The 57,671-nt window shown below is 59.3% G+C and carries 40 protein-coding genes and 1 pseudogene (2 of these 41 running past the window's edge); 24 read left to right on the top strand and 17 right to left on the bottom strand.

The features are described from left to right. Nucleotides 1-213 carry the 5' portion of a YajQ family cyclic di-GMP-binding protein gene (locus AC1D19_RS06905; RefSeq protein WP_007977344.1) on the bottom strand. Its footprint begins 273 nt before the window's first position, so only the first 213 of its 486 coding nucleotides appear in the window; the start codon lies at nucleotides 211-213; its stop codon lies beyond the left edge, outside the window. A gap of 135 nt (nucleotides 214-348) precedes the next feature. Between AC1D19_RS06905 and AC1D19_RS06900 the strand changes: the two genes are divergently transcribed. Genes AC1D19_RS06900 through AC1D19_RS06890 form a run of 3 tightly spaced genes read left to right on the top strand, consistent with a single transcriptional unit; the run spans nucleotide 349 to nucleotide 3,932 of the window. After that, nucleotides 349-1,266: a putative 2-dehydropantoate 2-reductase gene (locus tag AC1D19_RS06900; RefSeq protein WP_477762773.1), complete on the top strand. Its 918-nt coding sequence runs from the start codon at nucleotides 349-351 to the stop codon at nucleotides 1,264-1,266. Nucleotides 1,267-1,311: 45 nt separating this feature from the next. Then, a complete protein-coding gene (locus AC1D19_RS06895; RefSeq protein ID WP_477762772.1) occupies nucleotides 1,312-3,348 on the top strand; it encodes a sensor histidine kinase in 2,037 nt (678 codons plus the stop codon). A 2-nt stretch (nucleotides 3,349-3,350) separates the two neighbouring features. Further along, nucleotides 3,351-3,932, top strand: a complete 582-nt coding sequence (locus AC1D19_RS06890) for a cob(I)yrinic acid a,c-diamide adenosyltransferase (RefSeq protein ID WP_477762771.1) — start codon at nucleotides 3,351-3,353, stop codon at nucleotides 3,930-3,932. A gap of 135 nt (nucleotides 3,933-4,067) precedes the next feature. Here the strand turns inward: AC1D19_RS06890 and AC1D19_RS06885 are convergent, their stop codons facing one another. The 4 genes from AC1D19_RS06885 to secA all read right to left on the bottom strand — a co-directional run bounded on the left by AC1D19_RS06885 (nucleotide 4,068) and on the right by secA (nucleotide 9,851). Continuing rightward, on the bottom strand, nucleotides 4,068-5,012 hold the full coding sequence (locus AC1D19_RS06885) for a Nudix family hydrolase (RefSeq protein ID WP_477762770.1): 945 nt from the start codon (nucleotides 5,010-5,012) through the stop codon (nucleotides 4,068-4,070). Then, nucleotides 5,009-5,641, bottom strand: coding sequence for a glutathione S-transferase family protein (locus AC1D19_RS06880; RefSeq protein WP_477752536.1), 633 nt, complete (start codon nucleotides 5,639-5,641; stop codon nucleotides 5,009-5,011). Before AC1D19_RS06880 ends, AC1D19_RS06885 begins: the two co-directional genes overlap by 4 nt. A 137-nt stretch (nucleotides 5,642-5,778) precedes the next feature. Continuing rightward, nucleotides 5,779-6,996, bottom strand: coding sequence for a bifunctional glutamate N-acetyltransferase/amino-acid acetyltransferase ArgJ (gene argJ / locus AC1D19_RS06875; RefSeq protein ID WP_477762769.1), 1,218 nt, complete (start codon nucleotides 6,994-6,996; stop codon nucleotides 5,779-5,781). 119 nt (nucleotides 6,997-7,115) lie between these two features. Next, the gene (gene secA / locus AC1D19_RS06870; protein ID WP_477762768.1) at nucleotides 7,116-9,851 is read right to left on the bottom strand and encodes a preprotein translocase subunit SecA; all 2,736 of its coding nucleotides are present in this window, start codon (nucleotides 9,849-9,851) and stop codon (nucleotides 7,116-7,118) included. Nucleotides 9,852-10,158: 307 nt separating this feature from the next. Between secA and AC1D19_RS06865 the strand changes: the two genes are divergently transcribed. After that, complete coding sequence (locus tag AC1D19_RS06865; RefSeq protein WP_477752539.1) at nucleotides 10,159-10,614, top strand: DUF721 domain-containing protein; 456 nt, start codon at nucleotides 10,159-10,161, stop codon at nucleotides 10,612-10,614. A gap of 43 nt (nucleotides 10,615-10,657) precedes the next feature. Here AC1D19_RS06865 and AC1D19_RS06860 read toward each other — a convergent pair whose 3' ends face one another. Beyond that, nucleotides 10,658-12,136, bottom strand: coding sequence for a helicase HerA-like domain-containing protein (locus tag AC1D19_RS06860; protein ID WP_477762767.1), 1,479 nt, complete (start codon nucleotides 12,134-12,136; stop codon nucleotides 10,658-10,660). Between the two features lie 189 nt (nucleotides 12,137-12,325). Here AC1D19_RS06860 and AC1D19_RS06855 point away from each other — a divergent pair. The 5 genes and pseudogenes from AC1D19_RS06855 to AC1D19_RS06835 all read left to right on the top strand — a co-directional run. Further along, a pseudogene (locus AC1D19_RS06855) lies at nucleotides 12,326-13,357 on the top strand (HAMP domain-containing protein); the annotation flags it as partial. Between the two features lie 93 nt (nucleotides 13,358-13,450). Next, nucleotides 13,451-14,215, top strand: a complete 765-nt coding sequence (locus tag AC1D19_RS06850; protein WP_477752566.1) for a methyl-accepting chemotaxis protein — start codon at nucleotides 13,451-13,453, stop codon at nucleotides 14,213-14,215. Between the two features lie 186 nt (nucleotides 14,216-14,401). Then, nucleotides 14,402-15,514 carry a glycosyltransferase family 4 protein gene (locus tag AC1D19_RS06845; protein ID WP_477762766.1) on the top strand — a complete coding sequence of 371 codons (1,113 nt, stop codon included), beginning with the start codon at nucleotides 14,402-14,404 and terminating at the stop codon, nucleotides 15,512-15,514. Beyond that, on the top strand, nucleotides 15,507-16,283 hold the full coding sequence (locus AC1D19_RS06840) for a DUF2334 domain-containing protein (protein WP_477762765.1): 777 nt from the start codon (nucleotides 15,507-15,509) through the stop codon (nucleotides 16,281-16,283). The genes AC1D19_RS06845 and AC1D19_RS06840 overlap by 8 nt, the downstream gene beginning before the upstream one ends. Then, a complete protein-coding gene (locus tag AC1D19_RS06835) occupies nucleotides 16,280-17,275 on the top strand; it encodes a lysylphosphatidylglycerol synthase transmembrane domain-containing protein (protein ID WP_477762764.1) in 996 nt (331 codons plus the stop codon). The genes AC1D19_RS06840 and AC1D19_RS06835 overlap by 4 nt, the downstream gene beginning before the upstream one ends. Here AC1D19_RS06835 and AC1D19_RS06830 read toward each other — a convergent pair. Both AC1D19_RS06830 and purU read right to left on the bottom strand, forming a co-directional pair. Beyond that, the gene (locus AC1D19_RS06830; protein WP_477762763.1) at nucleotides 17,262-17,438 is read right to left on the bottom strand and encodes a hypothetical protein; all 177 of its coding nucleotides are present in this window, start codon (nucleotides 17,436-17,438) and stop codon (nucleotides 17,262-17,264) included. The genes AC1D19_RS06835 and AC1D19_RS06830 overlap by 14 nt on opposite strands. A gap of 86 nt (nucleotides 17,439-17,524) precedes the next feature. After that, complete coding sequence (gene purU, locus AC1D19_RS06825) at nucleotides 17,525-18,373, bottom strand: formyltetrahydrofolate deformylase (protein WP_007993692.1); 849 nt, start codon at nucleotides 18,371-18,373, stop codon at nucleotides 17,525-17,527. A 336-nt stretch (nucleotides 18,374-18,709) separates the two neighbouring features. On the opposite strand from purU, the gene mvaT reads away from it, so the two are divergent. Continuing rightward, nucleotides 18,710-19,087 carry a histone-like nucleoid-structuring protein MvaT gene (gene mvaT / locus AC1D19_RS06820; RefSeq protein ID WP_007933316.1) on the top strand — a complete coding sequence of 126 codons (378 nt, stop codon included), beginning with the start codon at nucleotides 18,710-18,712 and terminating at the stop codon, nucleotides 19,085-19,087. 99 nt (nucleotides 19,088-19,186) lie between these two features. Here the strand turns inward: mvaT and sbcB are convergent, their stop codons facing one another. Next, complete coding sequence (gene sbcB / locus AC1D19_RS06815; protein ID WP_477762762.1) at nucleotides 19,187-20,617, bottom strand: exodeoxyribonuclease I; 1,431 nt, start codon at nucleotides 20,615-20,617, stop codon at nucleotides 19,187-19,189. Nucleotides 20,618-20,804: 187 nt separating this feature from the next. On the opposite strand from sbcB, the gene AC1D19_RS06810 reads away from it, so the two are divergent. The 6 genes from AC1D19_RS06810 (at nucleotide 20,805) to AC1D19_RS06785 (ending at nucleotide 27,640) form a co-directional block, all read left to right on the top strand. Beyond that, nucleotides 20,805-21,530, top strand: a complete 726-nt coding sequence (locus AC1D19_RS06810) for an RDD family protein (protein ID WP_477762761.1) — start codon at nucleotides 20,805-20,807, stop codon at nucleotides 21,528-21,530. Further along, complete coding sequence (locus AC1D19_RS06805; RefSeq protein WP_477762760.1) at nucleotides 21,527-22,504, top strand: stage II sporulation protein M; 978 nt, start codon at nucleotides 21,527-21,529, stop codon at nucleotides 22,502-22,504. The genes AC1D19_RS06810 and AC1D19_RS06805 overlap by 4 nt, the downstream gene beginning before the upstream one ends. Further along, on the top strand, nucleotides 22,491-24,035 hold the full coding sequence (locus AC1D19_RS06800) for a DUF4129 domain-containing protein (RefSeq protein ID WP_477762759.1): 1,545 nt from the start codon (nucleotides 22,491-22,493) through the stop codon (nucleotides 24,033-24,035). The genes AC1D19_RS06805 and AC1D19_RS06800 overlap by 14 nt, the downstream gene beginning before the upstream one ends. Next, the gene (locus AC1D19_RS06795) at nucleotides 24,032-25,195 is read left to right on the top strand and encodes a DUF4350 domain-containing protein (protein ID WP_477762758.1); all 1,164 of its coding nucleotides are present in this window, start codon (nucleotides 24,032-24,034) and stop codon (nucleotides 25,193-25,195) included. The genes AC1D19_RS06800 and AC1D19_RS06795 overlap by 4 nt, the downstream gene beginning before the upstream one ends. Next, nucleotides 25,192-26,193: an AAA family ATPase gene (locus tag AC1D19_RS06790; RefSeq protein WP_477762757.1), complete on the top strand. Its 1,002-nt coding sequence runs from the start codon at nucleotides 25,192-25,194 to the stop codon at nucleotides 26,191-26,193. Before AC1D19_RS06795 ends, AC1D19_RS06790 begins: the two co-directional genes overlap by 4 nt. A gap of 115 nt (nucleotides 26,194-26,308) precedes the next feature. Continuing rightward, nucleotides 26,309-27,640: a DUF58 domain-containing protein gene (locus AC1D19_RS06785; RefSeq protein WP_477762756.1), complete on the top strand. Its 1,332-nt coding sequence runs from the start codon at nucleotides 26,309-26,311 to the stop codon at nucleotides 27,638-27,640. A 44-nt stretch (nucleotides 27,641-27,684) separates the two neighbouring features. On the opposite strand, the gene AC1D19_RS06780 is transcribed toward AC1D19_RS06785, so the two are convergent. The 5 genes from AC1D19_RS06780 to AC1D19_RS06760 all read right to left on the bottom strand — a co-directional run bounded on the left by AC1D19_RS06780 (nucleotide 27,685) and on the right by AC1D19_RS06760 (nucleotide 38,200). After that, the gene (locus AC1D19_RS06780) at nucleotides 27,685-28,242 is read right to left on the bottom strand and encodes a hypothetical protein (RefSeq protein WP_477762755.1); all 558 of its coding nucleotides are present in this window, start codon (nucleotides 28,240-28,242) and stop codon (nucleotides 27,685-27,687) included. A gap of 95 nt (nucleotides 28,243-28,337) precedes the next feature. After that, complete coding sequence (locus AC1D19_RS06775; RefSeq protein WP_477762754.1) at nucleotides 28,338-32,075, bottom strand: Tc toxin subunit A-related protein; 3,738 nt, start codon at nucleotides 32,073-32,075, stop codon at nucleotides 28,338-28,340. Nucleotides 32,076-32,151: 76 nt separating this feature from the next. After that, complete coding sequence (locus AC1D19_RS06770) at nucleotides 32,152-36,978, bottom strand: Tc toxin subunit A (RefSeq protein WP_477762753.1); 4,827 nt, start codon at nucleotides 36,976-36,978, stop codon at nucleotides 32,152-32,154. A 238-nt stretch (nucleotides 36,979-37,216) separates the two neighbouring features. Next, complete coding sequence (locus AC1D19_RS06765) at nucleotides 37,217-37,576, bottom strand: PilZ domain-containing protein (RefSeq protein ID WP_477762752.1); 360 nt, start codon at nucleotides 37,574-37,576, stop codon at nucleotides 37,217-37,219. A gap of 249 nt (nucleotides 37,577-37,825) precedes the next feature. After that, nucleotides 37,826-38,200 carry a tetratricopeptide repeat protein gene (locus AC1D19_RS06760; RefSeq protein WP_477762751.1) on the bottom strand — a complete coding sequence of 125 codons (375 nt, stop codon included), beginning with the start codon at nucleotides 38,198-38,200 and terminating at the stop codon, nucleotides 37,826-37,828. A gap of 172 nt (nucleotides 38,201-38,372) precedes the next feature. On the opposite strand from AC1D19_RS06760, the gene pyk reads away from it, so the two are divergent. After that, a complete protein-coding gene (gene pyk / locus AC1D19_RS06755; protein WP_108215066.1) occupies nucleotides 38,373-39,824 on the top strand; it encodes a pyruvate kinase in 1,452 nt (483 codons plus the stop codon). Between the two features lie 205 nt (nucleotides 39,825-40,029). Here pyk and AC1D19_RS06750 read toward each other — a convergent pair whose 3' ends face one another. Genes AC1D19_RS06750 through AC1D19_RS06740 form a run of 3 tightly spaced genes read right to left on the bottom strand, consistent with a single transcriptional unit; the run spans nucleotide 40,030 to nucleotide 42,843 of the window. After that, nucleotides 40,030-40,779 carry an enoyl-CoA hydratase-related protein gene (locus AC1D19_RS06750; protein ID WP_477762750.1) on the bottom strand — a complete coding sequence of 250 codons (750 nt, stop codon included), beginning with the start codon at nucleotides 40,777-40,779 and terminating at the stop codon, nucleotides 40,030-40,032. Between the two features lie 29 nt (nucleotides 40,780-40,808). Further along, nucleotides 40,809-41,744 carry an iron-sulfur-binding ferredoxin reductase gene (locus tag AC1D19_RS06745; RefSeq protein WP_477762749.1) on the bottom strand — a complete coding sequence of 312 codons (936 nt, stop codon included), beginning with the start codon at nucleotides 41,742-41,744 and terminating at the stop codon, nucleotides 40,809-40,811. Further along, entirely contained in the window at nucleotides 41,737-42,843 is a 1,107-nt protein-coding gene (locus AC1D19_RS06740; protein ID WP_477752561.1) for a GGDEF domain-containing protein, read from the bottom strand. The genes AC1D19_RS06745 and AC1D19_RS06740 overlap by 8 nt, the downstream gene beginning before the upstream one ends. 348 nt (nucleotides 42,844-43,191) lie before the next feature. On the opposite strand from AC1D19_RS06740, the gene AC1D19_RS06735 reads away from it, so the two are divergent. The 7 genes from AC1D19_RS06735 to AC1D19_RS06705 all read left to right on the top strand — a co-directional run. Then, nucleotides 43,192-44,715, top strand: a complete 1,524-nt coding sequence (locus AC1D19_RS06735; protein WP_477762748.1) for a fumarate hydratase — start codon at nucleotides 43,192-43,194, stop codon at nucleotides 44,713-44,715. Between the two features lie 207 nt (nucleotides 44,716-44,922). Then, entirely contained in the window at nucleotides 44,923-49,557 is a 4,635-nt protein-coding gene (locus AC1D19_RS06730; RefSeq protein ID WP_477762747.1) for a SpvB/TcaC N-terminal domain-containing protein, read from the top strand. Then, on the top strand, nucleotides 49,554-52,277 hold the full coding sequence (locus AC1D19_RS06725) for an RHS repeat domain-containing protein (protein ID WP_477762746.1): 2,724 nt from the start codon (nucleotides 49,554-49,556) through the stop codon (nucleotides 52,275-52,277). The genes AC1D19_RS06730 and AC1D19_RS06725 overlap by 4 nt, the downstream gene beginning before the upstream one ends. Nucleotides 52,278-52,376: 99 nt before the next feature. Then, nucleotides 52,377-54,143, top strand: a complete 1,767-nt coding sequence (locus AC1D19_RS06720) for a sensor histidine kinase (protein WP_477762825.1) — start codon at nucleotides 52,377-52,379, stop codon at nucleotides 54,141-54,143. Beyond that, nucleotides 54,137-55,462 (top strand): sigma-54-dependent transcriptional regulator, encoded by a 1,326-nt coding sequence (locus tag AC1D19_RS06715; RefSeq protein WP_477762745.1) that lies wholly within the window; start codon nucleotides 54,137-54,139, stop codon nucleotides 55,460-55,462. Before AC1D19_RS06720 ends, AC1D19_RS06715 begins: the two co-directional genes overlap by 7 nt. A 218-nt stretch (nucleotides 55,463-55,680) precedes the next feature. After that, nucleotides 55,681-57,000 carry an MFS transporter gene (locus AC1D19_RS06710; RefSeq protein WP_477762744.1) on the top strand — a complete coding sequence of 440 codons (1,320 nt, stop codon included), beginning with the start codon at nucleotides 55,681-55,683 and terminating at the stop codon, nucleotides 56,998-57,000. 231 nt (nucleotides 57,001-57,231) lie between these two features. Then, nucleotides 57,232-57,671 carry the 5' portion of a flavin reductase family protein gene (locus tag AC1D19_RS06705; RefSeq protein WP_477762743.1) on the top strand. Its footprint extends 184 nt past the window's final position, so only the first 440 of its 624 coding nucleotides appear in the window; its start codon is at nucleotides 57,232-57,234; its stop codon lies off the right edge, out of view.

Raw genomic sequence — 57,671 nt, 5'->3', positions numbered from 1 at the left:
GCGCTTGACCAGCGCCAGCTTGAGGATCTCAATCATCGCTTCGAGCTGGAAATCCGCTTCCGCGGTCAGGTTGACGGTCAGGTCTTTTTCCTTGAACTCGAAGCTGCCTTTGCCTTTCAGGTCATAACGACGATCGAGTTCCTTGACGGCGTTCTCGACCGCGTTGGTGACTTCGTGTTTGTCCAGTTCGGATACCACGTCGAACGACGGCATGTAATCTCTCCAAATTTAAAGGCGCACTGATGGAGCACGCCTGGCTTGCGGTTAAAATCCGCGCTGATTATAACGGGTCTTTCCCATCATTCACTGTGAGCTGCCGATGCACGCCTTAAACAGAGCAAAAAGCTGATGTCTACCACCTGGCATGTTCTGGGCGCCGGCAGCCTCGGCACTTTATGGGCGACACGTCTGGCACGGACTGGAGTGCCGGTGAGGCTGATCCTGCGGGACACCGCGAGGCTGCAGGCCTATGAGGCGGTCGGTGGATTGACACTGGTGGAACACGGCGAGGCGCAACACTATGCCGTGCCCGCCGAGACAGCCGACAGCACCCAACCGATCAACCGCCTGCTGGTGGCGTGCAAGGCCTACGATACCGAAAGCGCGGTGGCCCGACTGGCGCCACGTCTGGCCCCAGGTGCCGAACTGATCCTGCTGCAAAATGGCCTGGGCAGTCAGGACGCGGTGGCGGCACAGGTGCCTCAGGCACGCTGCATCTATGCATCGAGCACCGAAGGCGCCTTCCGCGATGGCGATTGGCGCGTGGTGTTTGCCGGGCATGGCTTCACCTGGCTGGGGGATGCGAGCCATCCGGTGGCGCCGATCTGGCTCGATGACCTGAGCGCTGCCGGCATCCCCCACGAGTGGAGCACCGAAATCCTGACCAGGTTATGGCGCAAACTCGCACTTAACTGTGCGATCAATCCGCTGACGGTGCTGCACGATTGCCGCAACGGTGGTTTGCAGCAACATCACTGCGAAGTCGCTACTCTGTGCGGCGAACTGGTGGAGTTGCTTGAGCGTTGTGGTCAGCCGGCAGCGGCCGAAAACCTGCAGCAGGAAGTCGAACGGGTGATTCACGCCACCGCAGCCAACTACTCCTCGATGCATCAGGACGTCACAAACCAGCGCCGCACAGAAATCAGCTACCTGTTGGGCTACGCCTGCAAAGTGGCCGGGCGTCATCAATTGAACCTGCCTCACCTCAATCAGCTTGAGTCAAGGTTGATCGCTCGCCTGCAAAGCCTTGGATTGCCCAGTGACTGAGCAGCGGCTACGCTGGCCACTTGTTCCTTTTCAGCGATGAATCCGATGCCATTGCGCCAGCGCCTTGAAAACCTGCCCGTCGGCCAGAAACTGCTAGCCGCCCTGCTGGTACTGATGGTCACCGTCCTGCTGGTTGCCAATCTGACCTTTATCAGCGCCGCGTACTACATCTCCCAGGAAAGCATGGCACCCCAGGCCCTGCAGACCATCGGCCGGCTGATATCCAACCCGAGCCTGGCCTCCGAAGCCCTGGAGTCACCACAAAGCGCCGAGCGCCTGCTAAACGAACTCAACAGCTATTCGCCGTTGCGCGCGGCAGTCCTGTATGACGCAAAGGGCGAGCAATTGGCGCAATTGCAGCATGGCGACAACCTGGAACTGCCGAAGCGTTTCCGGCATATCGAAGACTGGCAGGCCACCGAGTTTCGCACCAATCAAGTCATCACCCTGCCCCGCCCCGGCACTGCACCAGGGCACCTGCTGTTGGTGGCCACGAGCGAACTGCCCGTGGCGTTCTACACCGGGACCCTGACGGCCAGCCTGGGCATTCTGATCTTCAGCGTGCTGCTGTGGCTGATCATTGCCCGCCAGATCAAGCGCCTGATTACCCGGCCGATCCACCAACTCGAAGAGTTGTCCCGGCAGGTAACCCGTGAAGAAAACTACGCACTGCGTGCTTCGCGAGGAAACCACGATGAAATCGGCAGCCTCGCCGAGGCGTTCAACACCATGCTTTCGCGAATCGAGGCCCGGGAGCAGCAACTCAAGCGGGCCCGGGACGACTCCCAGGCAGCCTACGACCAGGCCCAGGGTCTGGCGGAAGAAACCCGGCACACCAACCGCAAACTGGAGCTTGAAGTCCAGGTGCGCAGCAAGATCGAGAAAAAGCTCACCGGCTTCCAGAACTACCTCAACAGCATCATCGACTCCATGCCGTCGGCACTGATCGCCCTCGACGAACAGCTTTACGTGACGCAGTGGAACCAGGAAGCCAGCGCACTTTCCGGTACGCGCCTCGACGAAGCCCTGAACCAGCCCATCTTCCTCGCCTTCGAACCGCTCAAGCCGTTCTTGCCACAACTCAAGCAAACGGTCGAGCAGCATACGGTGGCCAAAATCGAACGTGTCACCTGGCTCAAGGATGACGAGCCCCGCCACTATGCCCTGACCTTTTATCCATTGATGGGCGGCGCCGGGCGTGGCGTAGTGATCCGGATCGACGACATCACCCAGCGCCTGTCCCTGGAAGAGATGATGGTACAGTCGGAGAAAATGCTTTCTGTTGGTGGCCTTGCCGCCGGCATGGCCCACGAAATCAACAACCCGCTGGGTGCGATCCTGCACAACGTGCAAAACATTCGCCGACGCCTGTCCCCCGATCTGCCGAAGAACCTTGAAGTGGCCGAACAGGCCGGCATCGAACTGACGACGGTCAATCAGTATCTGCAAAACCGCGAAGTGCCGCAGTTGCTCGACGGCATCCAGCAGGCCGGTGCCCGGGCCGCCAAAATCGTCACCCACATGCTCAGCTTCAGCCGTCGCAGCACCCGCCAGATGGCTCCGTGCGATCTGCCCGCCCTGATCGACCAAGCGGTGGAGATCGCCAGTAACGACTTCGACCTGGCGATCGGCTTCGATTTCAAGGGCCAGGCCATCATTCGCCAGTTCGATCCGGCGCTGGGCCCGGTCCCCGGCACCGCCAACGAACTGGAGCAGGTACTGCTCAACCTGTTGAAAAACGCCGCGCAAGCCATTCACCAGCGTGAAGACGGCAGCGAGCCGGGACGGATCATTCTGCGCACCAGGCTGAATCCGCCGTGGGCGGAAATTCAGGTCGAGGACAATGGCATCGGCATGAGCGAAAGCGTGCGCAAACGGACCTTCGAACCGTTCTTCACCACAAAGGAGATCGGCCAGGGCACCGGACTTGGGCTGTCGGTGTCGTACTTCATCATCACCAACAACCACAAGGGGCAGATGGAAGTGCAATCGACCCCGGGCCAAGGCACATGCTTCACCTTGCGCCTGCCCCTGGCGAGCACGCCACCAGTCTCGCAACAACTCAATCTGCTATCGAGGTAACCATGGGCTTTCGTTTGTCGAAGATTTACACCCGCACTGGCGACAAAGGCGAAACCGGGCTGGGCGATGGCCGTCGCGTACCCAAGGATCACCCGCGGATCGAGGCCATTGGCGAAGTCGATACGCTGAACAGTCAGGTGGGCGTATTGCTGGCCGGATTGGCGGCGCAAACGCACACCTTTGCAGGCTTTCAGGAAGTGATCGATGTTTTGGCGCCTTGCCAGCACCGATTGTTCGACCTCGGTGGCGAACTGGCGATGCCGGTGTATCAGGCGTTGAATGCAGCGGAAATCGAACGCCTGGAAGCCGCGATCGATGTGTGGAATGAAGAGTTGGGACCGCTGGAAAATTTCATCTTGCCCGGCGGTTCGGCGCTGATTGCCCAGGCTCATGTCTGCCGCAGCTTGGCGCGCAGCGCAGAGCGGCGGTGTCAGCAACTCAATGCGATTGAGCCATTGGCCGGGGTTGGCCTGGCGTACATCAATCGGTTGTCGGATCTGTTGTTTGTGGCGGCGCGGCTGATTGCCAAGCGTCAGGGAATTGCCGAGATTCTTTGGCAGCCTGCGGCGAAACCTGAAATTTAGTCGGCGGCTGTCAGGCCGCCTTCGCGGGCAAGCCCGCTCCCACAGGGATTGTTGGTGTTCGCACAATCTATGTTTCACCTTGACCACTGTGGGAGCGGGCTTGCCCGCGAAGGGGCCGGCAGGGTCGCTAGAGAATTAACTCTCAGGCCAAAACGCCCGAATCCCCGCCACCCCCTGCGCACCCGCAGCCCAGGCTTTCTCGACCTCAGCCGGGCCAACACCTCCGAGCAGGAACACCGGCTTGCTGAATCCGTCGATCAGGCTCGATGCCTGCTCCCAACCCAACGGTTCGGCGCCAGGATGGGTCAGGGTAGGTTGAACCGGCGACAGGGTCACAAAGTCCACCCCCATCTGTTCGGCCAGCGCCAGCTCTTCAGCGTTATGGCACGAGGCCGCCAGCCAGCGCGACGCCGGTAGCGGTCGGCCAGCCGCTGCGTATTTGCGCAGCTGCGCCGAGGTAATGTGCCAACCCGCGGACGGGAAGTCGCCCAGCCATTCGAACGGCCCTTTGATCATCAACTGCGCCTTGCCGGCACACAGGCCTGCCGCATCCACGGCCAGGTCGCGGTATTTCGGGTCGTAACCGTTCGGTGCGCGCAACTGGATCAGCTTGATGCCGCCGGCAATGGCCTTTTGGATGCCGCGCAGCAATGCGGGGGTCTCCAGGTCCTCCGGGGTGATCAAGTACTGCTCGGGTAACCGTGCGGCCGCGACGATCGGCCGGTTCGCTTCAGGAAACTCGTAACCCGACAGGTCGCGGGGTGACACCCAGGCCAGCGGCTGGCCTTCAGCACCGTGGGGCTCGCCGGTAAACGCCGAGACTTCCCAGACATCCAGCAACACCTGTTTGTCCGGGTAATCGTGCCGAATCTTGATCAGCGGGCGCGCCGCGCCGATCACGATGCCCAGCTCTTCATGGAGTTCGCGGGCCAGTGCGGTTTCGACCGACTCGTCGGCCTCGACCTTGCCGCCTGGAAACTCCCACAGGCCGCCCTGGTGCTGTGAGTCGGCACGACGGGCGATGAGGATTTGGCCACTGCCATCGCGGATGACGGCGGCGGCGACATGGACTCGTTTCACTTTTGCAGCTCCTCCAGTCCGGTCTTCTGCCACGCCTTGAACGCCGGCCATTGGTAGAGAGTTTCGACGTAGGCCTCGTCAATGGCAGACAGCTTCACCTGATAGGTGCGCAGGCGCACGGCGATCGGTGCAAAGAACACGTCAGCCAGACTGATATGACCAAACAGGTACGGCCCGGTTTCGGTCGCGGCGGCACGGCATTCGGCCCACAGCGCCGACATGCGTTCGATGTCGACCTGAACGTCAGCCGGAACCGGCGACAAAGGGGCGTCATGACTCAGGTCAAACGGCATATTGCCGCGCATGGCGAAGAACCCGCTGTGCATCTGCGCACACGCCGAGCGCGCCTGGGCGCGGGCGGCAACGTCTTTCGGCCAGAGGCCTGCGGACGGGAACTGTTCTGCCAGGTATTCGGCAATCGCCAGGGAGTCGGCGATGGTGCCGTGTTCGGTTTTCAGCAGCGGGACCTTGCCAGTCGGCGAATGCTTGAGCAGACGCTCGCGGGTGTCCGGCTGGTTCAGCTTGATCAGTTCTTCGGTGTAGGTAGCGCCGGTCAGGTCGAGGGCCAAGGCGCCTCGCAGGGACCAGGAAGAAAGCAGTTTGTCGCCGATGATCAGGTGCAGGCTCATGTTCAAGCATCCTCAAGCAAGAAAGATCACAACTCTGTAGGAGCCAGCTTGCCAGCGAAGGCGGGATCAGCCTCGATAAATCCATCGCGGCAAATGACGCCTTCGCCAGCAAGCTGGCTCCTACAGGACATGCGCTATTACGTGCGGTACTCGGCGTTGATCTTCACGTATTCGTGGGACAGGTCGGTGGTCCAGATGGTTTCGCTGCAATCGCCGCGACCCAGCTCGATGCGGATGGTGATTTCTTCCTGCTGCATCACCGCCGCGCCCTGGGCTTCGGTGTAGGTCGCCGCGCGCGCGCCACGGCTGGCAATGCACACGTCGCCAAGGAATACATCGATCTTGCTCACGTCCAGGCTTGGCACACCGGCACGGCCGACAGCGGCCAGGATACGGCCCCAGTTCGGGTCGGACGCAAACAATGCAGTCTTGATCAGTGGCGAGTGGGCCACGGTGTAGCCAACGTCCAGGCACTCCTGGTGATTGCCGCCGCCATTGACTTCAACGGTCACGAACTTGGTCGCGCCTTCACCATCGCGAACGATGGCCTGGGCCACGTCCATGCACACTTCGAACACCGCCTGCTTCAACTTGATGAACAACTCGCCTTCGGCGCGGGTGATTTCCGGCAGCGCGGCCTGACCGGTGGCAATCAGCATGCAGCAGTCGTTGGTCGAGGTATCACCATCGATGGTGATGCGGTTGAACGACTTGTTGGCGCCATCGAGCATCAGGTTTTGCAACACATCGCGGGAAACCTTGGCGTCAGTGGCGATGTAGCCGAGCATGGTCGCCATGTTCGGGCGAATCATGCCGGCGCCTTTACTGATGCCGGTAACGGTGATGGTCACACCGTCATGCTGGAACTGACGGCTGGCACCTTTGGGCAGGGTGTCGGTGGTCATGATGCCGGTGGCGGCAGCTTCCCAGTTGTGGATCGACAGATCATCGAGGGCAGCTTGCAGCGCACCTTCGATTTTCTCCACTGGCAACGGCTCGCCGATCACACCGGTGGAGTACGGCAGCACCTGGCTGGCATCGACACCGGTCAGTTCCGCCAACTTGGCGCAAGTACGTTCGGCGGCCGCCAGGCCAGGTTCACCGGTGCCGGCGTTGGCATTGCCGGTATTGGTCAGCAGGTAACGCACCGGGCCTTGTACACGCTGTTTGGCCAGGATCACCGGTGCGGCGCAAAAAGCGTTCAAGGTGAACACGCCGGCAACCGTGGAGCCTTCAACACAGCGCATGACCACAACATCCTTGCGCCCCGGGCGCTTGATGCCGGCCGAGGCGATACCGAGTTCAAAACCGGCAACCGGGTGCAACGTTGGCAAAGGACCAAGACCAACAGCCATGAATGCGCTCCTTTATAGATGATGTCAGCACCGCTTCAGCAGAACGGTGGTTCGAATGGTAAAACGCCGCGACGGCAGAAGCCGGTCGCGGCGCGGGTATTTCAGCGTTTGAAACGGGTTTACTGAATCTGCCCGTGGCAATGCTTGAACTTCTTGCCCGAACCGCAGTAGCACAGCTCGTTGCGACCCAGCTTCTGCTCGTTGCGAACCGGCGCGGCAGCGAGGGCAACATCGACTTCTTCGCCCAACACCTCCGGTTGCTCAAGGCCTGGAGCCTCTTCATGCAGGAACTGCATACGAGCGGCCAATGCCTCGGCTTCCTGGCGCAGGCGCTGCTCTTCCTCGATCGGATCTTCGCGACGAACCTGAACGTGGGACAACACACGGATCGAATCGCGCTTGATCGAATCCAGCAACTCGGAGAACAGGGTGAACGACTCGCGCTTGTATTCCTGCTTCGGGTTCTTCTGGGCATAACCACGCAAGTGGATGCCGTGACGCAGGTGATCCATGGTCGACAGGTGGTCTTTCCACAGGTCGTCCAGTACGCGCAGAACGATTTGCTTCTCGAAGGTGCGCAGCGCTTCGGCGCCCGCCTGGTCTTCTTTCTCGTTGTACGCGGCAATGAGTTCCTGCATCAGCTTCTCGCGCAGGGTTTCTTCGTACAGGTGATCGTCTTCGTCGAGCCATTGCTGGATCGGCAGCGTCACACCGAAATCACTCTGCAGCGCCGCTTCCAGGCCCGCCACGTCCCACTGCTCAGGCAGCGATTGAGGAGGAATGTGTGCGCTGACGGTGGCGTCGAGCACGTCCTGACGGAAGTCAGCGATGGTCTCACCGATGTTGTCGGCAGCCAGCAACGTGTTACGCATGTGATAGATCACTTTACGCTGTTCGTTGTTGACGTCGTCGAACTCGAGCAGTTGTTTACGAATGTCGAAGTTACGACCTTCAACCTTGCGCTGAGCCTTTTCGATAGCGTTGGTCACCATGCGGTGCTCGATCGCTTCGCCAGGCTGCATGCCCAGGGCCTTCATGAAGTTCTTCACCCGGTCAGAGGCGAAGATGCGCATCAGGCTGTCTTCCAGCGACAGGTAGAAACGGCTGGAACCGGCGTCGCCCTGACGACCGGCACGACCACGCAGCTGGTTGTCGATACGGCGCGATTCGTGACGCTCGGACGCAATCACCTGCAAACCGCCCGATTCGAGCACTTGCTGGTGACGCTTCTGCCAGTCGGCCTTGATCTGGGCAATCTGCTCAGGGGTCGGGTTTTCCAGGGAAGCCACTTCCACTTCCCAGTTACCGCCCAAGAGGATGTCGGTACCACGACCGGCCATGTTGGTGGCGATGGTCAGTGCGCCCGGGCGACCGGCCTGGGCAATGATCTCAGCTTCCTTTTCGTGGAACTTGGCGTTCAGGACCTTGTGTTCGATGCCTTCCTTCACGAGCAGGCTGGACATGTGCTCGGAGGTTTCGATGGTGGCGGTACCGACCAGAACCGGACGGCCCGCGGCCATGCTTTCCTTGATGTCGGCCACGATTGCCGCGTATTTCTCGTCGGCGGTCAGGAACACCAGGTCGTTGTAGTCTTTTCGGGCCAGCGGCTTGTTCGGTGGAATCACCATGACCTGCAGGCCATAGATCTGGTGGAACTCGAATGCTTCGGTGTCGGCCGTACCGGTCATGCCGGACAGCTTGTTGTACAGACGGAAGTAGTTCTGGAAGGTGGTCGACGCCAGCGTCTGGCTTTCGGCCTGGATGTTCAGGTTTTCCTTGGCTTCGATGGCCTGGTGCAGGCCTTCGGACAAGCGGCGGCCCGGCATGGTACGGCCGGTGTGCTCGTCGACCAGTACGACCTGACCGTCCTGCACGATGTATTCGACGTTGCGATGGAACAGCTTGTGCGCGCGCAGGCCGGCGTAAACGTGAGTCAGCAGGCTCAGGTTATGCGCCGAGTACAGGCTCTCGCCTTCAGCCAGCAGGCCGATGCGGGTCAGCGTTTCTTCGACGAACTGGTGACCGGCTTCGTTGAGTTCGACCTGGCGGGTCTTCTCGTCAACGGTGTAGTGGCCGGCCTTGGTGACTTCGCCTTCCACTTCTTCGATGTGCAACTCAAGCGTCGGGATCAGCTTGTTGACCTCGATGTACAGCTTGGAGCTGTCCTCGGCCTGACCGGAGATGATCAGCGGCGTACGGGCTTCGTCGATGAGGATGGAGTCGACTTCGTCGATCACGGCAAAATTGAGTTCACGCTGGAATTTTTCTTCCATGCTGAACGCCATGTTGTCGCGCAGGTAATCGAAACCGAATTCGTTGTTGGTGCCGTAGGTGATGTCGGCGGCGTAGGCAGCACGCTTCTCTTCCGGCGGCTGGAACGGCGTGACCACGCCGACCGTCAGGCCGAGGAATTCATACAGCGGGCGCATCCAGTTGGCGTCACGGCGGGCCAGGTAGTCGTTCACCGTCACAACGTGCACGCCGTTGCCGGACAGCGCGTTGAGGTAAACGCCCAGTGTTGCCACCAGGGTCTTGCCTTCACCGGTACGCATTTCCGCGATCATGCCTTCATGCAAGGTCATGCCGCCGATCAGCTGGACATCGAAGTGGCGCATGCCCATGACACGCTTGCCGGCTTCGCGGGCGACCGCAAAGGCTTCTGGCAACAGTTTGTCGAGGGACTCCCCTTTGGCGATGCGGGCCTTGAACTCGCTGGTCTTGGCACGCAATTGATCGTCCGAAAGGGCCACCATTTGCTCTTCGAAGGCATTGACGAGTTGCACCGTCTTGAGCATGCGTTTGACTTCACGCTCGTTCTTGCTTCCAAAAAGTTTCTTTAACAAAGGCGCAAACATATCGGCAGGATCTTCCACACTAAAGGGATGGAGGGCGGCCCCGTGAGTCGCCCGTGCAGCCCTCATGGCCGCATGCGAACGAGCATTCTACCCGGAAACGATGGAGAGGAAAGTGGCGATATTCCACGATGCTGGCACAGCGCTTTGACGGGGCTCACTTAAAATAAGGGCGTTTTGCTCAACTTCAAGCCGTTCAAGGCAGAAGTTAGTTGTTGATTTAATGGGCAAAGCACCCACAAAAGCAATGGGCGGGTGGATCCGGTGCTTTCTGCTACCATGGCGCCTCTGTTACTTCAGGTGTCTGATCATGGCGTTTCGCCCACTTACGGCCAAAGTACCTGCCGTTCTACTACGCGAAGCCAAGCCGCTGAAAGCCATTCTCGGCCACGCTCAACGCCTGGGTCATCTGCAGCGTTTACTCGAAAGCCAATTGCAACCCGCCGCTCGCGAGCATTGCCACGTGGCCTCCTGGCGCGAAGGCAGTTTGTTGCTGATTGTCACCGACGGTCATTGGGCAACCCGCCTGCGCTACCAGCAGAAGCGCCTGCAACGGCAACTGCAACTGTTCGACGAGTTTGCCAATCTGACCCGGATCCTGTTCAAAGTTCAACCGCCGACCGTTCAGCAAGGTGCGGCCGGGCATACCATGGATTTGTCCAACGACGCGGCAGCGACCATTCAGGCCACGGCCGATGGCATCAGCGACCCGAATTTGCGGGCCGCGCTGGAGCGGTTGGCAGCGCACGCCAAAGTAAAGGGCTAGAAGAAGGATCAAAGGATCGTCCGAAGGCTGCGATCTTTTGCTTTCAGCGGCGTTTTTTGCTGCCCAGCAACGAGCCCATCAAGCCGCGCACCAACTGTCGCCCAAGCTGATTCGCCGCCTGTCGCATCGCTGATTTCAAGGCCTGACCCGCTGCGGTTCCAAGAAACTCTCCGGCCTGCTCGGTGAAGCTCGGTTCCTGTTTGCCCTGCTCCGCTTCGGGCTCAGGTGCCAACCCCTTGCGCCCCATCAGCACCTCATAGGCCGATTCACGGTCAATCGGCTTGTCATAACGCCCCTGCAACGGCGAACCGGCAATCAGCGCCGTGCGCTCGGCGTCGGTCAAAGGCCCGATCCGCGATTGCGGCGGCGCTACCAGCACCCGCTGGACCATTTCCGGCGTACCTTTTTCCTGCAAGGTGCCGACCAGCGCCTCGCCGATCCCGAGCTCGGTCAGCACCGACAACGTATCGAACGCCGGATTCGGCCGGAAACCTTCGGCCACCGCGCGCAGGGACTTCTGCTCCTTGGCGGTGAACGCACGCAGACCGTGCTGGATGCGCAAGCCCAACTGCGCCAGCACATCATCCGGCAGGTCACCCGGCGACTGAGTGACGAAATACACGCCCACGCCTTTCGAACGAATCAGCCTCACGACTTGTTCCAGACGATCGCGCAATGCCTGGGGCGTACCGTTGAACAACAAGTGAGCCTCGTCGAAAAACAGCGCCAGCAACGGTTTGTCGGCATCGCCACGCTCCGGCAACTGCTCGAACAGCTCGGCCAGCAGCCACAGCAGGAACGTCGCGTAGACTTTCGGCGCTTCATGCACCAGACGGCTGGCATCCAGCAAATGAATGCGCCCACGACCGTCCGCAGTGGGCTGGAGGATGTCTTCGAGTTGCAGCGCCGGCTCGCCGAACAGGGCTTCGGCGCCCTGTTGCTCCAGGGTCGCCAGACGCCGCAGCAATGCCTGACTGGAGCCGGTGGTCATCAATGCCGCATCGTCACCCAGCAACTGGGGGTTGTCCCGCAGGTGATTGAGCAGCGCCTTCAGATCCTTGAGATCGAGCAACAACAGGCCTTCGCGGTCCGCCACCTTGAACGCGGCGTACAGCGCCGACTGCTGACTGTCGGTCAGTTCCAGCAGGCTGCCTAGCAGTAGCGGCCCCATTTCACTCAAGGTTGTGCGCAAAGGATGACCGGACTGACCGTGTACGTCCCACAACGTCACCGGATAAGCCTGAGGCTTGTGGTTGAGCCAGGGCATCCCGGCAATCCGCTCGGCGATCTTGCCCTGGGGATTGCCGGCGGCGCCGAGGCCGCACAGGTCACCCTTGATGTCAGCGGCGAACACCGCCACGCCGGCATCGCTGAAGGCTTCGGCCAGTCGTTGCAAAGTCACGGTTTTGCCAGTGCCGGTCGCGCCCGCGATCAAACCGTGGCGGTTCGCCAGGCGCATGGCCTGGGCAATCGACTGCCCTTTGAGATCGGCGCCGATAACGAGTTGCAGAGAGTCAGGCATTTGGTCACCCATGATTAATCTTTGGTCCTACACGGCCGATAGAGATAGCTGACAAAGCAGTCAGACACGATCTGGTCGGAAATTTCCCTAAGGAGAGTCGGAAAATTCACTTGCTTTCAACCTTGCCCGTTGTGCGCCCCTTTATAAAAGCACGCGCTGGACATTAAGACCTTAGCGGAACCCCAAGCCATGAACAAAAATCTGCGTTTCAGCCATAAAATCCTGCTTGCCGCCGCCCTCATTGTGATTGCCGCCTTCGCCTCATTCACGCTGTACAACGACTATTTGCAGCGCAATGCCATTCGCGAAAACCTGGAAAATTATCTGCAGGAAATGGGCGCAGTGACCGCCAACAATATCCAGACCTGGTTGAACGGGCGCAGCCTGCTGATTGAAAACCTGTCACAAACTGTCGCGCTCAACCCCGATGCGGACAACGTTTCCAGGCTGCTGGTACAAAAAGCCGTGACCTCGACCTTCATGGGCGCCTACCTCGGCAACAAGGATGGCTCTTTCATCATTCGCCCCGACAGCAAGATGCCCGATGGCTATGACCCCCGTGCACGCCCTTGGTACAAGAGCGCGCAAGGCAGCAGCGGTTCGGCATTAACCGAGCCTTATATCGATCTGGCCTCCGGCCAACTGGTGATTTCCATTGTCGACAGCGTTATCAAGGACGGCCAGAACATCGGCGTGGTCGGTGGCGACCTGAGCTTGCAGGTGATCGCCGACAGCCTTGGCACGCTGGACTTCGACGGCATGGGGTATGCCTTCCTGGTCAGTTCCGACGGCAAGATCCTGGTACATCCCGACAAAGCGCTGGCGATGAAGATGCTCAAGGATGTCTACCCGCAAGACACGCCGGCCATCAGCAGCACAATGAGCGAAATCCAGGTCGACGGCAAAACCCGCATCGTGACCTTCACCCCGATCAAAGGCTTGTCATCGGTCAACTGGTACATCGGTGTTTCGGTCGACAAGGAAAAAGCCTACTCGATGCTCAGCAAGTTCCGCACCTCGGCGGTCGTTGCGACCCTCATTGCCGTGGCCATCATCATCGCCCTGCTGGGCATGCTGATTCGCATCCTGATCCAGCCTTTGCATGTCATGACCCGCGCCATGGCTGATATCGCCGACGGCGAAGGCGACCTGACCAAGCGCCTGACCATCCAGAACAATGACGAATTCGGCACCCTCGGCACTGCGTTCAACCGCTTCGTCGAACGCATTCACGGCTCGATCCGCGAAGTGTCCTCGGCCACCGGGCAAGTCAACGAAGTGGCGTTGCGCGTGGTCGCGGCTTCCAACTCGTCGATGTTCAACTCCGACCAGCAAGCCTCGCGCACCAGCAGCGTCGCAGCCGCCATCAACCAGCTCGGCGCCGCCGCCCAGGAAATTGCCCGCAACGCCGCCCAGGCGTCGAGCCAGGCCAGCGATGCCCGCAGCCTGGCCGAAGATGGTCAACACGTGGTGGACCGCAGCATCGTGGCGATGAATCAACTGTCGAGCATGCTCAGCGCATCGAGTTCCAACATCGAGTCGCTGAACAGCAAAACGGTGAACATCGGGCAGATTCTCGAAGTGATCACCAGCATTTCCCAACAGACCAACTTGCTGGCGCTCAACGCCGCGATTGAAGCCGCCCGTGCCGGTGAAGCCGGTCGTGGTTTTGCCGTGGTGGCGGACGAAGTGCGCAACCTGGCACATCGCACGCAGGAATCGGCACAACAGGTGCAAACCATGATCGAGGAGCTGCAGGTCGGCGCCCGAGAGTCGGTCAGCACCATGAGCGACAGTCAGCGCCACAGCCAGGACAGCGTGGAAATCGCCAACCTCGCGGGCGAACGCCTGAACAGCGTGACGCTGCGTATCGGTGAAATCGACGGCATGAACCAGTCGGTAGCCACCGCGACCGAAGAACAGACCGCCGTGGTGGAGTCGATCAACGTCGACATCACCGAGATCAACACGCTGAATCAGGAAGGCGTGGAAAACCTGCAATCGACATTGCGCGCGTGCTCGGACCTTGAGCAGCAGGCGGCGCGGCTGAAGCAGTTGGTAGGCAGCTTCCGTATCTAGCGCCTGAACTGGCCTCTTCGCTGGTAAGCCAGCTCCTACAGGGTTTAGCGTGAAGCCTGTAGGAGCTGGCTTGCCAGCGAAGGCCTCGTCTCAACCCTCACTGCCCCCACCCGCACAACTCCAACCGAACATCTATCCTTCATATAGGTCAACCAAGGGAGTACCGGGACTGGAGGATCGTTCATCGTGCATATCGCTGACATCACCATGTTCTACGCCCCTGCCAGCGGTGGCGTACGCACTTATCTGGATGCGAAGCACCGTCGTTTGGGCATCAAACCGGGCATTCGCCACAGTTTGTTGATTCCCGGATCTTCTTTTAGCGAACAGGATGGTATTTATACCGTTCCGGCCCCTGCCCTGCCCTTCGGCAAGGGCTATCGCTTCCCTCTGCGCCTCGCGCCCTGGCGCAATGTCTTGCAGGATTTGCAGCCCGACCTGATCGAAGTCGGCGATCCTTATCTCACGGCCTGGGCGGCGCTGGATGCGCGGCGCCAACTCGATGTGCCGGTCATCGGCTTTTATCACTCGGACCTGCCCCTGCTGGTCAGCAACCGCATGGGCCATTGGGTGACCAACAACGTCGAGGCCTATGTCAGCAAGCTCTACGGCAACTTTGACCGCGTACTGGCGCCCAGTCAGGTCATGGCCGACAAGCTCACCGGGCTTGGAGTCAAGAATGTGTTTGTGCAACCGCTCGGCGTCGACCTGCAAACCTTCAATCCCGATGCCAGAGACCCCGGGCTGCGGGCCGAGTTGGGCCTGGACGAAAACACCCGGTTGCTGATCTTCGCCGGGCGCGGCGCCAAGGAAAAAAACCTGCCGGTGCTGCTCGACTGCATGAAACGCCTGGGCCGACGCTATCACCTGCTGCTGGTTGGTTCGTCGATGCCCACGGCCGTGCCGTCCAACGTGACGGTGATCGACGAGTTCTGCCCGGCCGTACAAGTTGCCCGCCTGATGGCCAGTGCCGATGCACTGTTGCACGCCGGCGATCAGGAAACCTTCGGTCTGGTAATTCTGGAGGCCATGGCCAGCGGTATTCCGGTGGTGGCCGTGGCGGCCGGGGCCTTCAAGGAAATCGTCACCGAGGACTGCGGCCGGCTCTGCGCGCCGAACAATCCCGCCGCGATGGCCACCGCCGTTCGAGAACTGTTCGGGTCGGGCAACACAACGCTGGGCAAACAGGCGCGATTGCATGTCGAACGGCATTACGCCTGGGATACGGTGGTCAACAGCTTGTTGCGCCACTACCACGCCGTGCTTGGCAGCCAATGGCCGCTGACAGCCAATGGTTGAGTCCATGAACAGTCCCGCTTTACTGCTGGTACTGCACGACGTGGCACCGCCAACCTGGGCCGATTATCAGCCGTTCGTCAAAGCTGTCGACGCCTTGGGTGGCGTGCCGATCACCTGGCTGGTGGTCCCGGACTTCCACAAACACAACAACCTGGACGCCCATCCGCAATTTCGCCGCCAGCTCAGTACCAGGCTCGCCCGGGGCGACGAACTGGCGCTGCATGGCTACTTCCACTGCGACGACGGGCCGATGGCCAGCAATCCCCGAGACTGGTTCATGCGTCGGGTGTACACCTACGAAGGCGAGTTTTACCGTTTGTCGCAGGAAGCCGCCCTCGCCCGCCTGCGTTCGGGCATCGAGATCTTCCACCGCCATGACTGGCCGCTGGAGGGGTTCGTCGCCCCTGCCTGGCTGATGAGCCAAGGCACTCGCCAGGCATTGCGCCAATTGCCGTTGAGTTACACCAGCGACTCGCAGCACTTGTACCGGCTGCCGGATTTCACCGCATTCGAGGCGCCAGGGCTGGTCTGGAGTGCGCGCAGTGCCTGGCGCCGGGGCCTATCGAAGCTCGTCAGCGACTGCCGTGAACAACGCTGGCAGCAGGCCCCGGTGATTCGCCTGGGCCTGCACCCGGTGGACATGCGCCATGAGCTCTCGCGCCGATATTGGCTACAAACCCTCGAGCGCCTGCTCGACAACGGACGTGTTCCGATGACCAAGGCCCAGTGGCTGGCGCTGCAGAACGACCAACTGGGGTGCATCGCATGAGTCGCGGACTGCTGTTGCTCGTTGGCCTGCTCGCGGCAGTGCTCATTCCATTACTGTTGGGCGGCAGCGAAACCTGGTCCCGGCTGACCGGTTTTCCGCTACCGTGGTTGCTGATCATGTTCGGCATGATCCTGCTGTGCTGGGGCGTGAACACCCTGCGTCTACGCCTGTTGCTGGGGGATCAATGCGACAAGGTCAGCCGGCTCAGGAGCCTCGGTGTGGTGATTGCCGCCGAATTTGCCTATTGCGCCACACCCGGCGGCAGCGGCGGGCCTCTGACGATCATGGCTTTGCTGGCACGTTACGGCGTACGTCCGGCCAAGGGCACTGCGGTGTTTGCCATGGACCAGATGAGCGACTTGTTGTTTTTCCTTTGTGCCCTGAGCGGGATTCTGATTTACGCCCTGTTCCAACACCTGAGCCAGCGCATGGAATGGATGCTGATGGTCAGCGCCGTTTCGCTGTTCGGCGGTCTGATCAGTTGCGTCTTGGTGGCCCGGTATCACCGTTTATTGATTCGCCTGAGCGGCCGATGGCTCGCCCGAGTCAATGTCAAAGCGGCCACGCGAATGCGCTGGGCGCGCAAGCTCCTGCAGTTTTTGGCGGCGTTTACCGACACGCTGAAATTGCCCGTGCAGACCTTGATCAAGGTATTCGCCCTGACCTGCGTGCATTGGCTCCTGCGCTACAGCGTGCTGTACCTGGCGTTGCGCGGGCTCGGCGCGGATTTGCAGTGGGCCTGGACTTTTCTGATCCAGATGCTGGCACTCAGCGCCGGGCAATTCAGCCTTCTGCCGGGCGGAGCCGGGGCGGCGGAGTTGACATCGGCGGCGTTGCTGGCCCCCATGGTCGGGAAGTCCACGGCGGCGGCCGCGATTCTGATTTGGCGGGCGGTGACGTACTACTTCTATTTGCTGGTCGGTGGGCCGGTGTTTTTGCTGATGCTGGGCCGGCCGCTGCTGATGAAATTGATGAAACTCAGGCAGGCTTAGGTTTGTCCTCGGGCTCTTGCTGCAACTGTTCCCACAACTGCGCGGCGTCAGGAAACTCCGTACCCGTTTCAGGCCCCATGTCCTCCGGGTCGTAGCGGCTCAGGCAACCCTCGCCCAGCGTGGCGGGAGCCTTGGATGTGGCTTTGTCCAGTGGATCGGCCATGGTCATGTCCTCGGTGCAGAAACGGCGAAGGACCTGAAGCGATTGAACGCCCAGACCCTTCGAGTTTCAACTGTGCTGCAGGCCTGTCAGAAGACGACGGTTTTGTTGCCGTGCACCAGCACCCGGTCTTCCAGGTGATAACGCAGGCCACGGGCCAGCACCATCTTCTCGACATCGCGGCCGAAACGCACCATGTCTTCGATGCTGTCGCTGTGGCTGACGCGTACCACGTCCTGCTCGATGATCGGGCCGGCATCCAGCTCTTCGGTCACATAGTGGCAGGTCGCGCCGATCAGCTTCACGCCACGCAGGGAGGCCTGGTGATACGGTTTGGCACCGACGAACGACGGCAGGAAGCTGTGGTGAATGTTGATGACCTTGTGCGCGTATTCGCTGCACAACTCCGGCGGCAGGATTTGCATGTAACGGGCAAGCACCACCACTTCGGCATCGTGCTGTTTGACCAGGCGCGAAACCTCGGCGAAGGCCGGCTGCTTGTCCTGCGGATTGACCGGGACGTGGTAGTACGGGATACCGTGCCACTCCACCATGCTGCGCAAGTCATCATGGTTGGAAATCACGCAGGAAATTTCGCAGTCCAGTTCATCGCTGTGCCAGCGGTGCAGCAAATCGGCCAGGCAGTGCGACTCGCGGCTGGCCATCAGGACCACGCGTTTCTTTTGCTCGGTATCGGTGATGCGCCAGTCCATCGAGAACTCTTCGGCGATCGGGGCAAAGGCTTCACGAAACGCTTCGATACCAAATGGCAGGGAGTCGGCACGGATTTCGTGACGCATGAAGAACCAGCCACTGAGATTGTCCGAGTGATGGCTCGCTTCAGTGATCCAGCCGTTGTGTGATGCCAGAAAGTTACTGACTTTGGCAACGATGCCAACACGGTCCGGGCAAGAAATCACCAGACGAAAAGTGCGCATGAGGGGGAAACTCCAGAACTTCGCAAAGGCCGCCATTCTAGCGATTGCGCAGCAAAACTGCAGTATTGTTGACGTTTCGCCCCGCAGGAAGGTCGGTGCGGCAGGATGGATAGCGCAGATGCCGGTTCGCCCGGATGCTCTAGCGGTGCGGGTCATTTGTTAAATTATGTATATCCGGCAGACCTGGACCACACTAATAAACGCATTACAGATGTGCGCCAAAGACACAGCAATTAAATTAAATAAAGTTGGCTTAAATGTTTACTTGATGAAACACCGTGACTATTATTGCCGCACTGTCACCTGCCATCCAGCGCACAACATAAGGTAGTCCACATGTCCTTGATCAACGAATATCGCGCCACCGAAGAAGCTATCAAAGAGCTGCAAGCCCGTTTGAAGAACCTGTCCCAAGACGACAAACTGCAAACCGAGCTGGAATTCGAAGGCAAACTGCGCACCCTGATGGGTGAATACTCGAAATCCCTGCGCGACATCATCGCGCTGTTGGATCCAGAATCCAAAACCAAGGCACCACGCGGCGGTGCAGTGAAAACTACCGGCACCAAGCGTGCTCGCAAAGTTAAACAATACAAAAACCCGCACAACGGTGAAGTCATCGAAACCAAAGGTGGCAACCACAAGACTCTGAAAGAGTGGAAAGCCAAGTGGGGCGGTGACGTGGTGGAAGGCTGGGCTACCCTGCTGGGCTAAGCTTCAGAGCTTGTCGCAGACGGATCCGTGACAAAAAATAACGCCAGCAAATGCTGGCGTTTTTTATGCCCGGTGTTTTAAGCCCTGGCATGTTCGATTTCAAAGACGCAAACGCTGACGCAATCCCTGGACATAATCCTGCCACTCACTGAGCACCCCCTGCTGAAACGGAGTGGCACTAACGCTCAATTGGGCCGCGGTTTCTACAAAACTTTCAAGGGTATTTGGCGCCCCCCACTCGGGTTCTGACAAACGTTTCTGACAGAATATTCGCCAGCGTTCTTGCTCCTCGGAATTCAACGTGTCGGAAAAGTTACGTGCGCGATATCGAAACAGCAATTCAGGCAAACGTTCGTCATCGAAAGGCCACTGCTCTTGTGCCAATTGCATCGGGTCAACGGTTCTGACTTGCTCACACAATCGCCGATCCCGATCACCGATAAATCCATCATATAACTGTTGCTCCGGATCCTGGCTCTGGGAAAAATCTTCGCGAGCATAGATCGCCAGGACTTTATCCAGCCAAACTTTCCGGGCGTCATTGAGCTGCAACACCCGCTGCTGATACAGCGCCATATCCAGCCCCAGACGCTGCTGATCTTCCTGGCGAAGTACCGACAACGGTGCCACCACCGGGCACTTGTTGATGTGAATCAGCTTCAACGGCACCGGCAACTCACCTTCGGCCAGCTCGTCACGGCGGGTATACAAGCGCTGACGCAAGCTTTCGGCATCCAGATCGAGCAGGCCCTGGGGATCGAGGTGCAGGTCACAGACAATCAGGGCGTTCTTGTTGCGCGGGTGCCAGGCCAGTGGCAACACCACACCCACATAGCTGCGCGCGGCCGAAAATCGCCCGGAAACATGCACCAGCGGTTGCAGCAGGCGTATCTGGTCCATGACTTTTTGCTTGCTGCGCAGTTGAAACAGCCAGTCGTACAGCTTTGGCTGTTTTTCCCGTATCAGGCGCGCCAGGGCGATCGTCGCGCGAACGTCCGACAGCGCTTCGTGGGCATTGCCATGGTCGATGCCGTTGGCAGCGGTCAGGCGTTCAAGCTTGAGCGTGACCCGCCCCTCGTCATCGGTCGGCCAGACCATGCCATCGGGGCGCAAGGCATAAGCGGCGCGCACCACATCAATCAGGTCCCAGCGGCTGTTACCGCCCTGCCACTCCCGCGCATAGGGGTCGAAAAAGTTTCGGTACAGGCTGTAGCGGGTCATCTCGTCGTCGAAACGCAAGGTGTTATACCCCGCGCCACAGGTGCCGGGCGCGGCCAGCTGCGCATGCACCCGGGTCATGAAATCGGCTTCGCTCAAGCCTTGCGCCTGCAGTTGCCCGGGGGTGATTCCGGTGATGGTGCAGGCGGCCGGATGCGGCAGGATGTCGTCACTGGGCTGACAGTAAAGATTGACCGGCGCGTCGATTTCATTGAGATCGAAGTCGGTGCGCAGGCCGGCCATTTGCAACGGACGGTCGCAACGGGGATTGATGCCAGTGGTTTCGTAGTCGTACCAGAAAATGGAGGTCACGGGCGATTCCTGAACTGAAGATCGGCAAAGTCTAGGCGTTCACCTCCTTCCCCGGCCAGTAGTCTTGTCATTCAAGCACCTTGCGCGACTCAGCATGCAATACATAGTTATGTCGTTTCCCCCCGCATAGGCTGCTAGCATCGGATAGACACAGAATCCCGATCCAGGCCACATCATCAGGTTGCCCATGTTCGAGACCACAGCACTGCCAGGGAATGTGCCGCTGTCACCGCCGCTGGATACGCGGTACCAGGTCGAAACGCCGGAGGGCGTCGACCTGCCACTGCGCCCGGCCGGGTTGATGGTCCGTGCGCTGGCCTTCTCCATCGATCTTGGTTTGCGCGGCCTGGTCCTGGGCTTGCTGTTCATTGCACTGGCGATGCTGGGCAAACTGGGTGCCGGGATCGGGTCGATCCTGCTGTTCGTGGTGAGCTGGTGGTACATGGTGCTGTTCGAGGTACTGAACCACGGCCGCTCGCCGGGCAAGCAATGGATGGGGCTGCGGGTGGTGCACGACGATGGCACCCCGGTTGGCTGGTCCGCGTCGCTGCTGCGAAACCTGTTGCGCGTTGTCGACCTGCTGCCCTTCGGTTACTTCCTCGGGGCCATCAGTTGCCTGCAACATCCCCACTTCAAGCGTCTCGGCGATATCACCGCCGGGACCCTGGTGATCTACCGCGAACAAACGCACGCCCGCCCCGAACTCCCCGAAGCCCAACCCCGCCGCCCGGCCTTTGTCCTGACACTCACCGAGCAAAGGGCCATCATCGGGTTTGCCGAGCGCCAGGGCGAACTCTCCGAAGCGCGGGTCAATGAACTGGCCGCGATCCTCGCCCAACCATTGCAAGTCCAGCCCCCGCAGGCGGTGACCGAACTCAACGGTATCGCCCGCGGCTTTTTGGGGCCGACATGAAGCAAAGCCTTTTTGAAAGCCGGCACAAGGCCGAATGGGAACAGTTCACTCACCTGCTCGAGCAATTGGAGCACGACAGGAAAGCCACCGACGCCGGCAGCTTCCCGAAGGACTACCGACGCCTCTGCCACCACTTGGCACTGGCCCGGGAGCGTGGCTACAGCAGTTTCCTGATCGACTCCCTGCAGCAACAAGTGCTGCGCGGACACCAACAGCTTTACCGTCATCGCAGCCGTTTGGGCGCCAACGTGCTGGCATTCATCCTGGCCGACTTTCCGCGACTGGTGCGCGAACAGTGGCGTTTCGTCCTCGCCGCCAACCTGATGTTCTTTACCAGCCTGGCCGGTTTCGCGCTGCTGGTGTACCTGTACCCGGACCTGGTCTACAACCTGATCCCCGCCGAGCAGGTCAGCGAGATGCAAAGCATGTACGACCCCGTTGCCGGTCACCTCGGGCGCACGACGGAACGAGCCGCCAGTGAGGACTGGGCGATGTTCGGCTACTACATCATGCACAACATCGGCATTGCCTTTCAGACCTTCACCAGCGGTTTGCTGTTCGGCCTGGGCAGCGTGTTTTTCCTGATTTTCAACGGCCTGATGATCGGTGCGGTGGCCGGGCACCTGACCTATGTCGGCTACGGGCAAACCTTCTGGTCATTCGTGATCGGCCATGGAGCATTCGAACTCAGCGCCATTGCCCTGGCCGGTGCCGCCGGCCTGAAGCTGGGCTGGGCGTTGGTCGCCCCGGGGCGCCTGCCACGCGCCGAGGCCTTGCGATTGGCGGCGCGCAAGAGTGTGCTGCTGGTCTGTGGAGTCATGCTGTTTCTGTTGATCGCAGCGTTTATCGAAGCCTATTGGTCGTCAATGAGCGCCCCTTCACACCAGACCAAGTACCTGGTTGGCGCGGCGCTCTGGTTGCTGGTGGTGGTTTATCTCGTGTTTGCCGGACGTCGCCGCCATGCGCCTGAGTGACGCCACTGTGGTGATTCGCCCGCGCTCGACCTGGGAAGCCTTGGACCTCGGCGTGCTCCAGAGCCAGCGCCACCGACGCCTGTTGATGACCAGTTGGGCCATGGTCACCTTGCCCATTTTCGTGCTGCTCAGTTGGGGATTCTGGGATTCGCCCTCTCTCGCCGTGTTCATTTTCTGGTGGCTGAAGCCGGCGTTCGAACGCCTGCCCTTATACATCCTGTCCCAAGCCATGTTCGGTGAAACGCCCACGCTCAAGCAGGCCCTGCGCCAATGGCCACGCCTGCTCAAACCGCAATTGCTGGCCAGCCTGACCTGGCGACGCCTGAGTTTGCCCCGCAGTTTCGTGATGCCGGTGGTGCAACTCGAAGGGCTCAACGGCCAGCAACGGCAGCAGCGTCTACAGGTGCTGTTGCAGCGGGACGCCGGCACCGCACGCTGGCTGACGATCATCGGCGCGCACCTGGAAGGCGCGTTGTGGATCGGCTTGATGGTGCTGTTCTATCTGCTCCTGCCACAGCAGGTCGCGCTCGACTGGAGCTGGCAGTCGCTGATCTCGGCAGCCACCCACGACTGGCTCTGGCTGGAACACCTGACCAACGCCTTTTATGCACTGGTGCTGGTGGTCTGGGAACCGATCTATGTCGCCTGCGGTTTCAGTCTGTACCTGAACCGGCGCACCGTGCTGGAGGCCTGGGATATCGAACTGGTGTTCCGCCGAATGCGCCAACGCCTCGTCAGTGCAGGCGCTGTCCTGTTGATGGCCGTGATTGCGCTGATGTCGCCCAACCACAGCGCATGGGCCACCGAACCGGCCATCTCACCCGACAGCCCGCGCTTGCTGGACCAGCCCCTGACCAGCCAGGCCTCCAGGGACAGCATCAAGTCGATCCTCGAGCAGCCGCCCTTCAAGAACCGGGAAACGGTGACGCGCTACCGCTTTGGCGAAGAGCAACCGAGTCCTGAAGCCGCGGACGATGGCAAGACACTGCAATGGTTGAAGGCGCTGTTGAAGCTGTTCGAGGGGCAACGCTTCGGGGCATTGGCGACCCTGATTGAAATCGTGCTGTGGGGCATCGTCATGGGTGCCGTCGGCCTGTTGATCTGGCGCTATCGCGACTGGTTGCAGGCGTTCGTCAGCCTCCGACCGATCCCCGTCAACAAAGCCACGGGGCTATTACCGCAGCAGGCATTCGGCATGGACCTCAAGCCCGAATCCCTGCCCGCCGACATCGCCGCCCACGCCGAAAGTCTTTGGCAGACTCATCCACGTGAAGCGCTTGGTTTGCTTTATCGTGCCCTGCTCAGCCGTCTGTTGCACGACTTCAACATCGCGCTCAAGTCCGCCGACACTGAAGGCCAAGTGCTTCAGCGTATCGAACTATTACAGCAACCGGCCTTGCTGGCCTATAGCAAAAACCTGACCGGGCACTGGCAAAACATGGCCTACGGTCATCGCCTGCCGCCCGCTCAGGTGCAGCAGGAACTGTGTAACGGCTGGCGCGTTCTGTTCGGCTCGCAGGTTGTCCGTTGAATCGGCGCTGGGGGGCGATAACCGGGGTGTTGATCGCCGTGTTGCTGGCAGCGCTGAGTGTTTATCTGTACCTCAAGGCAACCCCCTACCAGACCGACATCGACCACGGTCCCGCCCCCGAAGCCAGGGCCAACCCATATCTGGCGGCGGAGCTGTTCCTGCGCAAGCAAGGCCTGAGCGTCGACCACGCCAATGGCCTCGACATCCTGCCCAGCCTCGACCCGCATCAACACAGCCTGCTGTTGCTCGCAGAGCGCTACAACATGACCCCACGGCAGATCGACCAGGTGATGAACTGGACCCGGGCCGGCGGGCGGCTTCTGTTCGTCGCCGAAGCGCTGTGGGATGAAAAACGCGGTCATAGCAATGACCTGCTGCTCGATCGGGTGCAACTGCACCAGTCCCTGAGTAAGGACCTCAAGGCAGCGCCACCCAATGTCGGCGCAGATCCGTACCCGGAACTGACCAAGCTCTATCTGGAAAACGAAGACGCCCCGGCCTATGCAGGTTTCGATACCGCGTTCCATCTCGAAGACCCGAAAAACCTCGCCCAGGCCTGGGCCAACAGCGCCGGGGCCACACACATGATGCAGCTCGGTTACGGTCTCGGCTCGATCATCGTGGTCACCGATGCCGACTTGTGGAAAACCCCGGCCATCGACCAGTACGACAATGCCTGGCTGCTCTGGTACCTGACCGCCGACACCCGCGTGACGCTGATCTTCAATACCGATCACGACAGCCTGCCGACCTTGCTGCTGCGTTATTTTCCCCAGGCGCTGGTCGCGTTGTTCGCTTTGATCGGTCTGGGTTTCTGGCACTTCGGTGTGCGTCAGGGGCCATTGCTGGAGCCGGCGCCGAAAGCACGCCGGCAACTGCAGGAGCACCTGCGCGCCAGTGCCGACTTCCTGTTGCGTCACAACGGTCAGGCCGGCCTGCTGCAAGCCTTGCAGCAAGACATCCTGCGGCGCATGCGGCGTCGCCATCCCGGCTTTGAACAACTCGCCGTTGCCGAACAATGGCTAGTGCTCGCGCGCCTGACCGGCCAACCCACACGCGCTATCAGCCAGGCCATGAGCCCGCGACCGAAGCAACGACTTACCAGCGTTGAATTCAGCCGTCAGGTCGCCCATCTGCAATCCTTGAGGAACGCCCTATGAGTCAACCGATCGAGCCCGACGCAGCGAGTCATGCCACTCAACAACGTCAGCGTGCCAGCCACCTGGCCCAGGCCGTACGCCATGAGTTGCAAAAAGCCTTGATCGGCCAGGACAGCGTGATCGACGACGTCCTGACGGCGCTGATCGCCGGCGGCCATGTGCTGCTCGAAGGCGTACCGGGCTTGGGCAAGACCCTGTTGGTGCGCGCCCTCGCTCGCTGCTTCGGCGGTGAATTCGCGCGCATCCAGTTCACCCCGGACTTGATGCCCAGCGATGTCACCGGGCACGCGGTGTACGACATGCAGACTGAGCAATTCAAACTGCGCAAGGGCCCGTTGTTCACCAACCTGCTACTCGCCGACGAGATCAACCGCGCCCCGGCGAAAACCCAGGCGGCGCTGCTCGAAGCCATGCAGGAACGGCAAGTCACCCTCGAAGGTCGTGCTCTGCCCATCGCGCAGCCGTTCATGGTGCTTGCCACGCAAAACCCCATCGAACAGGAAGGTACCTATCCGCTACCGGAAGCCGAACTCGACCGCTTCATGCTCAAGGTACGCATGAATTACCCCGACGCCGACCAGGAGTTGAACATGGTCCGTCAGGTCAGCCGCTCGACCCGGGCCGACATGCTCGATGTCCAACCGATACGTACGTTGTTGCAAGCCAAGGATGTACTGGCCCTGCAACGCATCGCCAGCGACCTGCCGCTGGACGATCAGGTGCTCGATTACGCCGTGCGCCTGGCCCGCTCCACCCGCAACTGGCCCGGCCTGATCCTCGGCGCCGGGCCTCGGGCGTCCATTGCACTGGTGCGATGTGCTAGGGCGCGCGCCTTGTTGCGCGGTGGCGAGTTCGTGATTCCGGATGACATAAAGGGCTGCGCGCTGGCGGTGCTGCGCCATCGCGTACGCATCGCGCCGGAGCTGGATATCGAAGGGCTGGATGTAGATCACGTGCTGCGGCAACTGCTCGACCAAGTGCCGGCGCCTCGGGTTTGAACGTCGTGGCCCGGATAAAAGATCGCAGCCTTCGGCAGCTCCTACGTCGAAGGTGTGCACCTGTAGGCGCTGCCGAAGGCGGCGATCTTTTGATCTGGCTGCACGGTGTTACACCATGAAACCCTCGCGCCTGCTGTTGATCTGGCTGGCACTGCTGCTGGTCATCGGCATCGTGCTCGGTGCATTGCGGGCGCTGGACGTCGCCGTTCCTTCGAGCCTGTTGTCGATCAACTGGGGATTGCTGCTGGCGCTGCTGGCACTGGCAATACTCGACGCCATCCGCCTCCAACGCCTGCCCTCCCCCCGTGTACGACGACAAATGCCCGGCAGCCTGGCGCTGGGTCGCTGGAGCGAAGTGCGACTGGAGGTCGTGCATGACCTCCCCCAACCACTGAACATTCAGATCTTCGATCATGTGCCCAACGGCCTGAGCTTCGAGAACCTTCCCCTGTCGGTCGAACTTCAGCCCGGCCAGCACAGCGAGGTTGGCTATCGCCTGCGCCCGCTCAAGCGCGGTCACTTCAGCTTCGAACGCTGCGAAATCAACCTGCCAAGCCCATTGGGCCTGTGGTCCGGCAAACGTCTGCTCAGCGTGACCGACCACACCCGCGTCTACCCCGACTTCGCCCGCCTCTACGGTGGCCAACTGCTGGCGGTGGACAACTGGCTCAGCCAGCTCGGCGTGCGCCAGCGACAACGACGCGGCCTGGGCCTGGAGTTTCACCAGCTAAGGGAATTTCGCGAAGGCGACAGCCTGCGCCAGATCGACTGGAAGGCCACCGCCCGCCAGCGTACGCCGATTGCCCGGGAGTATCAGGATGAGCGCGATCAACAGATCATTTTCATGCTCGACTGCGGCCGGCACATGCGCAGCCAGGATGATGAGCTGTCGCACTTCGATCACGCCCTCAACGCCTGTTTGTTGCTCAGCTACGTCGCGCTGCGTCAGGGCGACGCGGTGGGCCTGAGTACATTTGCCAGCGAACAGCCGCGCTACCTTGCACCGGTAAAAGGCACCAGCCATCTCAACACACTGCTCAACACGGTCTATGACCTGGAAAGCACTCACCACAGTGTTGATTATCAGGCCGCTGCCAGCCTGTTACTGGCTCGACAGCAGCGCCGGGCGCTGGTGGTCTTGGTGACCAACTTGCGCGTTGAGGACGATGAAGATTTGCTGACCGCCGTCAATCGCATGGGCAAGGCGCACCGGGTGATCGTCGCCAGCCTGAGGGAAGACGTGCTCGACTGTCTGCGCCAGACACCGGTGCAAACCTTGCAGGAGGCTCTGGCCTATTGCGGCACGGTTGATTACCTGAATGCGCGGGCAGAACTCCATGAGCAGTTGAGTGCTCATGGAGTGCAGGTGGTGGATGCCCGACCTGATCAGTTGGGCCCTGCTCTGGTCACACACTACTTGAGTAGAAAAAAAGCAGGATCGATCTAGGGGGCGTTCTCAATTAGTTTTCCCGCCGCGTTGTTGACGGTCATTCAACTCGACGATAAAACACGCAAGCTCCGCGGTTCGTAAACCCTGTCGTCGAGTTGGATAGTTTTTAGTGCAAGAGGGACTAGTTTCACATCCACTTCAACATTTGCCATACGCAGTGCGGCCGTACCGGCTTTTTTAGAACCATGCAACTGCACAGTAAAATCGGTATCCCCCGCCTCAAAAACATCCAGATGATTCAGGTCATAGTGGTTCCAATCGGCAAGCGTCTGATCAGCAGTCTTGCCACTCAGGTCAATAGGGAATTCTTTTCCCTTGCTGGTTATCACTACGACTTTTGAATTCTCGCCGTCGAGATAGTTTTCATACATAAAGGCAATCCGATACGCTACTCCCGTCATCTGAGATTCGGAAAAAGTGACCGTATCTATTTTCTGTTCCACCTTTGCAAGGCTATTCATTGCCAAGTAGTTGCCTACGCTCTCATCTTTCATTATCACTGCGTTTCCCACGCCATCATGCGTCCAGAAGCTCTTCCAGTCTGCGGGAAAGTTGCCGCGTAAAATCAAATTGCGTCCTTTGATATCATCATCGTTCATGATGCATTCACCTCTATCAATCAACAGTTGCGAGGTCGATGAATTCGACCCGGTTGTCAAGCTAACGCCCCAAAGCCCTCAGGGCAGCGCCACCCTCAATCACCCAGTTTGTCCAGAACAGCTTTGGTGTAGGCTGAACCTCCGACCTTCGCCAGGTATCGCACGTGCACAATGATGTCTGTCAGGCTGTCGATCAGTTTGATCTGGTCTGGCGATTTGGGTCGTGGTAATTCGAAGTGCCAATGCGATACCGCTCCTGTTCCTTCAAATGGAAGGTAACGTTCATCACCAAAATTCAGCTGGAACAAACCGTAATCATCCAGACCGTGGCTGATTCCCTGTTGCTGGTTGGGGCGCGGATTCAGAAAAATCCCCGGTGGCGGCATTTCCTCTCCGTCGCCATACAACCAGCCAAGTGAGTCGATATCGGTTTTGTGTACTGTGGTACTGCCGGTTTGCGTCAAAATGGCGTGAACATCCTGATAAGGACCGAGCACCGCGGGCAGAGACAGCGAGACACTCGTGATCTGCCGGCAATAATGGCCGGGATAATCACTGTCGAATAATCTTTGGGAAAGGTTAAATTCAAGTTTGCCATTCTCGAGTTCGGCTATCACTGCTGCCCAGTCTTTCCCTGAGATGAACTCTGCTTTCTCGAACAGATCGCGCAAAGAGATGGTTTTGGTCAGCTCCAGCCGGCGTTCGTTTCGCTCAAGATACATACGCTCCAGACGCAACAGGTCAAGCAACATGGATTCGCCCGCACTCAGGCCATGGTGATGATCCATCCAGACATTAGGGCGAATGACCTGCGTGTCGAAATCGCCCATCTCGTATTGAAAGCTGGCTTGCGCACTCAGGCAAATGCTCACCACGGCGTCGTAAGCCTGGAAGTACAACGTGGCCATCTGGCTCAGCAACCAACGATAGAGTTCAACATTGGTGGACCGGGTTTTGTAAAAGGAAAAAATTTCCTGGGCCTGGTCGTTGGCTTTTTGTGTTTGCGCCAGGCTGGTTCTAGCTGCGTTGAGAGAGTGTTGTTGTGCTGTCAGCTGTTCCTGAAGGACCAGCAACTCACTATTGGCCTGTCCTTCTGCAAAGTCCCATTCTTGTTCTCGACGGGCATAAAAAGCTGTTCGCTGAAGTATTTCTGCCCCTGCATCGAGGATACTGGCACTTGCATGCAGACTGTTACCCGCCGCCTCCAAAGGTCCCGCAGGCTGCATGCCACCATTGGCGAGACCGAAGATTGTCGGTACCAACTTTACAGCGCCTGCCGCAATATTGGGTGCAATGGTAGCGGCACGTAATACCTTGCCACTAACTGACAACAAATCCCCTCCTACTTCCAAAGCCAGAAGTGCACTTCTACTGAGTTCTCTATAGTGTCCCGCCCGCTCTGCAACCATTTTCTGACTTTGTTTAAGCCCCTGCAGCGAGGCCTCCATTTGCTTGATCGTTTCCTCCTGAATGGTCCTGGCATGTGCTCCCAGCGCGATGACATGACTCTGCTGCAGCTCCTCCAACTGCCCACGGTCACGCTGTTCCATCAGCTGACGCACTTCCCGACCAAAGCCGATCAGCGTTTGCACTGCATTTTGTGCCGTGGACAGCAGGGTACGGAATCGATAATGCGGAATAGTCTTCCACCCTCCCGCATTGCGCGTTGCCCCCGATGAACCGCCAGCCTGAGCGCGAAGCAAATCAAGTGGATTCGTCGGCGGAGCATACAGCGCCAGCATCATCGGTTTGCCATCGATGGTCAGGTTATGCCGCATGTTCCACAAGCACTCGTCAATATACTTCCAGGTGTCCAGCAACTGCTCGTTGGTGAATGGACGAAAGACACCCAGCTTCAATATTTCAAAATCGGGTGTGCCCTCGACGCGGGCAGGCAGGTTCGCGACATCGACATCAAGTGTTCCCGCGAACGATTCCAGGGGCGAAACGGTTTCGGCCAGGTCGTCAAGAATGTCTTTGGCTGACTGCGGTTTCCAGTGGCTCATGGCCTTTGCTGTGGGTGCCGGCCCCATCAGTGACAACGCACGCACATATTGCAATTTCGCCGCCGTCAGACTGTCACGGGTCAATCGACGATAAAGCGAGTCGGCATGCGCGATGATGCAACGCACGTAGCCCATGAAAATAGCTTTGCGATAGTGAATCCGATTGGAAAAGGCGATGGCATCAGGGTCAACCAACCCTTTGGCCTCGAAGCTGATACTGCCCTCTTCCAGCAATGGGCGACAAAACCAGAACTGCTCACCGGGAACCGCTTCGCGGTTGCTGTCGGTGCGAATATGCGGGTTGAATATGTATTGATACCAGCGTTGCGACTCATGGTAGTTGCGCTGTTCGCAGAGCCGATGGGCAATCAGGAATGGCAGGTGAAAGAACAGTTCCCAATAAAAAGTGCCGTGGGCACTGTTGAAATCGATGGGAGCCCATTTAATTTCGTCATTTATGCCTTCAACCGGCAATGGTTCTTTTGTGTTCTGAGTAACCCAACTCAGGATGTCATCAATGGAGATAGCCGCTTTGGCTACGAGTTCCGGAGCAAAAAGAGAATTGAGGCGAATCCATTTGAAGTCGGTGATTTTCAACTTTGAAATATCCAGGAACTGTGCCCCGGATTTCTGCTTGCTGATCAGTGGTGCATCACCGAGGGTGACCGCGCCATTTTTCAAATTGTGTTGCAACCAGGTCTCAGCGAACTGGTCAGAAATCAGCAACTTAAAGTTATCGCTGGGACGCAGCGCGTCATCGAATATAGAATTTCTCGCCGCGACAAAATAATCCCATTCTTCATTAAGACCCTTAGTAGCAAAACATATAGCCAGCCTATCATCGCTGCTTTTTTCGCCAACATAGTTCACAACTACCAACTTCGTTGGAGGGTCACCGACCCAATGCTTCAGCTTCTTTTTCCCTAGGCTCGTCGGAGTCGACCATACTCCGTTCGCAGCAAGATAGGAAAGTTTTATCTCAAACTCCCACCAACCATTTACTTTAAAATGACCACCTTCATACTCGATCGTAAAATCGACCATTTCCAAACGCTCAACCTGAACCACCATCAAGCGTCCGGCGAAAAATACTGGGCGCATTTCCACCGTATCCTTCGCCGTTGGTATAGTGATGGGGGCCCACTCGGTCCAGGCCGCAGGGTCAAGAAATTTTCTATCGCCATTTAAATCGACATGGGCTTTGCGCCAGAAATAGCCAAAAGGCTGTACCCTTTGCCGACCAATAAAATAATAGTCGGCATTTTTGAAACTCTGACCCTTTCCAGTTCCCGTACCGTCGATACTATTTATATAGCCCGAAACCAGATCGAGGTTGCACACCTCTTCAAAATTCTTCAAATGCTCAAACAGCGCCGTTTGTACAGCCGCTTCATTGAGCGTACTTTGACCCAGGTTATTCTCCAACTCCTTGAACGAGTCGGACTTTCCAAGACGCAACGTCGGATTCAACCAATTTTCCGGATAATCGAGCAACACCTGATAACCGGCCCAATCACTGACATTGCAATAGCGCTGATGCCAGGCAATTAACTCTTCTTGAGTGAACTCTGTTGCATGACCGGGTTCCAGACCACCGTAGACAGCACCTATATACTGTTGAAGGCAAGCAATGGCTTCAGCCAGCCGCGAAGTATCGGGTTCCTGGCCAACCTGACTGTCCAATAACAAATATTGGTATAAATCATCCAGCGACGTCAGGTTAAGCTCCCTGGCATCAGGATCATTGGGCGCCACTTGCCCCAGATAAAAATCGGCCAAGGCCGAGCAGCGCCTTTCTTCCAATGTACCAATGATGGAGTTATTCATTTTTTAATGCTCCTGAATGCAGCATGCACCCGGCGGTTTCAATAAAAACACCCGTTCAGTATTCAGCAATAAGTGTTCAGGGATTAATCAATGAGTTTTTTCCAACATGCACGTGAACATCCGGCGCCCATGCTTCGGTTGTGTCGATGTGTCGTTGTTTGACCGAGAACACATGCGGCCCTGTAGAAAGTGGTTCGGCAATCGTTACTTTCCAGTTGCCGTCAACGCCTACGCTGGTTCTTGCCAACAGCGCGCCCTGCTTACCTTCAAATACATATATCTGCGCTGAGGAACTACCCGTACCGCTGAGCTCCGGTTGAACGTCCACTTCAGCGTTTTGGGCAGGAATCGCCACCACCGGAGGTGGTGCATCCAGGCGACCCGGCAATATCAGGCGCTGATCAAGTCGATCGCAGTAGAAGGTCAAATCGAAGGCGCCGTTGCGCAGATTCTGGCAACTAATATCCCAACCGAGGGACGTGTCATTGGCGCCGATCCCTACATATGCACCTGTTGCCGGGGTGAATAGCATTCCCAACCCCTTCGCCGAGAAATCACTGTCCCAAGCCAGCATGGCACGCGCCCCGACCAGGTCGACGCCATCAGGCAAGCTGATTACGAGCTTGTATTGATGACCTCTGATAAAGGCCAGTGGCACGCTGCTGTAAACAATACTTGTCGCGGTGTCGGTCAACGTGAACGTCCAGTCAATGGCCGGAACAACTTGAAGATCGAATATGCGCTGATCCCCCGCGCCAGCCTCACGAACTGCGGTCACTTCATACTTTCCGGCCACATCAACCTCGAAGGGGTAGGTTGAACGCCCCATAGCGTCGGTAGGGATGCTGACAGATGCCAGCAGTTCTCCACTCGGACCTGTAACGCTCCACAAAATCGGGCAGTTGGCAATGAACCGGGACTGGTTATGCGACTCCTCTCTGACCGTGACCCACAGCAAGGTAGGCGTACCTGAACCTGCCACAGGGAACCGATAATCCGCAGACTCTCCGTGAATGACCGCCGATTTGGCCACATCGATTTCAAGCTGTTGCTCGTCCATCTCGACCTTGGCGGTAAATGTCTGTTTCCCGGCTTTAACGTCAGGCACGGTGAACTCCGCGATCCCCTCCTCGGTGGTGAGTTTTGTTTCAATCGGCTCCTCTGCGGCGTCGAGGTACAAGTCAACCGACACACCAGGGGACGGCAGCTTGCCCAACCCGAACACATGGCAACGAAGCACCAGCGGCTCCACGAGCACGGCCATCGACACCACTTCCAGGAGCTTGATAGACGGCTTGTCGACAAAGGTGATGTTGTTGATGACCTTCGAATCCTTGGTGCTGTAACTGGCCACCAGACTCGCTTCTATAACAGGCTCAATACTTCTGACACGGGTGCGGGCGACGCCCTCCTTATCTGTAATTGCCACCAGAGGATCAGCCACCGCGCCCTGTCCTGAAAACGTCACGGTACGGCCAACCCCTGGGTTGGAGTGCTCGTCGACAAGACGCACCCACACCGGAAAGATCCCTTCGCCGCCCGCCAGAAACGTCTCGTCTGGTTCTGGATCAACTGTGCCGCCAAGGTCAAAGTCAAGCGAGTACTCATCGCAGTCGACGATGATCTTCGGTGCATAAACCACCTGAGCCAGACCATAAGAGCCTTTGATCTGCACCGCGCCCATCCACGACCCTTTTTCTGGCCTGAAGCGAATGACCGCACGGCCCTCATGATCGGTAATTGAAATATCCTCCAGCAAACCGGGGCGGTCGGAGGTCCACTGAACCGTGATATTCGGCATTGGTCGGTTGGCAAGATCACGCAAGCTCAACTCGACCAGCGCGACCTGATTCTCAGCATTGGCAATAAGGGTGTCATTGATGCAGCGGATTTCGTGAGTCACGCTCTGGCCGACTTCGCCAACTTCCCTGGATTGCCCCTCTACCGTCGACTCGGACAGGCTCTCAAGGACGTGTTCCGCCACGTCACGATAGGCGGGGGTGTCGCTGTCTGGAGTGAGCGATCCCAATCGGATAATGGCTTTCGCATCCAGCCCACTGCGGGTCGCCAGTCCACGAATGCGCAGCAGGGCATCCAGCGTGGTGACGTCGCGAACGATCGGCATCGCAGGGCTCAAATAGAGGATGCATTCAAGCACCTCCCTGACGCCCCACTTCAGCACCACCGCCAGCCGGGTCGCGGCGGAATCACGGATCAGCCGCTGATCTTCCGGCGTCAGCATGGCCGGTAAAGCGTTGACCAGTTCCAGGTATTGCAACAGCGTTTGGGCGGGCTGCCCGGTGTGCATGACAGCTCGCTGAAACAGTGTCAGTTGATACAACGTACTCAAGGTAAGTGCTTGCGCATCATTGAGGCCGAACCATTGCCAGTTCTGTCGCGTCGTCAGGGCTACGAGCATCGCGGAACTCAACGACAACATGTTAACAACCTCGGCCCGCTGTACCAGATGCTCCAGCAGATTAAGCACATCATCACCAACATTGACTTTATCGGCCCCCGAAGTAACCGCTGCGAGTGCCCGTGTGGTTTCCATCACCAACAGGTAAACACCACCCTTGTTGACCCATTTGAGCAGCGGCAACACCACGTCTGGTGACACACTCAAATACACGGACAGACTTTCCTGAATCACTGCGCATTGCGCATCCCGGGCCTGCAGCACCAATGCCAAAATGACCGCGCGGGCATTATCCACATCAGCTTCGGGTAATTTCGCGTCCGCCACTGCCGCCTGAATCTCGGCGACGGCCCGTTCGTAATCGTTCTCATCGCTGGGAAGGTTCGACACCAGGCCATCGGCATCTACCAGTTGATCCAGCAGAGACAGCCAACCTTGCGAAGGGGCGGCGTTGCTCTGTGGAACACCCGCTGCCATGAAGACTTCTTCGGTGAGCCGCACCGGCTGCAGTCGCCCGTGGATTTCTTGCAGCAACATGACGTCTGCTTCAGTGGCCAAGGGGGGAGCAATCACCTGAGCCACATGCTGTACCAGCCAGGTCACACTCAGGTCGTTTTCCTGCAACCACTGGACACAGGTTTGTGCCGCATGGATAACACTCAGCACATCACCGACGCCACTGGTGCCGCTGATCAATAGGCGAGGCTCGCCGAGCAGTCGTTGCACCACTTCGCTTGCGCCGCGCTCACTCAAGGTTTCCAGCAGGGCTGCCAGCTCTATCGGGCTGATGCGCAAAAAAGAAGCGAGCAGTACCAAGCGATAAAATGAAGACACGACCGGCAGACTGCACTGCAGTTCGTCGCGCTGGTTATAGCTCTTGGCGACGAAGCGCGCGAGGTATAGCCAGGTTTCCTGGTTGAGGCCCAGGCTGCTGCAAATCTGATCGACGGTGCGCTTGTCGTTGCGGGTTTGAGGCTCGATCGCGAAAAAGCGGTTATCCAGTTTCAGCGGCGTGTCGAACAAGGCCTGAACGTTGAAAATACGGTCGAACTGAGAAAGTTCTTCTCCGCGACCGCAAGGGGAAATCTCGTCAATCAACGCAGCGAATTGCTCTGCAGTGCACTTGAACTGCAGACGAAACTCCTGGAACAGGCCAATGACTCGAAGGGTATTGTTGGTAATTCTGGAGGGTCTGTCTGCCAACTCGCTCAATCGGATTGCAGGGTCAACGATATCGCCCCGTACTTCGGCATTGAACGCTGCCATGATCAGTCGATCACATTGGTCTGGAGGCAGGTCCAACCAGCGGCTCAGACGCAACATGCGGTTCATCCGGTCAAAGCGATTGAGATCATGCTGGACGAATTTGCGCGTGCCATCTGCCGGATCCGACAGGTCCATCGCTGCTGCCAAGCCATAATTAATGTAGCGCGAACCAAACTCTTTGGGCGTTACCGTCACCGTCGTGGTTGGCAGGCTGACGTTGCTGGATTGTTTCGGTGCAAACTCTTCTATGGACAACAGCGAGGTCAATGCTTTCGCATCAATCGAGGTTTGCGCGCAGAAATGTACCGAGTCCTTGAGTTTGTCAGCAGTGGAACCAAAGTTTTTTGTGTAAAAATCCGCCGCGTTGCCGGGAATAACAAAATTCTCGATCAACAAACGCTGCTGCTTCGGTCCGAGATTGCACGATTGACGCAATGCAATATCCGAAAAATCACCCCGGACACCAGGCTGTCTGAAGTAGGGAGCAGTGTGATCGATCGATCGCACCACCTCGCCCAGAGAGAGCTTGTTCTTCGCCAGTACCACTTTGTATTGCTCGGCGTACCACTCGAAGGGCATGGAGCGATGCGGAAACCGTGTTTCCAGTAATTTGTCATCGACAACCTGACCTTCCAGCAATTGTGGAGCGAGGTGATTCTTGATAATGCTTTCTAGCACTTCATTGACCAAAGTGATGGTCGGTTTGATCTGAAAGGCGCTGGTCGGATCGATGATGAGCGATGTCAGATCGGGTCGCCGGGCTTCGAAGGTGAACTTCTTTTTTTCGGCTCGTTCTTCCAGCGCACGGGCGAGTTCTACCAGCCGCAGAAAATATGCCGCTGGGGAAATGCTCGAGTCCAGGCTTTGTGCAGGGGCAGCACGTTCCCAGTCCGGGTTGAACAAATCGTCGAAGGTGGGCGAATCCACCAATGCCCTGATCCCGGTGCGATGCAGCGGATTAGGCGGCCCCTTCCTCACCAGTCGTTGTTCACGATATTCACGGGCACTGTGCACCGCCAGGCTCTTGGCTTTGTCCAATAACACTTGCGCATCACCAGCCTGCAGCCCGAATGTTACCGCCACCCCCTTGAGCCCCATGTTCAACACGTCGAAAACCGAGCCGCCCTTCGCGATGAAGTCTGTGCCAAGGTCCATCATCGTCGGATCTTGCATCTCGAACAGCTGCTTCAGGGGGGGATCGGTGATTTCCTTGCTCATCGTTGCTCTCCAGCCGGCCAAAGGTGCGCTCTGCAAAACCCAAACGGGATGAGAGCCAATACTCAATCGCTACTGAAAGTTTTATACGTTGAACAACGACGGCCCCACACCTGTCATAACTGACAGTGCAGACGAACGGTACGAGTGAATCACACGGACAACAGCGGATCGCGATATCAGGAATACCGACGGTTTTGGCGGGTCAGTAGAGAATTGACGCGAGCGACAAAGAGGTACGTCAGGCCGAAGCAGGCAACGGCTGAAAACTGAAGTACTGCTTCAACGCCTCCATCAACTGCCCATACTCCGGCGGTGCCCGTTGCAGGCTGAACCCGGCGTCGTAATAGTGGGGAGTCTCATCTTCATGGCACCACAGGCAACACGCCTGCACATCGATGACCTGCAAGATGCCGTCGCTGGCGGGGATTTTCAGGCGCAATTCGAAGTCCGCGCCGATCATCATCGGCAATTGGCTGATAAGCATCAGCCCGTCTTCGGAGACATTGCCCAGAAAGCCAATCGGTTTGTCGGTGACGCTGTTGAACACTCTCAAAAAATACGGCAGTTGATGCCGCTCGATCCGGCGGTCAGTGAACATGCGCAATTCGCCCAGCAAGGCCCTTAAGCAGGACCGCACTAATGCTTCGGAACGGGCCTGCCTGCCTTTATCAAATAAGAGCTAGGCAATGGGCGCGCTCTCCCCGATCCCGGTGCGACAGTCCATGAACCGCTGCCGCTTACGCCTGCCGATCACAGGTGTTACCTCGATTCAGAGTCACGGCTCTAATACCGATCTATTCGACTATAGCTCACCACCGGTGAGCCAGCCGTTGAATGACACCTGCAATCAGAACCGGGTCGGGCTAACGGCCGACGCACTGCGCAGCGGGTAGTGGCCCAGCGACTGTAAGGTTTGCAGACGGGCACGGGCGCGGAAGGCGTATTCACTTTGCGGGTACGACGCGATGATGAACTGATAAGTTTGAGCCGCATCGACAAACATCTTCTGCCGTTCCAGGCACAGCCCGCGCATCATCGACACTTCCGGCCACACGTAAGGCCGCGCGCGGCTGTCGCGTTCGACCTTGGACAGTTCGAGCATCACCTGCTCGCAATTGCCACGCTCGTAGGCGCTGTAGGCATTGTTCAAATGATGGTTCATCGACCAACGGGTGCAGCCCACAACACTGAGGGCAAGGACGACTATGAGCACGATTCGCATGGGGGTTCTCCTGTCTTGAGCTCTGTATCGACCCGTGAGCGAAAATCTTCAGGCTGCCTGTAACCGAAAGTATTCGGTTAAAGAAACAAACGAATAAGTAGTGCAAACGAACAATGACTACAACATCGGAGCATAGTAGCCTCACTCAGCGCTTGAACTCAGGAGTCTTTGCATGTCCGTCCGTCGTACCAAAATCGTCGCTACCCTTGGCCCGGCCAGTAACTCGCCGGAAGTTCTCGAACAGCTGATTCTGGCTGGCCTGGACGTCGCCCGCCTGAACTTCTCCCACGGCACCCCCGACGAGCACAAGGCTCGCGCGAAGCTGGTGCGTGACCTCGCCGCCAAGCACGGCCGCTTCGTCGCCCTGCTGGGTGACCTGCAAGGCCCGAAAATCCGTATCGCCAAGTTCGCCAACAAGAAGATCGAGCTGAAGATCGGTGATCAATTCACCTTCTCCACCAGCCATCCTCTGACCGAAGGCAACCAGCAAGTGGTCGGCATCGACTACCCGGACCTGGTCAAGGACTGCGGCGTGGGCGACGAGCTGCTGCTCGACGACGGCCGCGTGGTGATGCGCGTCGATACTGCCACGGCCACCGAACTGCACTGCACAGTGACCATCGGCGGCCCGCTGTCCGACCACAAAGGCATCAACCGTCGCGGTGGCGGCCTGACCGCTCCGGCCCTGACTGAAAAAGACAAGGCTGACATCAAGCTCGCTGCGGAAATGGAAGTCGACTACCTCGCGGTATCCTTCCCGCGTGACGCCGCCGACATGGAATACGCCCGTCAACTGCGCGACGAAGCCGGCGGCACCGCCTGGCTGGTGGCGAAGATCGAACGCGCCGAAGCCGTGGCCGACGACGAAACCCTCGACGGCCTGATCAAGGCATCCGACGCGGTGATGGTTGCCCGTGGTGACCTGGGCGTGGAAATCGGCGACGCCGAGCTGGTGGGCATCCAGAAGAAGATCATTCTGCACGCACGCCGCCACAACAAGGCGGTGATCGTCGCGACCCAGATGATGGAGTCGATGATCCAGAACCCGATGCCGACCCGCGCTGAAGTTTCCGACGTAGCCAACGCCGTGCTCGACTACACCGACGCCGTGATGCTCTCGGCCGAAAGCGCCGCTGGCCTGTACCCGCTGGAAGCCGTTCAGGCCATGGCGCGCATCTGCATCGGTGCCGAAAAGCACCCGACCAGCAAGACCTCCAGCCACCGCATCGGCAAAGAGTTCGAGCGCTGCGACGAAAGCATCGCACTGGCGACCATGTACACCGCCAACCACTTCCCGGGCGTGAAAGCGATCATCGCCCTGACCGAAAGTGGCTACACCCCGCTGATCATGTCGCGCATCCGTTCCTCGGTGCCGATCTACGCGTTCACCCCACACCGCGAAGCCCAGGCTCGCGCGGCGATGTTCCGTGGCGTGTACACCATCCCGTTCGACCCGGCTTCGCTGGCGCCGAACGAAGTCAGCCAGAAGGCGATCGACGAACTGGTCAAGCGCGGCGTAGTACAGAAAGGCGACTGGGTCATCCTGACCAAAGGCGACAGCTACCACACCACCGGCGGCACCAACGGCATGAAGATCCTGCACGTTGGCGATCCGATGGTCTGAGCGAGCGCTTGCTGAAAAACAAAAGCCCCGCCATGTGAATGGCGGGGCTTTTTGCTTTCTGATCCATTTTTTGTGCCGCCTGATCCGGCCCCTTCGCGGGCAAGCCCGCTCCTACAGATGTTTTGTTTACGCCGCAAATCCATTGTAGGAGCGGGCTTGCTCCGGGCGGCGTTCCGACGAAGGGGCCGGTCCTGCCGCCTCAAATTCAATGCCGCTTGATAAACCCCGTCAACGCCGCCAAAGCCTCCGGCGACCGCAGCCGCTGAGTAAACAGCGCCCCCTCCTCTTCAATCACCTTGCGCAACAGTTCCCGATCCGGCGCCCTCATTAATTGCTTGCTGATGCGCACCGCTTCCGGCGGCAGCGACTCGAAGCGCAGCGCCATCTCCCGTGCCTTGGCCAAGGCCTCTTCGCCACTGCCCAGCGCCTCAGACGCAATGCCCCACGCCGCAGCCTGTTCACCACTGAAGCCTTCACCGAGCAGCAACAACTCTGCCGCTTTGGCCTGCCCGAGCAGACGCGGCAGGATCAGGCTGGAACCAAACTCCGGGCATAAACCAAGGTTGACGAACGGCATGCGCAAGCGGGCATCGCGGGACACGTAGACCAAGTCGCAATGCAGCAACATCGTTGTGCCAATGCCCACCGCCGCTCCGGCCACGGCAGCGATCACCGGTTTGCGGCATTCAAGCAAGGTCAGCATGAACTGAAAAACCGGGCTATCGAGGTTGCTCGGGGGCTGCTGCAGGAAGTCCGCGATGTCGTTGCCGGCCGTAAAGCATTCGGCAGAGCCGGTGATCAGCACGGCGTTGATCCCGGGGTCGCTATCGGCCTGTTTCAGCGCATCGGCCAAGTGGCTGTACATGGCGCGGGTCAGGGCATTTTTCTTGTCTGGGCGATTCAGGCGCAGGGTCAACAGGCCGCGTTCGCGTTCAACTTGGATGGCATCGGTCATGGCAGGTCTCGCGTCTGAAAAGTCAGCGCTCAACCACGGGGCAGGAACACATCGGCCAGCAGTTGATTGCGCGGCAATCCCGCCAGATACAGGCGCCGGGCAAAGGCGTCGACACTGTCGGGGGCTCCGCAGAGTAAGGCCAGGGTTTGCCGCGAAACAAGCCGCAGTTGCGCCAAAGCCGCCGGCAACTCGGCCGGGGTCCACAGTTCGACACTCAGGTTCGGACGACTGGCGGCCATGGCTTGCAGGGGGCTGGCCAGGTAGTGCTCATCGGCATCATGGGCCAGGTGAATGACGCGGATGGCGCCTTGGTGATCCTGCCGCAGCGCTTCGCGCAATACACCAAACAATGGCCCCAACCCGGTACCGGCCGCCATCAACCACAACGGCCGGGCGTGCCAGTCCGGATCGTAATGCAAGGCACCGCCGCGCAGCTCACCGAGGCGGATCGGATCGCCGATGCGCAATTGCCTGGCGGCATCGCTGAATTCCCCGGGCTTGCGACAATCGAGATGGAACTCCAGAAAGCGGTCTTCTTGCGGCAGGCTGGCGAGGGAATATGGCCGCGCCACGCTACCCGCCCACAACACCAGGTGCTGGCCAGCGCTATAGCGCAACGGTCGCTGGGGGATTACCCGCAATCGCAGCACCGTGGTGCTCAGCCAATCTACCGCCGCGACCTCGGCCGGATGGCCATCGAGTTGCGGGTCGAAGGCGTGCACCTGCAAGTCCTCGACCACCTGGCACTGGCATGCCAGGCGCCAACCCTGTTCACGCTGTTGTGCACTCAGGGCATCGGGGCGGCTGTCGCTCGGCAGGCCCCGTACACACTGCACCAGGCACGCATGACAACTGCCGGCGCGGCAACTGTAAGGCACTGGCACGCCGTTCTGGTTCAGCGCGTCGAGCAGATTGCTGCCCGCCGCCACCGACCAATTGCGCTCGCCGACCCGCAGCTCAGGCATCGACGTTCTCCCACGCCGCCGCGCATCGGTTGCGGCCGTCACGCTTGGCGCGATAGAGCGCCTGATCGGCCTGTTGCAAGGCGTCATCGAGATCGTCGCCCCGCTCCAGCAGGGTCATGCCGGCAGACAGGCTGAGGTTGCGCACATTCAGACCAATCAGCTCGACATCGGTGAACGCGATGCGCAGCCGTTCGCAGCACGAAGTCAAACTGTCGGCATCGCAATCGGGCAGCAGTACCACGAACTCTTCGCCGCCGTAGCGGGCCAGAACATCACCGTCGCGCAGACACGCGGAGGCAACGCCGGCAAAGGCTTGCAGCACCTGATCGCCGGCGGCATGGCCGTGCAAGTCGTTGATGCGCTTGAAATGGTCAAGGTCGATCAGCGCCAGGCCATGCACGACACCCGCGTCCATGGCGTTCAATTCGCGGGAAGCCAGGTGCAGGAAATGCCGACGATTGAACAGACCCGTGAGCTCGTCGGTGGCCACCAGGTCTTCGAGCTGGCGCATCATCCCGCGCAACGTGTCCTGATGCGCCTGCAAGGCAAAACGCCGCTGGCGCATGCGTTGTCGCGAGGCCTGGACATAACGGGCATACAGCACCAGCCACACCAGCACGATGAACAGCACACAGACCTGGAGCACCGCCATGGCCGGGTCAGGCAGCTGGAAGTGGTAGCCCTCCCACAGCGTGATCGCACTGAAACTGATAAACACCAGCAGCGCGCACCGTACTAAAGACCGGCGTGACAGATGGAACAGGCCGAACAGCAGGATCAGCACGTAAAACACCAGAAACGCACCCCGGGCTTCGTCCAGATGAGCGATCAGCCAGGTTTGCCACCCCAGCCCCAGCAACACTTGCGCCTCGGTCAGGCTGGGGTCGGCGAAACGCAGGTTGTAGCCGCTGTAAAACACCGCGAACAGGGAGGCCTGGCTGATCACCACCAGCGTGCTGCCGATGATGACACTGGAAAGCGGCGCATCGTAGTGACCGGTAAAAAACGCCAGCCACAGCAACAGCAATGCCAGGGCATAGGTGCCGGCCGCGAGGGCGAAACGTTTGAGCAACAGGCGCTGGATGGCGTTATGGGTCAATCGTTGATTCACCGAATGAAAGGAGACTGACAGAGCGTCCTACTCTACAGACCGAATGTCACTTTAGTGGTGTGACCGATAAATGACCATCCAATTTTCAGGTTGACCCGATTCCCCTGTAGGAGCTGCCGCAGGCTGCGGCAGCTCCTACAGGGATCGATCACGACAATGAGACCAAGGTTTGACCACTGGCGCGTGTGCCGCTCAACGAGGCGCGGTATACTGCCGCGCCTTTTTAGCGTCGCGCCAGCTTGCCCGGCGTGCCTTGAAAGGTGCTTGCAACCGACCGATGCACCCAAGCTGCAAGCACCTTATTGAATGTTCCCGTCTTTTAGAGGAGCGCGACTCATGACCGTGATCAAGCAAGACGACCTGATTCAGAGCGTTGCCGACGCCCTGCAGTTCATTTCCTATTACCACCCCGTGGATTTCATCCAGGCGATGCACGAGGCCTACCTGCGCGAAGAATCGCCAGCGGCCCGTGACTCGATGGCACAGATCCTGATCAACTCGCGCATGTGCGCCACCGGCCACCGCCCGATCTGCCAGGACACCGGTATCGTTACCGTGTTCGTGCGTGTCGGCATGGACGTGCGCTGGGATGGCGCCACCATGAGCCTGGACGACATGATCAACGAGGGCGTACGTCGCGCCTACAACTTGCCGGAAAACGTCCTGCGTGCTTCGATCCTCGCCGACCCGGCGGGCGCTCGCAAGAACACCAAGGACAACACCCCGGCCGTCATCCACTACTCCATCGTTCCGGGTAACACCGTGGAAGTGGACGTGGCGGCCAAGGGCGGCGGTTCCGAGAACAAGTCGAAGATGGCCATGCTCAACCCGTCCGACTCGATCGTCGACTGGGTGCTGAAAACCGTCCCGGAAATGGGCGCCGGCTGGTGCCCACCGGGCATGCTCGGCATCGGCATCGGCGGCACCGCCGAGAAAGCCGCGGTCATGGCCAAGGAAGTGTTGATGGAATCCATCGACATTCACGAGCTCAAAGCTCGTGGCCCGCAGAACCGCATTGAAGAAATGCGCCTGGAGCTGTTCGAGAAGGTCAACCAGCTGGGCATCGGTGCCCAGGGCCTCGGCGGCCTGACCACCGTGCTCGACGTGAAGATCATGGACTACCCGACCCACGCCGCTTCGCTGCCGGTGTGCATGATCCCGAACTGCGCCGCCACCCGTCACGCGCACTTCGTGCTCGACGGTACAGGTCCGGCCTCGCTGGAAGCGCCACCGTTGGACGCCTACCCGGAAATCGTCTGGGAAGCCGGCCCGTCGGCCCGTCGCGTCAACCTCGACACCCTGACCCCGGAAGAAGTGCAGAGCTGGAAGCCGGGCGAAACCGTCCTGCTCAACGGCAAGATGCTCACCGGTCGCGATGCTGCGCACAAGCGCATGGTCGAGATGCTGAACAAGGGCGAAACCCTGCCGGTGGACCTCAAAGGTCGCTTCATCTACTACGTCGGCCCGGTCGATCCGGTCGGTGACGAAGTGGTTGGCCCGGCCGGTCCTACCACCGCGACGCGGATGGACAAGTTCACCCGTCAGATCCTCGAGCAGACCGGTTTGCTGGGCATGATCGGCAAATCCGAGCGCGGCCCAACCGCGATCGAAGCGATCAAGGACCACAAGGCCGTTTATCTGATGGCAGTGGGCGGCGCGGCTTACCTGGTGGCGCAAGCGATCAAGAAGTCCCGCGTGGTGGCTTTCGCCGAACTGGGCATGGAAGCGATCTACGAGTTCGACGTCAAGGACATGCCAGTGACTGTTGCGGTCGACAGCAAGGGCGAGTCGGTGCACATCACCGGTCCTGCCATCTGGCAGCAAAAGATCAGTGAAAGCCTGGCGGTGGAAGTGCAGTAAGCACTGACATCGCACAGTAAGAACCGGTCTGTCGGCAACGGCAGACCGGTTTTTTTACGCATGAAAAAAGTAATCAAAGGCCGAAACAAGCGCACCGTTTGTTCTAAAAATTCCGGGCTGACCTGTCAGATCTGACAGGTTACAGCCGCCAGTGTCGCTGATAGTTTGAACGCACTCGATGCATTCTCTGTCACGGCGGACACTTCCATGGCGACTGAACAGCAGGGCACCCTCGACATCAACGCCCCCGCCCTCCCAAAAGGCGGCGGCGCCATCCAGAGCATCGGCAAGGGCTGGGGCGCGGTGGGTACCAGCGGTGCCGCGTCGCTGGAGTTGCCGCTGCCGATCAGCAAGGCGCCCAACCGCGATCTGGTCCCGGCCCTGGGTCTGGGTTACAGCAGCGATGTCGGCAACAGTCCGTTCGGCATCGGCTGGCGCCTGACCACCAACGCGATCACCCTGCGCACCACCAAGGGCGTGCCGAAATACGACGGCAACGATCAGGTGGTCGGCCCCGGCGGTGACGTGTGGATGCCCGAGAAGAGTGACGACGGCAAACTGATCTCTATAGCGGTATCCGAGTACAACGGCGTTCAGATCGGCACGCACCATGTCGTGCGCTACTGGCCGCGGGTCGAAGGCGCTTTCGATTTGATCGAACACTGGACCAAAGATGACGATGCTGACAACCCGGCCGGCTTCTGGCTGATCCACGGCGCCGATGGCAGCCTGCATTGCTACGGAAAAACCGAGGCATCACGCCGGGCCGATCCACAAGACAAAACCCATGTTGGCGTCTGGCTGATCGATGAAAGCCTGAACCTGCGCGGTGAACATGTGGTGTACCTGTACCAGGCGGAAGCCGAAGCGCCGGTCGCCCCGCAGTTCCGCGACTACCGCAGCCAGCGTTACCTGCGTCGGGTCTTGTACGGAAATGCCCAGGCCAACGCCAACCTGTATGCATGGAAAGCCAATGGCTGGAAAGACGCGATCTGGAATTTCCATTTGCTGTTTGACTACGGCGAACGCAGTGCCGACCTGACGCAAGTGCCGGTTTACGACCTCCCCGGCATAGAGCGCGGCGAGTGGGGGGCACCGCGCAAGGATCCTTTCTGGAATTACGCCTACGGGTTTGAATTGGGTTCCCGGCGCCTGTGCCGTCAGGTCCTGATGTTTCATCAGTTCACCGAAGAACTGGGCAGCGACCCGTTGCTGGTCCAGCGCCTGCTGCTTGAGCACCGCGAGAGTCCGCTGGGTTACAACCATCTGACTGCCGCGCACATCCAGGCATATGACAATCAGGGCCAGATGGAAAGTCGCCCGCCCATGGAGTTTTTCTACAACCCGTTTGAACTTGATCCCACGCGCGAGGGTTATAGCGAGTTCCCCGAGATGCCGGGGCTCAATGACGGTCAGCGTTATCAACTGGTGGACTTGTATGGCGAGGGCATGCCCGGCGTACTGTTCAGCAGCGACAAGGCCTGGTATTACCGCGAACCGTTGCGCGCCGACAGTGGTGGCAACGACGTGAGTTATGGCGACTGGGAGCGCTTGCCCGGCATTCCCGTTGCCGACAGCAGCAAACCGATTCGCCAGTCCCTCAGCGACCTGACCGGCGACGGCAAGCTCGACTGGGTAATCGCCCGCCCCGGCCTGTCCGGGTTCTTCACCCTCAATCCCGACCGAACCTGGTCGAACTTCGTGGCCTATGCTGCGTTCCCCACGGAGTTTTTTCATCCCATGGCGCAGTTGGCGGATCTGGTGGGTGACGGTCTGACCGATCTGGCGTTGATCGGCCCGCGTAGCGTGCGGCTGTATTCAAGCCGTCGTGCAGTCGGGTTCAGCCATGGGGACAACGTCCCTCATGACGACGACTCGCTTCCCCTGTTGAGCAGTACCCAGACCGAACTGGTGGCTTTCAGCGATCCACTGGGCAGCGCGACACAACATTTGATCCGCATCCGCCACAACGAAGTCAAATGCTGGCCGAATCTGGGGCATGGAAAATTCGGCAAAGGTTTCGTCCTTTGCGAGCTGAATTTCAAATATGCCGAGTTCGATTCGTCTCGGGTGCGGCTGGCGGACCTGGACGGCTCGGGTGCGGTTGACCTGATCTACCTGGAGTCGGACGGTTTCCGGATCTACATGAATCATGGCGGCGAAGGCTTCGAAGAGGACTATGTGAAAATGCCATGGCCGCAAGGCGTGCGTTACGACCGCTTCTGCCAGGTGAGCATCGCCGACCTGCAGGGGCTGGGATGTTCCAGCCTGATCCTGACCGTGCCACACATGGAACCCCGACACTGGCACTACGATTTTGTCAGCGCCAAGCCGTATCTGGTGAATGCCAGCCACAACAACATGGGGGCCGTGACGGGAGTGAGTTACCGCAGCTCGGCCCAGGAATGGCTGGACGAAAAAGCCGAATTGATCGCGGCCGGTAAAGCCCCGGTGTCTCATCTGCCGTTTGCCATGCACCTGGTGAGCCGGCAGACCCAGCTCGATGAAATCACCGGCAATCGACGGACCCAGGGCTACAGCTATCGCCAGGGTTTTTACGACAGTTTCGAACGTGAGTTCCGGGGTTTCGGCCTGCTGTTGCAAATCGATACCGAGGCTTCGGCGGCGGAGCGTTCCAACCCGGGTTTCACCGCGCCGATTCTGAGTAAAACCTGGTTCCATACCGGCCGCGCCATCGACATGCGCGATGACGGTTACTACGACGGTGACACGAACGCAGAGCCGCTGCGCACGACGCTGCTGCACGAGTATCACCTCAGCGACGCAGCGGGACGCGTGATCAGTCCTGATGAAGATCTCGCCCGTGAGATGGCCCGCACCCTCAGCGGTTCAATGTTGCGCGCGGAGGTGTTTGCCGCCGACGACGATCCCGAAACGGCCGTGCCCTATACCGTGCAGGAGAACCGCTTTCTCATTCGCCAATTGCGCCCCAAAGGCAAGAATCACCCCTATGCCGTGTTGCAGTCACTGGCACTGGAAAGCATTGCCTACCAATACGAACCGCAGATGGCGGACGACCCATTGGTGCAGCACACCCTCAATCTGGCGTGGGACAAATTCGGCAGCCTGACCCATGGTTTTGTCGTGCACTACGCCCGGCGCAAAACAGACAAGGACAGCCCGCCCTTCCGCGTCGATCAGCCCGGCGATGAGAGCGATGAAGACTACGAAAACAAATGGTGGCTGGACGCCCACGACGAAGCACAACAGTGTTGGTATCTGACCGAGGCCAAAGCCGAGTATCGGCATTTGGAAGCCCCTGACGGCTGGCGTCTGGGCCTGCCCTATCGTCAGCGCGCCAATGCGCTGGTCCTGGAAAAGGATGAACTCAAACCTGTCGACATCAACCACGAAAACTTCCTGGAATGGGGCGATGACGAAGGAGCCTGGGCAGCCAAAGCGGTGCTGACCGGTTTGTCGCTGCAACGCTATCAGGATCCGGCCACAGGCAAATTACTGGAGCCGGATAACCTGATCTTCACCGCCCTGCCCGACTACCTGGAAACCGCCGAACTGGACGCCACCGCCCTGAGCGCCTACGACAAGCTCAAGGACGAAAATGGCGACATGCCGTTCAACCTCAAGGAGAAACTCGAATCGCCGGAAGTCGGTTACCACATCATGGATCTGTTCTTGCCAGACGCTGTGCAGGGTGAACCCGAAGACCCGACCGATGCCAGGAATTACCTGTGGTCCGTACGCAAAAGCTTCCCCACTTACCACAGTTTGGCAGGGTTCTTTAACGTCGAACAATTCCAGCAAACCAAGAGCCATGGTATCACTTGCGTCGCGTATGACGAGTACTGGTGCCTGAGCACCGCCGTCACCCTGCCGGATGGCTGCACTACAAGCATCCTCGATATCGACTACCGATCGTTCCTGCCGGCAGGCATCATCGACCCCAATCAAAACACCCAGGAAGCCCGCTACAACGCGTTCGGCGAAGTGCTCGTGACCAGCTTCTACGGCACGGAACTGGGCGTCGAGGTCGGTTTCGATCCACTCAGCGATTACCAACCACCGGAAGATCGCTCGCCCGCAGGCGCTATCGCCGACAAACACAACGCCATCGGCAACTACGCGACGGCGACCTTCTCTGCGCCCTTCAGCTGGATGGGCAAAGCTCCCCCGGCAGCTCCCGCGCCCTGGCTGGCCTGGGCCCGCTCCGAAGGTTTTGTATTGCCCGACGGCCATCTTTGCAGCCGGGCGCGTGTACACCTTGAAGGTTTGCAGAACCCTACTGCGAACGAGCGGCAACTCCAGCAATACCTCGACGACGCGCATCGCGAACCGGTTCACATCGTCACCTTGCAGGCCGACCGCTACCCCGGCGACCCGGAACTGCAAATCCGCGCGGCCATCGCCTGCTGGGACGGCTTCGGACGCTCCCTGCAAACCAAGCAAGAGGTCGAACCGGGCCTGGCCTGGGTAGTGAACGACAAAGGCGAACTGGAACCCGACGAAAACGGCCGGCCCAGGGAAGAACAGGCGGCCCGACGCTGGCGGGTCAGCGAACGGGTCGAGTACAACAACAAAGGCGAAACCGTGCGGATCTATCGCCCCTACTTCGCCAGCGCCTACCGCTACATCAACGACGCTTCGATCCGCGAATCGGGTTACCACGACCAGCAGTTCTACGACGCCGCCGGTCGGCCGACACACACTGTGCTGGCGAAAAAAATGTTGCAGGGCAATCCACCAGAAGAAAAACCATTGCGCCGGGAACAACGCTATCGCACCTGGTACACCATTGCGTTCGATGAGAACGACTTGTTTGATCCGCCACCTGCACAACGGCGGTCCATCTGGACACTCCATTGAACTCAAACATCCATTGCCAAACGCCAGCGCTGGCTGCAACCGATGGTCGTGGCATGGCGGTACGGCAAGTGGCCTATCTTCGCGCGGTGGTGTCTGACAATCCCGCCGCGCGAATCTCCACTCAGCAACATGACGCTGCCGGGCGGTTAGTGGCTCAGCGCGATCCACGGTTTTCTTCTACCGCAGCCCGGCCGAACCAGACAGCGTTTTACAGCCTGTCGGGCGCGGCGCTGTTGACTGACAGCGTCGATGCTGGGTGGCGCCTGAGCCTGACGGGTGCAGCCGGACAAGTGCTCGAACATTGGGATGGCCGAGGCAGTCATTGGCAGAACGAGTACGACGAACTGCGCCGACCCATCGCGCTCCATGAATACGCCCAAGGCGTGGACTTACGTACCATCGAACGCCTGACGTATGCCGACAACTCGGCTGAATTCGCCGAACGCAACCAATGCGGGAGTTTGATCCGCCATGACGATTCGGCCGGTACGCTGTGGCTTAAACAAATCGCCCTGAATGGCGGGCTGATCCGCCAGACCCGGCGTTTCCTGCCGGATCAGGCAAACCTGTCAGCCAATTGGCCCGTGACCGAGGCTGATCGCGACCCATTGCTACAACCCGGCGCAGGCTACTCCAGCGAGTATCGATACGGCCCGTCAGGTGAAGTGTTGGAACACATTGATGCCGGCGGTCATCTACGACAGTTCAACTACGACCGCACCGGGCAACTGCAATGCATTGACCTGAGGCTCAAGGGCCAGGCATTGCAGCCGTTGCTCAGAGCGGCCGACTACGATGCCGCAGGACAATTACTCACTCAAATTGCCGGTAACAACGTCACCAGCGTTGCCAGCTACCAGCCTGCAAACGGCCGACTGGAACGCCTGACCGCGACCACCTCGACACACCAGCGTTTGCAGGAGATGAGTTACGAGTACGACCCGGTCGGCAATATCCTGCGGCTGGTGGAGCACACACAGGCGGACAGCTATTTCGACAATCAGCGCGTGGCTGCCGAGAACACCTACACCTACGACAGCCTCTACCAACTGACCAGTGCCAAGGGCCGTGAAACGGCGGATGCCGGGCAGAAACCGGGTTTGCCGGAGCTGATCATCCCGAGCCCCATCGACCCCGGTCGGTTGCTCAACTACAGCGAACATTACGAGTACGACGCTGGCGGCAACCGGACCTTGTTGCGCCATGAAAGTGATAAAAATCCGTTCAGTCGCCTGATGTACGTCGACCCACAAAGCAACCGCGCCTTGCCATGGAAAGAGGGTGAGGACGTTCCCGACTTCAGCCGTCACTTCGATGCAAACGGCAACTTGCAATACCTGGCGTCAGGCGCCCAACCGATGAGTTGGGATGCGCGCAATCAGTTGCAAGGCATCACCACCGTCTACCGCTCGACCGGGCTCAATGACGGGGAATGGTATCGCTACAACGCTGCCGGAGAGCGGGCCGTCAAGTTCAGCACCCGACAGGCCCGCACTGTGACCCATCAAGAGGTTGTCCACTATCTCCCAGGCCTGGAAGTACGCACCACTGGCGGCGACGAAGAATTGCAGGTCATTGACGTCCAACTGTCCCGTGGCAGCGTACGGTGCCTGCATTGGGTCAATGGGCCGCCGGACGATATCGATAACGACCAAGTGCGCTACAGCATCGATGATCACTTGGGCTCCAGTTGCCTGGAGCTGGATCAACTGGCCGCCGTCATCAGTCACGAGGGGTACTACCCCTACGGTGGCACAGCGTGGTGGGCGGCACGCTCGAAGGTCGATGCCGATTACAAGACCATTCGGTACTCGGGCAAGGAGCGGGATGCCAGTGGGCTTTATTATTATGGTGCCCGGTATTGCGCGGGGTGGCTGGGGCGATGGATAAATCCGGATCCGATTGGCTCGATTAACGGTCTGAATTTGTATCGGTTCTGTGGAAACAATCCCATCTGCAGGATCGATCCTGATGGGCGAATGTGGCAGCCATACGATGATGAGGTTCTGAACGAGTTTGTAATGGTCGAACCTGACTTGAGAACTGCCTATGGCCTACCACCGATTGACTTACGGCGCTCAGAGCAAGACGGTGATGAATCAATGGATTATCAAGGCTCGCCCGAAAGCGATCATCCACCGAGTGAGTCCAGCTCAGACTCTGCAAACAGCCCTGCCAGCCCACCTGCGCCAACCGATGACCAAAGTACGGTGCTAGAAATCCTGAATGCAGACCCCTATCGACCCGCTCACTACTGGAACAGCAGGAACCTTCTGGAAAGAACCGATTTTGGTGGCAAGGTATACCGTGCAGACCGGCGTGGCCCTGAAGAGGTACTACGGGATGGATTCAAAGCTTCAGATGAATTCACTGCGGTTAGCAAAATGATCAGCGGTGAAGCCTTGATTGTCGCAGAGACACTCGAGGGAGCCATTTTCTATGCGGCCCAAGAGGGCCGTCCATATTATTTCTATGAAATCGACGCCACTAACGTAAGTGGCGTTTCCCTACTTGAAAACATGGTGCTGAATAATTCGATAATGGTTGAACATCTCAACGCAAATCCTGGTGGCAAGCCATCTGAACAGACCGGACTGGCCAACAGAATGCATGAAGCACACTTGAACCATGATGACCTCAATAACTCCGGGATCCCGATAGTTCCGTTGGGGGAGCTGACAGATGAACTGGAACAAATGCGCCGAAATATGAATCGTTGAAAGCTCAAGGTATCCACTCGGGCGCAGTGAGATGAGATCTGGCGCAAGATAGTCCGCATGCTATCTTGCGCCTCCTATCTTTTGTCCGATTTCCGTTCGATGCTCCCGACCTCCAGATCCCTGCGCCTGGCGCTCTACACCCTATTGATCATCGCCGGCGCCGCCATCGTCGCCACGCTGGCCATGCGCCACGCCGTGCGCCAGTCAATGGTCGAAGACGCGGCCCGTGCCAATCAGCAATTGGCGCTGTACGCCACATCCCTGCATACCCTGATCGAACGTTACCGCGCCCTGCCCGCCGTGCTGGCGCTGGACCCGGAACTGCGCTCGGCGCTCAAGGGGGCGGTGAGCCCAGAGCAGCAGGATGCGTTGAACCGCAAACTGGAAAAGATCAATGGCGCCGCCGAATCCTCGACCCTGGAATTGCTCGACCGCAGCGGCCTCGCCATCGCGGCGAGCAACTGGCGTTTGCCCAGCAGCTATGTCGGTCACAACTACGGTTTCCGCCCTTATTTCAACCAGACCCGCACCCAGGGCACCGGGCGCTTTTATGCCGTTGGCGTGACCAGCGGGATTCCCGGCTACTTCCTCTCCAGCGCGGTCAGCGATGATGGCGGCCAGTTCCTCGGCGCCATGGTGGTGAAACTGGAGTTTCCCGAACTGGAGCGGGAGTGGCGTCAGGGCAGCGACACGCTGCTGGTCAGCGACGCACGCGGGATCATTTTCATCGCCAATCAGCCAGGCTGGCGCTATCGCCTGCTCAAGCCGTTGAGCGACAGCGATCACGCCGAACTCAAGGCCACCCGCCAATACGACAAGCAGCCGCTGACGCCGCTCGAGTTTCAATCGTTGCGGCGCTTCGACGACAACAGTGACCTGACCCGGGTCGATGGCCCGGACGGCAAGGCCGATTACCTGTGGGAATCCCTGCCGCTGAGCACCGATGGCTGGACCCTGCACCTGCTGCGTCGCCCGCAGGTCGCCTTCGAAGACAGCCGCAACGCCGCGCTTGCCGCGGCCGGGTTGTGGCTGACCCTGGTGTTCCTGTTGCTGTTTCTCAACCAGCGCTGGCGCCTGGCGAAAATGCGCCAGCGCAGTCGCGAAGAACTCGAACGACTGGTAGAAGAACGCACCCGCGACCTGCGCACCGCCCAGGAAGGCCTGGTGCAATCGGCCAAACTCGCGGCGCTGGGGCAGATGTCCGCCGCCCTCGCCCATGAAATCAACCAGCCACTCACCGCCCAGCGCATGCAGTTGGCAACCTTGCGCCTGCTACTCGACCACGGCCGCGTCGATGACGCCTACAAGGCGCTCAAGCCGGTGGATGAAATGCTCACGCGCATGGCCGCCCTCACCGGCCACCTGAAAACCTTCGCCCGCAAAAGCCCCAGCGGTTTGCGCGAACGCCTGGACCTGGCGGCGGTGGTGGACCAGTCGCTGCAACTGCTCGACACCCGGCTGCGCGACGAACAGGTCAGCACTGTGCTGCACCTGACCCGCCCGGCCTGGGTGCGTGGCGATGCGATTCGCCTGGAACAGGTGCTGATCAATCTGCTGCGCAACGCCCTCGATGCGATGCAGGACAAACCCTGCAAACGCCTGGAAATCCGCCTCGAAGCCGACGAGCAATTGTGGCGCCTGAGCGTGATCGACAATGGTGGCGGTATCGCCGAAGAGAACCTGTCCAAGGTCTTCGATCCGTTCTTCACCACCAAACCGGTGGGCGAAGGCCTGGGGATCGGTTTGGCCGTATCGTTTGCCATAGTCCACGAATCCGGCGGGCGCTTGAGTGCCGGCAATCATGACAAAGGTGCCGTGTTTACCCTGACCTTGCCCATCGACCTGGAGGTGCATGAAGCATGCTGAACTCAGTGATCGTGGTCGACGACGAAAGCAGCATCCGCAGTGCCGTCGAGCAATGGTTGAGCCTGTCGGGTTTCGAGGTGCAGCTGTTCAGCCGCGCCGATGAGTGCCTGGCGCAGTTGCCCAGGCATTTTGCCGGGGTGATTCTCAGCGATGTGCGCATGCCCGGCATGACCGGCCTGGAACTGCTGGCCGAGGTGCAACGCCGGGATGCCGATTTGCCGGTGATCCTGTTGACCGGCCACGGCGATGTGCCGATGGCCGTCGAGGCCATGCGCGACGGTGCCTACGATTTCCTCGAAAAACCCTTCAGCCCGGAAACCCTGCTCGGCAGCCTGCGCCGCGCCCTCGACAAGCGCCGGCTGGTGCTGGAAAACCGCGCGCTGCACGAACAGGCGGACAACCGCGCCAAGCTGGATGCCACGTTGCTCGGCGTGTCCCGTGGCCTGCAAAACCTGCGTCGGCAGGTTCTCGATCTGGCGGCGCTGCCGGTCAACGTATTGATCCGCGGTGAAACCGGCAGCGGCAAGGAACTGGTCGCCCGCTGCCTGCACGACTTCGGACCGCGGGCCGACAAGCCCTTTGTCGCACTCAACTGCGCGGCCATCCCCGAGCAATTGTTCGAGGCCGAGCTGTTCGGTCACGAGAGCGGCGCGTTCACCGGGGCGTCCGGCAAGCGCATTGGCAAACTGGAGTACGCCGACGGCGGCACGCTGTTTCTCGATGAAATCGAAAGCATGCCCTTGGCCCAACAAGTGAAATTGCTGCGGGTGTTGCAAGAGCAAAAGCTTGAACGACTGGGTTCGAACCAGAGCATCCGCGTGGATCTGCGCATCATCGCCGCGACCAAACCGGACCTGCTCGACGAAGCGCGGGCCGGACGTTTTCGCGAAGACCTGGCCTATCGTTTGAACGTCGCAGAACTACGCCTGCCGCCCTTGCGCGAACGCCGGGAAGACATACCCTTGCTGTTCGAATCCTTTGCCCAAAACGCCGCCGAACGCCTGGGACGTAAATTTCCACCGTTGAGCGGCGCACAGTTGAGTCACCTGCTGAGCCACGACTGGCCGGGCAATGTGCGCGAACTGGCGAACGTCGCCGAGCGTCAGGTATTGGGGTTGGGTGAGCCGGAGCCCTTGGGCATCGAGCCCGGCCAGTCACTGGCGGCGCAGCAGGAAGCGTTCGAAGCGCAATGCCTGCGTGCCGCACTGACCCGGCACAAGGGCGATGTGAAAGCGGTGCTCGAAGAACTGCAACTGCCGCGCCGGACCTTCAATGAAAAGATGCAGCGGCATGGGTTGAGCCGGGAGATGTTCCTGTAGCGTCTGGACTGGCTCCTTCGCTGGCACAGCCAACACTCCCCGCAAGCAAATAGGCAATTTTTCGCTCACCACTTACTTTTAATAAGCGGATTTCCGCTCACCAAAACACCACCACCCCTCTAAACCGGCCCTCTTCCCCTTGGCACAGCTCCTGCTATAGCCCCTGCAGGCTGCGTTTATTCGCGCTCCACAAAAACAATTAAATGAAGGATCCTTCAATGGATAACTCCAACTCCCTGCCGCTTGGGTCGGCTGCCCTGCCGGCCAAAGAAAGAACCACGTCCAGCCGCATCAAATCGATTTTCAGCGGTTCCGTCGGCAACATGGTCGAGTGGTACGACTGGTACGTCTACGCCGCCTTCTCCCTGTACTTCGCCAAGACCTTCTTCCCCAAAGGCGACACCACCGCCCAACTGCTCAATACCGCCGCGATCTTCGCCGTGGGCTTCCTGATGCGTCCGATCGGTGGCTGGCTGATGGGGCTGTATGCCGACAAGGTCGGGCGCAAAAAGGCCCTGATGGCCTCGGTGTACCTGATGTGCTTCGGCTCGCTGCTGATCGCCCTGAGCCCAAGCTACGAAATCATCGGCATCGGCGCGCCGATCCTGCTGGTGTTCGCGCGCTTGCTGCAAGGCCTGTCGGTGGGTGGCGAATACGGCACCTCCGCCACTTACCTCAGCGAGATGGCGACCAAGGAGCGTCGCGGCTTCTACTCCAGCTTCCAGTACGTGACCCTGATCTCCGGCCAGCTCATCGCTTTGGCGGTGCTGATTGTCCTGCAGAACTTCCTGACCACCGAGGAGCTCTACGCCTGGGGCTGGCGCATCCCGTTCGCCATCGGCGCGCTGTGTGCCGTGGTGGCGCTGTACCTGCGTCGTGGCATGGAAGAAACCGAGTCCTTCACCAAGAAAGAAAAAGCCAAGGAAAGCGCGATGCGCACCTTGATGCGTCACCCCAAGGAACTGATGACCGTGGTCGGCCTGACCATGGGCGGCACCCTGGCGTTCTACACCTACACCACGTACATGCAGAAATACCTGGTGAACACCGTCGGCATGAGCATTTCCGACTCCACCACCATTTCCGCCGCCACACTGTTCCTGTTCATGTGCCTGCAACCGGTCATCGGCGGGCTGTCGGATAAAATCGGTCGCCGGCCGATCCTGATTGCCTTCGGTATCCTGGGAACCCTGTTCACCGTGCCGATCCTCACCACCCTGCACACCATCCAGACCTGGTGGGGCGCGTTCTTCCTGATCATGGCGGCACTGATCATCGTCAGTGGCTACACCTCGATCAATGCCGTGGTGAAAGCCGAACTGTTCCCGACCGAAATCCGCGCCCTGGGCGTGGGCCTGCCGTACGCACTGACCGTTTCGATCTTCGGCGGCACCGCTGAATACATCGCGCTGTGGTTCAAGAGCATCGGTATGGAGACGGGTTACTACTGGTACGTTACCGCGTGTATTGCCGTGTCGTTGCTGGTGTACGTCACCATGAAAGACACCCGCAAGCATTCACGGATTGTCACGGACTAAATCAAGCCTCAAGGAAAAGGGGCAGATCTCACCGGGGTCTGCCCCTTTTTATTGAATCAACATAACCCCTTGTGGGAGCGAGCCTGCTCGCGATGGAGTGTCAGTCGGCACCAACTTATCTGATACACCATCGCGAGCAAGCTCGCTCCTACAGAGGGTAGAGTCGACTGGAATTCAGCGGTTCATCCTTGCACTATGAACGCCACCCGAACTACGCCCTGGAATTACTCCATGCCCGACGACATCCACTTCTACGAACCCGCCAACGGCCACGGCCTGCCCCACGATCCGTTCAACGCCATCGTCGGCCCGCGCCCCATCGGCTGGATCTCTTCGCAGAATGCCGAGGGCCACTTGAACCTTGCGCCCTACAGTTTCTTCACCGCCTTCAACTACATTCCGCCGATCATTGGTTTCTCCAGCATCGGGCGCAAAGACAGCCTGAACAACATCGAGCAAACCGGCGAGTTCGCCTGGAACCTGGCCACCCGGCCGCTGGCCGAGCAGATGAACCAGAGCTGCGCCATGGTCGGGCCTGAAGTCAACGAATTCGAATTGGCCGGCCTGACGACCGTTGCCTCGAAGGTCATTCAGGTGCCACGGGTGGCCGAGAGCCCGGTGTCCTTCGAGTGCAAGGTCACGCAGATCATCCAGTTGCAACGGGCGGACGG

The organism is Pseudomonas sp. P1_C12 (genome assembly GCF_056406435.1).
The sequence above is the reverse complement of the archived record's forward strand: the minus strand, read 5'-3'. Positions and strand labels throughout refer to the sequence as shown.

Excerpts from the sequence above, each read along its gene's own strand:
- secA (WP_477762768.1), bottom strand. The coding sequence starts at position 9,851 with ATGTTTGCGCCTTTGTTAAAGAAACTTTTTGGAAGCAAGAACGAGCGT.
- AC1D19_RS06895 (WP_477762772.1), top strand. The coding sequence starts at position 1,312 with ATGCCATTGCGCCAGCGCCTTGAAAACCTGCCCGTCGGCCAGAAACTG.
- AC1D19_RS06760 (WP_477762751.1), bottom strand. The coding sequence starts at position 38,200 with ATGCGAATCGTGCTCATAGTCGTCCTTGCCCTCAGTGTTGTGGGCTGC.
- AC1D19_RS06835 (WP_477762764.1), top strand. The coding sequence starts at position 16,280 with ATGAGTCGCGGACTGCTGTTGCTCGTTGGCCTGCTCGCGGCAGTGCTC.
- AC1D19_RS06850 (WP_477752566.1), top strand. The coding sequence starts at position 13,451 with ATGTTCAACTCCGACCAGCAAGCCTCGCGCACCAGCAGCGTCGCAGCC.
- AC1D19_RS06780 (WP_477762755.1), bottom strand. The coding sequence starts at position 28,242 with ATGAACGATGATGATATCAAAGGACGCAATTTGATTTTACGCGGCAAC.
- AC1D19_RS06790 (WP_477762757.1), top strand. The coding sequence starts at position 25,192 with ATGAGTCAACCGATCGAGCCCGACGCAGCGAGTCATGCCACTCAACAA.
- AC1D19_RS06800 (WP_477762759.1), top strand. The coding sequence starts at position 22,491 with ATGCGCCTGAGTGACGCCACTGTGGTGATTCGCCCGCGCTCGACCTGG.
- AC1D19_RS06890 (WP_477762771.1), top strand. The coding sequence starts at position 3,351 with ATGGGCTTTCGTTTGTCGAAGATTTACACCCGCACTGGCGACAAAGGC.
- AC1D19_RS06840 (WP_477762765.1), top strand. The coding sequence starts at position 15,507 with ATGGTTGAGTCCATGAACAGTCCCGCTTTACTGCTGGTACTGCACGAC.
- pyk (WP_108215066.1), top strand. The coding sequence starts at position 38,373 with ATGTCCGTCCGTCGTACCAAAATCGTCGCTACCCTTGGCCCGGCCAGT.
- AC1D19_RS06880 (WP_477752536.1), bottom strand. The coding sequence starts at position 5,641 with ATGAGCCTGCACCTGATCATCGGCGACAAACTGCTTTCTTCCTGGTCC.
- AC1D19_RS06810 (WP_477762761.1), top strand. The coding sequence starts at position 20,805 with ATGTTCGAGACCACAGCACTGCCAGGGAATGTGCCGCTGTCACCGCCG.
- AC1D19_RS06750 (WP_477762750.1), bottom strand. The coding sequence starts at position 40,779 with ATGACCGATGCCATCCAAGTTGAACGCGAACGCGGCCTGTTGACCCTG.
- mvaT (WP_007933316.1), top strand. The coding sequence starts at position 18,710 with ATGTCCTTGATCAACGAATATCGCGCCACCGAAGAAGCTATCAAAGAG.
- AC1D19_RS06710 (WP_477762744.1), top strand. The coding sequence starts at position 55,681 with ATGGATAACTCCAACTCCCTGCCGCTTGGGTCGGCTGCCCTGCCGGCC.
- argJ (WP_477762769.1), bottom strand. The coding sequence starts at position 6,996 with ATGGCTGTTGGTCTTGGTCCTTTGCCAACGTTGCACCCGGTTGCCGGT.
- AC1D19_RS06720 (WP_477762825.1), top strand. The coding sequence starts at position 52,377 with ATGCTCCCGACCTCCAGATCCCTGCGCCTGGCGCTCTACACCCTATTG.
- AC1D19_RS06735 (WP_477762748.1), top strand. The coding sequence starts at position 43,192 with ATGACCGTGATCAAGCAAGACGACCTGATTCAGAGCGTTGCCGACGCC.
- AC1D19_RS06830 (WP_477762763.1), bottom strand. The coding sequence starts at position 17,438 with ATGGCCGATCCACTGGACAAAGCCACATCCAAGGCTCCCGCCACGCTG.
- AC1D19_RS06730 (WP_477762747.1), top strand. The coding sequence starts at position 44,923 with ATGGCGACTGAACAGCAGGGCACCCTCGACATCAACGCCCCCGCCCTC.
- AC1D19_RS06860 (WP_477762767.1), bottom strand. The coding sequence starts at position 12,136 with ATGCCTGACTCTCTGCAACTCGTTATCGGCGCCGATCTCAAAGGGCAG.
- AC1D19_RS06770 (WP_477762753.1), bottom strand. The coding sequence starts at position 36,978 with ATGAGCAAGGAAATCACCGATCCCCCCCTGAAGCAGCTGTTCGAGATG.
- AC1D19_RS06900 (WP_477762773.1), top strand. The coding sequence starts at position 349 with ATGTCTACCACCTGGCATGTTCTGGGCGCCGGCAGCCTCGGCACTTTA.
- AC1D19_RS06785 (WP_477762756.1), top strand. The coding sequence starts at position 26,309 with ATGAAACCCTCGCGCCTGCTGTTGATCTGGCTGGCACTGCTGCTGGTC.
- AC1D19_RS06775 (WP_477762754.1), bottom strand. The coding sequence starts at position 32,075 with ATGAATAACTCCATCATTGGTACATTGGAAGAAAGGCGCTGCTCGGCC.
- AC1D19_RS06765 (WP_477762752.1), bottom strand. The coding sequence starts at position 37,576 with ATGTTCACTGACCGCCGGATCGAGCGGCATCAACTGCCGTATTTTTTG.
- purU (WP_007993692.1), bottom strand. The coding sequence starts at position 18,373 with ATGCGCACTTTTCGTCTGGTGATTTCTTGCCCGGACCGTGTTGGCATC.
- AC1D19_RS06715 (WP_477762745.1), top strand. The coding sequence starts at position 54,137 with ATGCTGAACTCAGTGATCGTGGTCGACGACGAAAGCAGCATCCGCAGT.
- AC1D19_RS06865 (WP_477752539.1), top strand. The coding sequence starts at position 10,159 with ATGGCGTTTCGCCCACTTACGGCCAAAGTACCTGCCGTTCTACTACGC.
- AC1D19_RS06745 (WP_477762749.1), bottom strand. The coding sequence starts at position 41,744 with ATGCCTGAGCTGCGGGTCGGCGAGCGCAATTGGTCGGTGGCGGCGGGC.
- AC1D19_RS06805 (WP_477762760.1), top strand. The coding sequence starts at position 21,527 with ATGAAGCAAAGCCTTTTTGAAAGCCGGCACAAGGCCGAATGGGAACAG.